At 57.2% G+C, this 57671-nt stretch carries 51 protein-coding genes and 2 pseudogenes (2 of these 53 only partly in view); 20 read left to right on the forward strand and 33 right to left on the reverse strand.

The window, feature by feature from the left end; all coding sequences use genetic code 11:
• The 9 genes from GC165_15265 to GC165_15305 all read right to left on the reverse strand — a co-directional run.
• Positions 1–215: the beginning of a hypothetical protein gene (locus GC165_15265; GenBank protein MBI1334229.1), read on the reverse strand. 1090 nt of this gene lie to the left of the window's left edge; only the first 215 of its 1305 coding nucleotides appear in the window; the start codon lies at positions 213–215; its stop codon lies off the left edge, out of view.
• Complete coding sequence (gene murD, locus GC165_15270) at positions 134–1570, reverse strand: UDP-N-acetylmuramoyl-L-alanine--D-glutamate ligase (GenBank protein MBI1334230.1); 1437 nt, start codon at positions 1568–1570, stop codon at positions 134–136. Before murD ends, GC165_15265 begins: the two co-directional genes overlap by 82 nt.
• Positions 1571–1844: 274 nt before the next feature.
• Positions 1845–2837 (reverse strand): hypothetical protein, encoded by a 993-nt coding sequence (locus GC165_15275; protein ID MBI1334231.1) that lies wholly within the window; start codon positions 2835–2837, stop codon positions 1845–1847.
• Positions 2834–4171, reverse strand: a complete 1338-nt coding sequence (murF, locus tag GC165_15280; protein ID MBI1334232.1) for a UDP-N-acetylmuramoyl-tripeptide--D-alanyl-D-alanine ligase — start codon at positions 4169–4171, stop codon at positions 2834–2836. The genes GC165_15275 and murF overlap by 4 nt, the downstream gene beginning before the upstream one ends.
• A complete protein-coding gene (locus tag GC165_15285; GenBank protein ID MBI1334233.1) occupies positions 4161–5621 on the reverse strand; it encodes a UDP-N-acetylmuramoyl-L-alanyl-D-glutamate--2,6-diaminopimelate ligase in 1461 nt (486 codons plus the stop codon). The genes murF and GC165_15285 overlap by 11 nt, the downstream gene beginning before the upstream one ends.
• Positions 5618–7441, reverse strand: coding sequence for a hypothetical protein (locus GC165_15290; GenBank protein ID MBI1334234.1), 1824 nt, complete (start codon positions 7439–7441; stop codon positions 5618–5620). The genes GC165_15285 and GC165_15290 overlap by 4 nt, the downstream gene beginning before the upstream one ends.
• Positions 7363–7728, reverse strand: a complete 366-nt coding sequence (locus tag GC165_15295; protein MBI1334235.1) for a hypothetical protein — start codon at positions 7726–7728, stop codon at positions 7363–7365. The genes GC165_15290 and GC165_15295 overlap by 79 nt, the downstream gene beginning before the upstream one ends.
• Positions 7703–8659 carry a 16S rRNA (cytosine(1402)-N(4))-methyltransferase RsmH gene (gene rsmH / locus GC165_15300; protein MBI1334236.1) on the reverse strand — a complete coding sequence of 319 codons (957 nt, stop codon included), beginning with the start codon at positions 8657–8659 and terminating at the stop codon, positions 7703–7705. The genes GC165_15295 and rsmH overlap by 26 nt, the downstream gene beginning before the upstream one ends.
• The gene (locus GC165_15305; GenBank protein ID MBI1334237.1) at positions 8656–9192 is read right to left on the reverse strand and encodes a hypothetical protein; all 537 of its coding nucleotides are present in this window, start codon (positions 9190–9192) and stop codon (positions 8656–8658) included. Before GC165_15305 ends, rsmH begins: the two co-directional genes overlap by 4 nt.
• Positions 9193–9836: 644 nt before the next feature.
• Here GC165_15305 and GC165_15310 point away from each other — a divergent pair.
• Complete coding sequence (locus GC165_15310; GenBank protein MBI1334238.1) at positions 9837–11777, forward strand: methionine synthase; 1941 nt, start codon at positions 9837–9839, stop codon at positions 11775–11777.
• Positions 11778–11885: 108 nt separating this feature from the next.
• A pseudogene (locus GC165_15315) lies at positions 11886–12215 on the forward strand (hypothetical protein).
• A gap of 481 nt (positions 12216–12696) precedes the next feature.
• Here the strand turns inward: GC165_15315 and GC165_15320 are convergent.
• On the reverse strand, positions 12697–12951 hold the full coding sequence (locus GC165_15320) for a hypothetical protein (GenBank protein ID MBI1334239.1): 255 nt from the start codon (positions 12949–12951) through the stop codon (positions 12697–12699).
• On the opposite strand from GC165_15320, the gene GC165_15325 reads away from it, so the two are divergent.
• From GC165_15325 to GC165_15335, 3 genes and pseudogenes are all read left to right on the forward strand, one after another.
• Positions 12950–13999, forward strand: coding sequence for a LacI family DNA-binding transcriptional regulator (locus GC165_15325; GenBank protein ID MBI1334240.1), 1050 nt, complete (start codon positions 12950–12952; stop codon positions 13997–13999). The two genes, GC165_15320 and GC165_15325, sit on opposite strands and share 2 nt — an antisense overlap.
• Positions 13996–14145, forward strand: a pseudogene (locus GC165_15330) (prepilin-type N-terminal cleavage/methylation domain-containing protein). The gene GC165_15325 and the pseudogene GC165_15330 overlap by 4 nt, the downstream one beginning before the upstream one ends.
• 739 nt (positions 14146–14884) lie before the next feature.
• On the forward strand, positions 14885–16186 hold the full coding sequence (locus tag GC165_15335) for a hypothetical protein (GenBank protein ID MBI1334241.1): 1302 nt from the start codon (positions 14885–14887) through the stop codon (positions 16184–16186).
• A 5-nt stretch (positions 16187–16191) separates the two neighbouring features.
• Here the strand turns inward: GC165_15335 and GC165_15340 are convergent, their stop codons facing one another.
• Positions 16192–16728, reverse strand: coding sequence for a methyltransferase domain-containing protein (locus GC165_15340; protein ID MBI1334242.1), 537 nt, complete (start codon positions 16726–16728; stop codon positions 16192–16194).
• A gap of 114 nt (positions 16729–16842) precedes the next feature.
• Between GC165_15340 and GC165_15345 the strand changes: the two genes are divergently transcribed.
• Together GC165_15345 and GC165_15350 are read left to right on the forward strand one after the other, a co-directional pair.
• Positions 16843–18210, forward strand: coding sequence for a hypothetical protein (locus tag GC165_15345; GenBank protein ID MBI1334243.1), 1368 nt, complete (start codon positions 16843–16845; stop codon positions 18208–18210).
• Positions 18211–18448: 238 nt separating this feature from the next.
• The gene (locus GC165_15350; protein ID MBI1334244.1) at positions 18449–19228 is read left to right on the forward strand and encodes a hypothetical protein; all 780 of its coding nucleotides are present in this window, start codon (positions 18449–18451) and stop codon (positions 19226–19228) included.
• A gap of 1 nt (position 19229) precedes the next feature.
• Here the strand turns inward: GC165_15350 and GC165_15355 are convergent, their stop codons facing one another.
• The 11 genes from GC165_15355 to GC165_15405 form a co-directional block, all read right to left on the reverse strand.
• Positions 19230–20384 carry a gfo/Idh/MocA family oxidoreductase gene (locus GC165_15355; GenBank protein MBI1334245.1) on the reverse strand — a complete coding sequence of 385 codons (1155 nt, stop codon included), beginning with the start codon at positions 20382–20384 and terminating at the stop codon, positions 19230–19232.
• Positions 20385–20548: 164 nt separating this feature from the next.
• On the reverse strand, positions 20549–21118 hold the full coding sequence (locus GC165_15360; protein MBI1334246.1) for a hypothetical protein: 570 nt from the start codon (positions 21116–21118) through the stop codon (positions 20549–20551).
• Between the two features lie 89 nt (positions 21119–21207).
• On the reverse strand, positions 21208–22185 hold the full coding sequence (locus GC165_15365; protein ID MBI1334247.1) for an acetyl-CoA carboxylase carboxyltransferase subunit alpha: 978 nt from the start codon (positions 22183–22185) through the stop codon (positions 21208–21210).
• On the reverse strand, positions 22182–22982 hold the full coding sequence (locus tag GC165_15370) for an acetyl-CoA carboxylase carboxyltransferase subunit beta (protein MBI1334248.1): 801 nt from the start codon (positions 22980–22982) through the stop codon (positions 22182–22184). Before GC165_15370 ends, GC165_15365 begins: the two co-directional genes overlap by 4 nt.
• 127 nt (positions 22983–23109) lie before the next feature.
• On the reverse strand, positions 23110–23934 hold the full coding sequence (locus GC165_15375) for a hypothetical protein (GenBank protein MBI1334249.1): 825 nt from the start codon (positions 23932–23934) through the stop codon (positions 23110–23112).
• 41 nt (positions 23935–23975) lie between these two features.
• The gene (gene ligA / locus GC165_15380; GenBank protein MBI1334250.1) at positions 23976–26000 is read right to left on the reverse strand and encodes an NAD-dependent DNA ligase LigA; all 2025 of its coding nucleotides are present in this window, start codon (positions 25998–26000) and stop codon (positions 23976–23978) included.
• Between the two features lie 13 nt (positions 26001–26013).
• Positions 26014–26511: a bifunctional nuclease family protein gene (locus tag GC165_15385; protein ID MBI1334251.1), complete on the reverse strand. Its 498-nt coding sequence runs from the start codon at positions 26509–26511 to the stop codon at positions 26014–26016.
• A gap of 28 nt (positions 26512–26539) precedes the next feature.
• Complete coding sequence (holA, locus tag GC165_15390; GenBank protein MBI1334252.1) at positions 26540–27604, reverse strand: DNA polymerase III subunit delta; 1065 nt, start codon at positions 27602–27604, stop codon at positions 26540–26542.
• Entirely contained in the window at positions 27601–29703 is a 2103-nt protein-coding gene (locus GC165_15395) for a hypothetical protein (GenBank protein ID MBI1334253.1), read from the reverse strand. The genes holA and GC165_15395 overlap by 4 nt, the downstream gene beginning before the upstream one ends.
• Entirely contained in the window at positions 29700–30878 is a 1179-nt protein-coding gene (locus tag GC165_15400) for a DUF58 domain-containing protein (protein MBI1334254.1), read from the reverse strand. Before GC165_15400 ends, GC165_15395 begins: the two co-directional genes overlap by 4 nt.
• A 4-nt stretch (positions 30879–30882) precedes the next feature.
• A complete protein-coding gene (locus tag GC165_15405; GenBank protein ID MBI1334255.1) occupies positions 30883–31746 on the reverse strand; it encodes an AAA domain-containing protein in 864 nt (287 codons plus the stop codon).
• A 164-nt stretch (positions 31747–31910) separates the two neighbouring features.
• On the opposite strand from GC165_15405, the gene GC165_15410 reads away from it, so the two are divergent.
• The gene (locus GC165_15410; GenBank protein MBI1334256.1) at positions 31911–33062 is read left to right on the forward strand and encodes an ROK family protein; all 1152 of its coding nucleotides are present in this window, start codon (positions 31911–31913) and stop codon (positions 33060–33062) included.
• Positions 33063–33082: 20 nt separating this feature from the next.
• Positions 33083–34312 (forward strand): pyruvate dehydrogenase complex dihydrolipoamide acetyltransferase, encoded by a 1230-nt coding sequence (locus tag GC165_15415; protein ID MBI1334257.1) that lies wholly within the window; start codon positions 33083–33085, stop codon positions 34310–34312.
• Here the strand turns inward: GC165_15415 and GC165_15420 are convergent.
• On the reverse strand, positions 34306–35013 hold the full coding sequence (locus tag GC165_15420) for a hypothetical protein (protein MBI1334258.1): 708 nt from the start codon (positions 35011–35013) through the stop codon (positions 34306–34308). The two genes, GC165_15415 and GC165_15420, sit on opposite strands and share 7 nt — an antisense overlap.
• Positions 35014–35636: 623 nt before the next feature.
• Between GC165_15420 and GC165_15425 the strand changes: the two genes are divergently transcribed.
• A complete protein-coding gene (locus GC165_15425) occupies positions 35637–36932 on the forward strand; it encodes a hypothetical protein (GenBank protein MBI1334259.1) in 1296 nt (431 codons plus the stop codon).
• On the opposite strand, the gene GC165_15430 is transcribed toward GC165_15425, so the two are convergent.
• Positions 36929–37750: a hypothetical protein gene (locus GC165_15430; protein MBI1334260.1), complete on the reverse strand. Its 822-nt coding sequence runs from the start codon at positions 37748–37750 to the stop codon at positions 36929–36931. The genes GC165_15425 and GC165_15430 overlap by 4 nt on opposite strands.
• Here GC165_15430 and GC165_15435 point away from each other — a divergent pair.
• Positions 37725–38684, forward strand: a complete 960-nt coding sequence (locus tag GC165_15435) for a PEP-CTERM sorting domain-containing protein (GenBank protein MBI1334261.1) — start codon at positions 37725–37727, stop codon at positions 38682–38684. The two genes, GC165_15430 and GC165_15435, sit on opposite strands and share 26 nt — an antisense overlap.
• 72 nt (positions 38685–38756) lie before the next feature.
• Here the strand turns inward: GC165_15435 and GC165_15440 are convergent, their stop codons facing one another.
• Both GC165_15440 and GC165_15445 read right to left on the reverse strand, forming a co-directional pair.
• Positions 38757–42314, reverse strand: a complete 3558-nt coding sequence (locus GC165_15440; GenBank protein MBI1334262.1) for a hypothetical protein — start codon at positions 42312–42314, stop codon at positions 38757–38759.
• Between the two features lie 367 nt (positions 42315–42681).
• Positions 42682–43497, reverse strand: a complete 816-nt coding sequence (locus GC165_15445; protein ID MBI1334263.1) for a tetratricopeptide repeat protein — start codon at positions 43495–43497, stop codon at positions 42682–42684.
• A gap of 50 nt (positions 43498–43547) precedes the next feature.
• On the opposite strand from GC165_15445, the gene GC165_15450 reads away from it, so the two are divergent.
• The 4 genes from GC165_15450 to GC165_15465 all read left to right on the forward strand — a co-directional run bounded on the left by GC165_15450 (position 43548) and on the right by GC165_15465 (position 48695).
• Positions 43548–45035 (forward strand): GAF domain-containing protein, encoded by a 1488-nt coding sequence (locus GC165_15450; GenBank protein ID MBI1334264.1) that lies wholly within the window; start codon positions 43548–43550, stop codon positions 45033–45035.
• Complete coding sequence (locus tag GC165_15455; protein ID MBI1334265.1) at positions 45032–46216, forward strand: response regulator; 1185 nt, start codon at positions 45032–45034, stop codon at positions 46214–46216. The genes GC165_15450 and GC165_15455 overlap by 4 nt, the downstream gene beginning before the upstream one ends.
• Positions 46217–46641: 425 nt before the next feature.
• The gene (locus tag GC165_15460; GenBank protein MBI1334266.1) at positions 46642–47154 is read left to right on the forward strand and encodes a hypothetical protein; all 513 of its coding nucleotides are present in this window, start codon (positions 46642–46644) and stop codon (positions 47152–47154) included.
• A gap of 74 nt (positions 47155–47228) precedes the next feature.
• Complete coding sequence (locus tag GC165_15465; GenBank protein MBI1334267.1) at positions 47229–48695, forward strand: hypothetical protein; 1467 nt, start codon at positions 47229–47231, stop codon at positions 48693–48695.
• On the opposite strand, the gene GC165_15470 is transcribed toward GC165_15465, so the two are convergent.
• The 3 genes from GC165_15470 to GC165_15480 all read right to left on the reverse strand — a co-directional run bounded on the left by GC165_15470 (position 48692) and on the right by GC165_15480 (position 51015).
• Positions 48692–49153 carry a hypothetical protein gene (locus tag GC165_15470; GenBank protein ID MBI1334268.1) on the reverse strand — a complete coding sequence of 154 codons (462 nt, stop codon included), beginning with the start codon at positions 49151–49153 and terminating at the stop codon, positions 48692–48694. The two genes, GC165_15465 and GC165_15470, sit on opposite strands and share 4 nt — an antisense overlap.
• Before the next feature lie 271 nt (positions 49154–49424).
• Positions 49425–49904, reverse strand: a complete 480-nt coding sequence (locus GC165_15475; protein MBI1334269.1) for a hypothetical protein — start codon at positions 49902–49904, stop codon at positions 49425–49427.
• Positions 49905–50016: 112 nt separating this feature from the next.
• Entirely contained in the window at positions 50017–51015 is a 999-nt protein-coding gene (locus GC165_15480; GenBank protein MBI1334270.1) for a gfo/Idh/MocA family oxidoreductase, read from the reverse strand.
• A gap of 53 nt (positions 51016–51068) precedes the next feature.
• On the opposite strand from GC165_15480, the gene GC165_15485 reads away from it, so the two are divergent.
• From GC165_15485 to GC165_15495, 3 genes are read left to right on the forward strand one after another with little or no spacing between them, the layout of a single operon-like run.
• On the forward strand, positions 51069–52091 hold the full coding sequence (locus tag GC165_15485; protein ID MBI1334271.1) for an aminotransferase class I/II-fold pyridoxal phosphate-dependent enzyme: 1023 nt from the start codon (positions 51069–51071) through the stop codon (positions 52089–52091).
• Positions 52092–52098: 7 nt separating this feature from the next.
• On the forward strand, positions 52099–52656 hold the full coding sequence (locus GC165_15490) for an Appr-1-p processing protein (GenBank protein MBI1334272.1): 558 nt from the start codon (positions 52099–52101) through the stop codon (positions 52654–52656).
• Between the two features lie 31 nt (positions 52657–52687).
• A complete protein-coding gene (locus tag GC165_15495) occupies positions 52688–53392 on the forward strand; it encodes a hypothetical protein (GenBank protein ID MBI1334273.1) in 705 nt (234 codons plus the stop codon).
• A 24-nt stretch (positions 53393–53416) separates the two neighbouring features.
• Here the strand turns inward: GC165_15495 and GC165_15500 are convergent, their stop codons facing one another.
• Complete coding sequence (locus GC165_15500; GenBank protein MBI1334274.1) at positions 53417–53866, reverse strand: hypothetical protein; 450 nt, start codon at positions 53864–53866, stop codon at positions 53417–53419.
• 193 nt (positions 53867–54059) lie between these two features.
• On the opposite strand from GC165_15500, the gene GC165_15505 reads away from it, so the two are divergent.
• Positions 54060–54770, forward strand: a complete 711-nt coding sequence (locus tag GC165_15505; protein ID MBI1334275.1) for a hypothetical protein — start codon at positions 54060–54062, stop codon at positions 54768–54770.
• Between the two features lie 56 nt (positions 54771–54826).
• Here GC165_15505 and GC165_15510 read toward each other — a convergent pair whose 3' ends face one another.
• The 3 genes from GC165_15510 to GC165_15520 form a co-directional block, all read right to left on the reverse strand.
• Positions 54827–55258 carry a hypothetical protein gene (locus GC165_15510; protein MBI1334276.1) on the reverse strand — a complete coding sequence of 144 codons (432 nt, stop codon included), beginning with the start codon at positions 55256–55258 and terminating at the stop codon, positions 54827–54829.
• Between the two features lie 30 nt (positions 55259–55288).
• Positions 55289–55639, reverse strand: coding sequence for a hypothetical protein (locus GC165_15515; GenBank protein ID MBI1334277.1), 351 nt, complete (start codon positions 55637–55639; stop codon positions 55289–55291).
• Positions 55640–55921: 282 nt separating this feature from the next.
• Positions 55922–56449 carry a hypothetical protein gene (locus GC165_15520; protein MBI1334278.1) on the reverse strand — a complete coding sequence of 176 codons (528 nt, stop codon included), beginning with the start codon at positions 56447–56449 and terminating at the stop codon, positions 55922–55924.
• Between GC165_15520 and nusA the strand changes: the two genes are divergently transcribed.
• On the forward strand, positions 56431–57671 hold the 5' portion of the coding sequence (nusA, locus tag GC165_15525; GenBank protein MBI1334279.1) for a transcription termination/antitermination protein NusA. 91 nt of this gene lie beyond the right edge of the window; 1241 of the gene's 1332 nt are visible here — the first part of the coding sequence; it begins with the start codon at positions 56431–56433; its stop codon lies off the right edge, out of view. The genes GC165_15520 and nusA overlap by 19 nt on opposite strands.

Genomic DNA, 57671 nt, shown 5'->3' on the forward strand with positions numbered 1-57671 from the left:
AAAAGCCCTTGGCCAATGCGCATACTCTGCACATAGCCCGAGTCCAGAATGAACACGAGCCCCAAAATGCTCGATGCCAGGGCTAGCCAAAACAGACTGGTGTCTGCCGACTTCGTTTGAATCCGTTCGCTTCTCATGCCGTCCAATCCATGACGTATGTACGAAAGACGTCGCCACGGTGTCGGAAGTCTCGGAATTGGTCCATGCTCGCGCATCCTGGTGCGAGCATGACGATTTCACCATCCTTGGCTTCATTCGTTGCGGCGTCAAACGCCTCTTTCATGGTACACCAAACGGGGTAATTCCCACCCAGTTCGCGGTTAATTTGTTCGGCATCCCGACCAAATAGGTACACCCCGCCGGGACGTTCGGCGAAGAACTCACGCAGGTTCGCAAAGCTCAAATCCTTGTTCACTCCGCCCGCCAGCACGCGCACCGGAACGTCGATCGACTCCAGCGAAGCCCGAACCGCCGCCGGATTGGTGCACATCGAATTGTTGATGAACCGAATCCCACCCTTTTCCGCCACGAATTCCATTCGGTTCGCAAGCCCCGGAAACTCCTTCAGCGCCCGAATAGCAAGTTCCATCTCCGCGTCGTCCAAGAACGGCCTCGCCAGCGTCAGGGCAATTGAGATATTGACCAGATTGTGCCTGCCCAAAATGCGAAACTCCGAAGCTGGAATCTCGCCCGATCCTGCGATAAACGCCCCGTAGGGCACCGAATCCCGACACTCGTCCGGCAAAATCCGCTTCCGCCTTGCCAGTGACTCGAACGACTGGTTGTCGTCCGTGGTCACCGCGACATCGCTCGGCATCTGGTTACGAAAAATCTTGTACTTCGTCTCGACGTACTGCTCGAACGAGTCGTACCGGTCCAAGTGGTCGGGCGAAAGCGACACAATCGCGGCCGCTCGGGGGCGAAACGTCGGAATCCACTCAAGCTGAAACGAAGAGACCTCCGCCACCAAAATCTGATCCTCGGTCGAGTGGAGCGCCGCGCTCGTCAACGGCTGTTCGTCCAGCCCCGACCCGAAGATATTGCCGCATAGAATCGCGTCCTTCCCTGCCGCCCGCAACGCCACGACCGTCATCGCCGTCGTCGTGCTCTTGCCATTCGTTCCCGTGATCGCGATGACCGGCGCTTTCGAGATTCGGTAGGCAAACTCGACCTCGCTGATCACTTCGGTTCCGCTTTGCGAAAGTGACTGCAGAGCCGCATGCCGATGGTCGATCGCCGGGTTCACCACCACATAGTCAGTGTCAAGATTGAGGGGAAACGGCTCGCCCAACACCAACCTCGCCCCCGTCTTCTCGGCCAATTCGATCAGCTCGGGCTTCGCAATCCGCTCTCTCGGAGTCTCGTCGTAAACTACCGCCTCTTTGCCCAGAGCCTGCAACGCCTCGGCCACCGCCAACCCGCTCCGCCCCAAGCCAAAAATCGCGACGCTCACGTGCTCACAAACTCCAAGACATTTCCACTTCTTTGGGAGTGCTTCCCGATCCTCGGGACGCTTCGAACCAGTCCTTGGACCCCGCCGAGCAAAGCGAGGGCAATGAACGAAGTGAATCGGGGCAAAGCCTGCTTTGCGGAAATGGCCACAAAATCCGCAAGTCCTCCTCTTCGTGGGAAGTGGCCAAAGTCACCTATGAACCCCTCCTCCATCACTTGTCCTACCAACTGACACGTAGGGTCACATCTGGTAGCCAGGGTGTCGAAGACCCCTGGATAGATCCGAATCTGCAACAGTCCAAGGAGTCCCGAATATCGGGACGACCCGGCGCTTAGCGCCGCTCCACCAATAGCTTCCAAAGCAAAACCCGCTTTGTCCGCTCCGCAAACGCTCATCGAAACCACGCGACCAACGTGATCGCCAACATCGAACAAACCAATTGGCAGATCGCAAAAACGAACACCACTCGCGTCTCCGGCCACCCCGCTTTCTCAAACGCGTGATGGATCGGCGTGTACGGAAAAATCTTCCGTTTAAACAACTTCACCGACCCGATCTGCAACGGCACCGGAACAAGCTCGGCCACCATCATTAACGACCAGATGCCCAACGCCACGTAAAACGTCATGCTGTGCTGAGTAGGCTGGAGCGTGTGGCCGAACTCCGCGAACTGCGGCAACCTCGGCGCCGCCAAAAACCAAAATCCGCCCAAAAACGCCCCAATCGGGAGCGACCCGACGTCGCCCATAAAGACCTTCGCCTTGGGCGCATTCCAGTACAGAAACGGCAGAATCGCCCCCAAGAACACAAAAATCGCCGTGTTCGAGTACCCCGCTTCCTGGCCGCTCACCGCGGTCATGCCGAACATCCCCACGAGCAAGCCCAGCAACAGCGTCCCAGCCAAACCGTCCAACCCATCGCTGAAGTTATACGCATTGGCAAAAAACAGAATCATGAACGTCCCGTATGCTAACGGCAACGGCGACGTGTAGCCCGCCATCGCCAGCGGAATGATTGCAAACACCAATTGCATCACGATCTTCTGCTTCCAACCCAAGCCACGCTTCCCCGCCATCATCCGCGGAACCACAAAATCGTCCACAAACCCGATCAGAGCGAATAGCAAGATCAGCAGGTACATCGGCCAAACCGACGTCGACATATGTGCAAACGGCAACGCCCCCAACACGCCAGCCAAAATGATCAAGCCACCCATCGTCGGCGTTCCCTGCTTGACTTGGTGCGTGTCCGGCGCATGCTGAGACACCGTCTGGCGCGACTTCATCGCGACCAACAACTTCATGATCGGAAACGACGTCACCGCGCTGATCCCAAATGCTGTCCAAAACGACGTCAGGCAGTCGGTCGAGAGTTCTAAAATCAAAATGCCTTCTCCATTTCCAGCGCCCGACTTCCCTTCACCAAAATCGTGTCGCCCGGCCCAGCCCAACTCAACTTCGACTTCAACTCATCCAGCGATGAAAGCCGCTCGAACCGCCCCGAATCCCCTCCACGCTTCAAATACTCCTGCTCGATGAACTCCGTCTCGTCCCCGAAAACGAAGATCTGATCCACCTTCGACTTCGACAATCGTCGCCCAATCGAACGGTGGCCCTCTTCGCTCTCCAATCCCAATTCGCGCATCGTGCCTAAAACCGCCACCCGCTTACCCTCGCTCGGAACCTCTTCCAAGGCCTGGAGCGCTGCCAAGACCGCTGGCGGGTTCGAGTTGTAGTTGTCCATCACCAAAGTCGCCCCCTGAAAGTCGCGAATCTCCATGCGCAACGGCGGCAAGGTCGCCGTCTCAATGCCGCGGCACGCCGCCTCGATCTCCGCCCCAGCTTCCACCGCCGCCAGCAACGCCGCCGCGACGTTCGTTGCCAAATGCCGACCTACCGTCGGCATCGTCAGCGACCATTTTTTGCCGTCGAGCACGCCCTCAACCTTTGCCGAAGTCCAGTTCAAAGCTTCATACGAAGTCACCTGGCAGTCCGCGTTTCCGCCAAACCCAAAGGTCCGAATCCGACGGTTGCCTGCCACCGCGATCAAATTGCCCAAATATTCGTCTTCGGAGAAAAGAATCGCCACGCCGTCCGGCGAGAGCGCTGCCAGCATCTCTGCTTTCGCCGTCGCAATCCCCTCTCGCGATCCCACCAACTCCACGTGCGAGTAGCCCACGTTCGTAACCACGCCGATCGTCGGCCGATTGAACGAGGCCAAATGCGCGATCTGACCAAACCCGCGCATCCCCATCTCCGTCACCACGACCTTCGTCTCCGGTGTCAGTTCCGGCCACAACAGCGGACCTGTAAACTCGGAGTTGCGATTCCCATGCGTTTTCAACACCGGCCCCAAACAAGCGCAAGCCGATGCGGCGAACTCCTTGGTCGTCGTCTTTCCCGCGCTCCCCGTAATCCCGATCACGGGACCGTGGAACTCGGCTCGAAACGAGCGCGCCATCTTCGCCAGCGCTTCCACCACGTTCGGCACCAGGATATATCGTCCGTGGATCGGTCGCTCGCACAGCACCGCCACCGCTCCCGCCGCCAGCGCCGATGGCACGAAATCGTGGCCGTCCACCCGCTCGCCCTTGATCGCGATGAAAAGGTTCCGCGGCTTGATCTCACGGTTGTCGGTGGCAAACCCGGTTAGCGTCATGTCGTCGCCCACCAGTTGCCCGCCGCATCGCCGCGCAATGTCGGCGAGGCTATGGTTCACTTAGCGCCTCCCGAGCCGTCTCGCGGTCGTCCAAATGAATCTTCTCCCTGCCAATGATTTGGTAATCCTCATGTCCCTTACCGGCGATCACAACGGTGTCTCCCGCCGTCGCCCGATGTATTGCAAAATGAATCGCCTCTTTGCGGTCCTCTATACGGACGGATTCCTTGCCGGATGGGATTCCCGCCGCAACTTCTTCCAAGATCATTTTCGGATCCTCTGTCCTCGGGTTGTCGCTCGTCACCACTGTCAGGTCGGACCGCTCGGCCGCCGCCCGCGCCATGATCGGACGCTTGGTCGCGTCTCGGTCGCCTCCACAACCAAACACCGTGATGATCCGATTTCGCGTCAACGGTCTTGCCGCATCCAAAAGCTTCTCCAATGCGTCTGGTGTATGAGCATAATCGACGATCACTCCGATGCCTCGGGTGTTCACAATCGACTCGAATCGCCCCGGCACCGGCGTCGCCGACGGGATCGCTCCGACCACCTGGTCCAAGGAGAATCCCAGCCCCAATAACGCCGAGGATGCCGACAAGAGGTTGGAGACGTTGTAGCCTCCGGCGAGGCGCGAGACAGCGGTTCGGGCTGCTCCTCCAAAGGTTAATTCGAGTTCGATTCCCGTTAACGAGACTTCGATTGGGTTTCCGCGCAATTCGGCTTCGCTTCCTGCCTCAAGACTCGATCTCAAAGCGCGGCCCGAGAACTCCGACGCCCATCGCGCCCCGACCGGGTCATCAACGTTAAAGCATCCAACTGGCGGCTCAAAATCGGAGAAAAGACGCCACTTGGCTCGCTCGTAAGACGAAAGGTTTCCGTGAAAATCCAGATGGTCTTGGGTCAAGTTGGTAAAGACCGCGACATCGAATTCCAACCCCTCCACTCGCTTCTGCGCCAGCGCGTGCGACGACACTTCGATGGCCATCGCCTCCACCCCTGCGTCTCGCGCGTCTGCCATATAGTTATAGAGATCGACCACGAACGGAGTGGTGTTCGGCAGTTCCATCGTCAGGCCCGGATATTGCAATCCCAGCGTTCCCAGATACCCCGAACGAAGCCCGAGCGCCGTCAGCATATCTCGCAAGATCCAAGCCGTCGTCGTCTTCCCGTTGGTGCCGGTCACCCCGACCAGCTTCATCGCCCCCGAAGGGTTCCCATAAAGCGTCTTGCATAGCCGCCACAAGTTATTCTCGTAGTCGTCCAAGAACAGACCCGCTGCCCCCCGACACTCGATCAGGGCATCCGATTTGTGAACGACGGCGCCCACCGCGCCCGCCTTCAGAGCCCCCGCGATGAACCTATGGGCATCCGTATTCGAAGAGGGCATCGCGACGAAAAGGTCGCCAGGCTGAATCTTGCGGGAATCCATCACCAGCCGCCGAACTTCCGCGTCTCCGTGGACGACGTAGTTCGTGATTCCCGATAAGGAGCAAAGCTCGCTAAGCCTCATGGAGTCTTAGCTGTAGTTTGACTGATTTCCTCGGTCGCAGGAATCCTCAAATTCTTGATGACCGACTGCGCCACGTCCTTGAACACCGGTCCCGCCACTTCGGCGCCGTAGTATTTCGCGCCCTTCGGGTTATTGACCATGACCAAGACGACCGCTTCTGGGTTCTTTGCCGGAATCATGCCCACAAAGTTCGAAACGTGCCCGACCGTCTTACCGCCCTTCATCTTCTGCGCCGTGCCCGTCTTGCCGCCTAGGTCGTAGCCCGAAATCTGCAGCGCCTTACCGGTGCCCATCTTCATGACCGCCGACATGCACTGAAGCAGATAGTCGCAAGAATCTTTCGAAAGCACGCGCTTCGGCTCAAACTGCTCCTTCGGCTCCACACCATCGATCGACTTCACCAGCTTTAGCGGAATCTTGTAGCCGCCGTTTGCAATCGTGCAGAAGGCCCGCGCCAGCGTGATCGGCGTCACATTCATCGACTGCCCGAAGCCCCAAGTGGCCGTCTGCAAGCGCACTGCCCACTTATCCGGGTTGATTTGGTTGTTCACCTCGCCCGAAAGTTGCAAGCTCGTCTTCTCGCACAGCCCCATGTCCTTCATGTACTGGTAGAAGTTCTTTTGGCCGATCTTCAGCGCCCATTGCGCCGCCGCGATGTTACAGCTTTCCGCGATCGCCTTCACCGGGTCCACATTGCCATGCGCGCCGTGCGTTTGGTCGCAGTGAATCGTCGATTTTGAGTTGATCGAATACGCGCCCGCACAGAAGAAGTGGTCGTTCGCATGCACCAGTCCGTCGTTGTACGCCTTAGCCAGAGTCAAAATCTTAAATGTCGAACCAGGCTCCAAAACTTCCTTGTAGGCCGGATTCTTGCCGTCCCACTTAGAGCTCACGTCCTGGTTCGGGTCGGGGCATGGCCAGCTCGCCATCGCCAAAATCTCGCCCGAGGTCGGCGAAACCACGATCGCCACTCCGTCGTCGGCCTTGTCTTCCTCGACCGCCTTCCGAATTGCGACCGCCGCCGCAGTCTGAATGTTCGGGTCGATCGTCGTCACGATCTTCGATCCGTCCTTGCGAATCTTGTCCGGCTCATAAGAGCGAAGCGGCAGAAAGTCGCCGTTGTTGTCCTGCAGGCCGCGCTGACGCCCGTCCTCGCCTTGCAAAAACTCGTTCAAGCTCGATTCCAAGCCAACTCGAATCGCTTTCTTGTCGTCGCCTGGCACCATGCGCTGAAATCCGACCAGCGCACTGGCGTATTGCCCCAGCGGATACGTGCGATCCTGCGCCGAATCCACCGAAACGCCGTCCGCAGACCAATCCTTCTTGATCGCCAAGACTCGCTTCTTTTGGTCCGGCGTCAGTTCATCCGGCCAGGTGCGTGTTCCCTTGTCGCGATCTTCGAACTCGTGCGCAGGAATGCCCGTGGCTTCCGACATTGCAATGCCGAAAGCCGGCACCCTCGGAATCTTGGCAAAATTGATCGTCAGCACCCATGCGTTCGCGTCGGTGGCCAAGGGTAAGAGGTCTCGACAGTAAATCGAACCACGCTTGGCGTGGTCGATCTTCTCCACAAAATACTTGTTCACCTTGTCGGCCAATTCCGTCGTGTGCTCCGCTTCCAATCCCTGGAGTTTGAGCTGGGACAGGCCCGCCAAAGTGAACAATCCGGCCATCCCAAGGACCGCCGGATTGATCGAATAGAGTTTTTTTGCGCGTCGAGACATCCGTTTCTCCTGCAAACTTAATTTTGCGCTAAAAGGGTCTCTTGCTGGGTCACGATCGGCCCGTATTTTCGAACAAAGCCGCGCTGGTCGGCCCATTCGGCAATGGACTCCTGCGACTTGTCCGAGGTCAGCGCCGTCTTCATCTGTCGATCTTCTTCCCGAGCCATCGCGAGAGGCTTCGTCATCGACTTGATCTGCGCCCGCTGGCCCTCGGCCAGAATGTGCGCGGTCAGCGAGAAAGCGAAGTTCCCGAGAATAAAGACCACGAGGAAGACCACAGAGGCCTGAACCGTCATGGGTAGAACCTGAGATTTGGCGCGCGATGAGACGCGGATACCCTCTCGGTATCGACCCTTACTACGAATTGCTACTGATGCGTTCATGATGACTATCCTTGTCGTTGGGTTTTGTAATGAACCGGAGCTTGGCCGAGCGGCTGCGCGAGTTGCGCCTGACTTCAGCTTCGGTCGGCACCAGCGGCTTCTTGCCGCCGGGCGTAAATCCTTCTTCCGCGAGCTTCGCGAAAACGTTCTTGACGATTCGATCCTCGCCGCTGTGGTAACTCAGCACCGCGAGACAGCCACCTGGCTGCAGGCATCGCGCGGCATCGTCCAGAGCCTCCGCCAGCCCGTCCAGTTCGGCGTTCGTCATGACCCGGATCGCCTGAAATGTGCGGGTCGCCGGGTGAATCCTCTTATCGCGCGCCTTGACCGGAATTGCCGCCAGCACGCACTCCACCAAATCGTCGGTGAAGCGCAACGGCTGATCCTTCCGCCGCTCGACGATCTTCTTCGCAATCGCTCGGGCCCATCGCTCGTCCCCGTATTCGATCAGCGCATCTTCGATCGCCTGCGGCGAAAGCCGATTCAACAAAGCCGCTGCGGGCTCGCCCCGACTGCGATCCATTCGCATATCGAGCGGTCCGTTTTGCCGAAAAGTGATGCCCCGGGTCGGATCTTCGATCTGCGCCGAATTCAACCCCAAATCGAGCAAAATCCCATTTGGCTTGATCGAATACTCCTGCAGAGCCAGCTTCATCTCCCTGAAGTCAGAGTGGATGAAGTGAACCGTCACGCCCGACGGACTGCCGATTCGCTCTCGCGCGACCGCCAGCATCGACTCATCCCAGTCCAGACCAACCAGCGTTCCACCTGGTCGAATGGCGTCGATAAAGTGAAGCGAGTGGCCACCGAGCCCGAGCGTTCCATCCACCACGCAATCCCCCGCTTTTAGCGAGAGCGCGCGCAGGACCTCTTGGACCATGACCGGCTCATGAGGAAAAGTTCGTGGTTCCATCATGATCGCGCCCATCACTCCGGCGAGAGCAACCGCTCAAGCCTCCTGAGTTCTTCTTCCTCTTCGAAAGCCTTCTTGCGGAGAGTGTCCAGGTCTTGTCGTTGCGAAGCCATGAAGCCCACCGGACTCTCGATGAAATTGCTGTACGCCGAACCCGACATGAGCGTGAAGTCTCGCCCGCTGGCGATCACCACGCATTCGTCTTTAATGTCGATACCCATCAGCTTTCGCAAATCGGCAGGAATGTTCAGGCGATTCGCATTGTCGATCTCGGCAAATCGAACGTGGGAGTAGACCGCGCTCAGGTAGTACTTCGCGCTGACGTTGTCTTTCGAGAACCGGCTTTCAACCTTGGCCCTGATCTCGTCGAACTCCTGCGCGGGATAAATCCTCATAACCTTCGATGCGTCGCAAACCAACTTCACGTCAGTGCCGAGCGCATCGCGGATTTCCTTTTGGAGCGTAATGCGGCCCTTTTCATCGACGCGGACCGGTTCGTGGCGAGTGACTTGCAATGTCAGGTCCGGCTCTTTTCTGATCTTTTCCGCCATTGTGGACCTGCCGCTGTCTACCTCTTAAGACTTTTGTGGGCAGGGGAGTCTGCATCCATGCATCCACCTGCCCGTAATTCTTGAGTTGGCACCCCAGCCTTCTCAATCCACCTCCATCCCAGAGTTGAATGAGATGATTATACGGGACTTTCTCCCACAGAACAACCCCAATTTCCCACAAAATTTCAATTTCTTACACGTTAAGAAAACTTCGACTATTTTGTCTAGTCATAAATGATACATTTATGTATATTTATGTCTACTATTATGGAATTAGCAATTTCTGTCAAATGCCCCACTCGTGCCAAAACGTGCCGAAATTTGAACCTGAGACGGTCAAACGTGGGAATTCTCCCCAAAATGTCATAGATTCCCACGACAAATGCAAAAGGACCGCCCGGCATATAGCCCAACGGTCCTTTGAAGCCGAATATCGACGACGAAAGTATCTACAGCAGGTGCCGCCTTTCGCGCAGGGACTGTTTGATCAAAACTCCCGTCGAGAAGGTGCCGGCTGCGAATACTGATATGGTTGCGAGGAGGGTCCAAATCATAGCTATTCAGCTCCACACACCTAATTCCATGAGGCTTCGAGCAAAACCCTGGTACCAACCCCAGACTTCGAAACCCATCATAATAGAGGTATGGAATCGCGCTTGCTAGACGTTCTTTCGGAACGCGTCCTCATCTACGACGGAGCCACCGGAACTCAGTTCCAGGCCGCTGGTCTAAGCGCCGACGACTTCGTCCTGGACCCCAGCAAGTTCGATGGACAGCTTAAGGCAACCGCCCAACGCCTGAACGGCCTTTCCCTCGATGGCTGCAACGAACTCCTTGTCGCGACCCGACCCGACATCGTCGAAGCCGTCCACTCCGCCTACTTCGAAGCCGGCTCCGACCTCGCCGAAACCAACACTTTCGGCACCACCTCAGTCGTCCTCGGCGAATATGATGTTCCCGAACTCGTCTACGACCTCTCCGTCCTCGGCGCGCAGATCGCTCGCCGCGCCGCCGATAAGTACTCGACTCCCGACAAGCCTCGTTTTGTCGTCGGTGGTCTCGGTCCTGGAACCAAGCTCGTCAGCCTCGGCCAAGTTACGTGGGACGATCTCGAGAAGACTTACTGCGAAGCCTACACTGGCCTCATCGTTGGTGGCTCCGACGCCCTTCTTGTCGAGACCACGCAAGACCTCCTCATGGTTAAGTCCGCCATCGTCGCCGCCAACCGCGCCATGGCCGAGACCGGCAAACGACTTCCCCTCTTCGTCCAGGTCACGATGGAGCAAACCGGAACCATGCTCCTCGGTTCCGAAATCGGTGCTGCCCTCAATATGGTCGAATCCTTCCCCAGCGTGACCGCCTTCGGTATGAACTGCGCAACCGGCCCGGTCGAGATGGCCCAGCACGTTCGTTTTTTGGGGCAAAACTCCACCCGCCCCATCGCCGTCCAACCCAACGCCGGCCTCCCCATCATGGAGAAAGGCCAAGCCGTCTACAAACTCACTCCCGAAGAGTTGGTCCACCACCATACGAATTTCATCGAGCAGCATGGCGTCGCGATGGTCGGCGGCTGCTGCGGCACCACGCCCGCCCATATCAAGGCGGTTTCGGAAGCCCTGAGCGGACACAAACACACCGCTCCGGCTCACTGGATCAAAAAGCGCATCTTATATAGTGGATTCAATTTCGAGAACGATTCGCCCGAAAAGATGGAGGGGAAGGCGCTCGTCGGTTGCTCCAGCCTTTACCAATTCCAGCCGTACAAGCAGGACAACTCCATCCTGATCGTGGGCGAAAAGACCAACGCCAACGGTAGCAAAGCCTTCCGCGAAATGCTCGCCGCCGAGAACTGGGAAGGTCTCACCGAACTCGCCCGCGACCTCGAAGCCGAAGGCTCCCACGTCCTCGACGTCTGCACGGCCTACGTCGGACGTAACGAGGCTCGCGACATGGAGATTTTGCTCGGCTATTACAACCGCCACATTACGGTCCCGATCATGGTCGACTCGACCGAGGTCCCGGTCATCGAAGCCGCCCTCAAAAAGCTGGGCGGAAAGCCGATCGTCAACTCTATCAACTTTGAAGACGGCGAAGAGCGAACCCAGAAAGTCTTGGCCCTTTGCCGCAAGTACGGCGCTGGAATTGTGGCCCTCACCATCGACGAAGACGGCATGGCCAAGTCTGCCGAAAAGAAGCTGGAGATCGCCCGTCGACTCATTGACCGAACCCGCGCGGTCGGAGTCGCCGACCAGGACGTCTTCATCGACTGCCTCACCTTCACCCTGGGTAGCGGCGACGAAGAGTTCCGCGCGAGCGCCATCGCGACGATCGACGCCATCGCGGGCCTGAAGCAAGAGTTCCCGCTGGTCAATACCATCCTTGGCGTCAGTAACGTGAGCTTTGGCCTCCGACCCGCCGCACGGCAGATTTTGAACAGCGTTTTCCTTCACTTTGCTGAAGAAGCTGGCCTCACGTCGGCCATCGTTCACTTCAGCAAGATCGTGCCGGAAAGCAAAATCGACCCCGAAGTCTGGAAGATCACGAGCGATCTGGTGTACGACCGACGCGAGTTCGCAACTGTATAGCCAACGCCCCAATCTTCCCCCGAATTCATTCGAAATTAACGAACCCCGTGTATCCTAACAAGACACATGTTCGCTGCGCTCACTTTCGCCATGACCCTCCTGCCGATGATGGCCCCAATCGACGACCTGAAGATCGAAGACGTCAAGCCGGGTGACGGCGTGGCGGTGAAGCAGTTCGACGTCATCGAGGTCCAGTACGTCGGGACCCTCACCGACGGAAAAGAATTCGACTCGTCGACCAAACACGACAAGGCTTTTCGATTCCAAGTCGGCATCGGTCAAGTCATCAAGGGTTGGGACCAAGGTGTCATCGGTATGAAAGCTGGTGGCGAACGAAACCTCACCGTTCCGCCGGAACTCGCCTACGGCGACCAAGCTGTCGGTGACGTCATTCCGGCTAAGTCGACGCTGAAGTTCAATGTCAAAATCGTTCGCATCGTCCCGTCCGCCAAGGTCGAAGTGGAAACTCCTGGTACCGGTGATCCGATCAAACTCGGTGACATCCTCGACTGCAAAATCAGCATTAAGCTTCCCGACGGTAAGGAGTTGGCCGACCCTACGAAGGTCACTCCGGTTCAACTCAGTCCTCGCGTGATCCCTGGCTTCAACCAGGCGCTCGCCGGCATCAAGGTCGGGGAGAAGCGCAAGGTCACGGTCGGATACGAACTCGCCTTCGGAGAGAAGGGGATTCCCGCGGTCGATCAAGGCGATCAGAAAGCCGGGTCCGTCGTTCCTCCTAAGGCCGATCTGACGTTCGAAATCGAAGCCATCAAGTTCCACTCATAAGAATTTTCTAAAAAATTCTTCCCACATCCGAAAAAGCTGTGATATAGTTACTGAACCGGTTCAGCAAGGATCAATGATGACCTTAAAACAACTATTCACAGGACTAGCCATCACCTCAGCATTCGCTTTACTCTTAGGCGGGTGCAGTGCCGGTCCACAGCCAGTGGACACGGATGTCGTTCAGAAAAACGCTGATGCGAATACTCGCGTTAAGTCGATTTATGATGCTGCTGGCGGAGACTTCGACAAGGTTCCAGACGGAGACAAGAAGTTTCTTATCGACCGTTACAAGAACGAAGAAGGTGCCCGAAAGGCCTTCGATCTGATAAAGAATCCCCCCGGCGGTCTGCCCGGGGCACCTTCTCCGAACCAATAGGACACCTGCCATGCAGCGCAAGCGATTCACGATCGGAGACGTAGCCCGTCTTGCCGGAGTAGGCAAGGTGACGGTCAGTTATGTTCTAAACGGTCGTGGCGAAGAGAACCGAATCAGCAAAGAGACGCAGGAGCGGATCTTTGCCGCCGCCCGTGAGCTCGAATATCGCCCTAGCGCCGTTGCCCGAAGCCTGGTTAGCAAGCGCGCAAACGCCATTTCCATCGTCTTCCAGTATGCCAACTACTTCCGCGCCGGCTCGTCGTTTGTCAACGAGCTGATGCGAGGCGTCTGCGAAGAATGCGTCGACGCCGATATCAATCTAATTCTTCACACCCGCAGTTTCGACTCGGTTGCCGAAGAAGCCGACGCGCTCATGGACGGGCGAACGGACGGCGCACTGATCCTGCGTGACTTCGATGACCCGCTCCTAGAAGTTCTGCACCAACGCCAGTTCCCTATCGTCACGTTTTTCTCGCACCCAAACGAGCCATCCATCCCCTTTGTCGATGCCGACAACGTCGAGGGAGGCATCACCGCCACGCAGCACATGATCGAACTTGGCCACCGGCACATCGGCATGGTTACCGGCTCGCCCGGTTCGGTTGCTTCCAATGACCGATGTTCGGGATACCAGCAGGCACTTCGCCAGTTCGAGGTCGAAGTGAATCCTTCGATGATTATTTCGTCTCACGCACCGGGTGATTTCGAAGAGAACTTCGCCACCTGGTTCAAGACCAACAATCCGACCGCCCTCGTGTGCTGGTCAGACGACATCGCCTTCGCCTGCATCAAGATTCTCACCAAGCTCGGGGCATCGGTCCCAGACGACGTCTCCGTTATTGGATTCGATAGCTCCGAAGAGTGCAACCGTACCACCCCGCCACTCACCAGTATGCGGCAGCCCATCTTCGATATCGCCCGATCCGCCGCCCGCACGCTCATCGCCGCCACCCGGCTCGAACCTGCGGACGTCAACACCACTTTCCCGCTCACGCTCGACGTGAGGGGCTCGACCAAGCAACACCAACACAATTCATCTTCAATGAAGAGGACATCATGAAGAAATCATCAAAAGCATTTACGCTCATTGAACTACTCGTAGTCATCGCCATTATCGCGATTCTGGCGGCCATCTTGTTCCCGGTCTTCGCCCAAGCGAAAGCCGCGGCCAAGCAGTCCGTCGCTCTCTCCAACATGAAGCAGCTCGGAACCAGCCTGCAAATCTACCTCGCCGACAACGACGATATTCAGGTTCCGCGCTCCACCAGCGTTGCCACCACTCCGCTCCGAACCGAGCGAAACTGGAAGATGCTGACGGCACCGTACGTCAAGAGCCGCGACATCTTTCGCGACCCGATGAACCCGGCTGCGCGATACTATGACAACCAGTCTGACCCAGCTTACGCCGCTCTGTATGGCTACGCTGTGTTCCCGGAGAACGAGCGATACGTTCGCGGCTATGCGCTGACGAACCTGTTCTATCTCACCGGCAAGTGGGATGACTTCGGTCTCTCTCCAACATCGCTTTCCGAACCAGCCAAAATCATGGCTCTCGTCGAACAGAAGCGACCTTGGCCAGATGCCGGCGCTTACCTGAACTGGACCAAGAACGAAGACGAAACACCGGCCTATCCGGGCGGACTCGGACTCGGTTGGACCTGGGGCGGCTTCAAGCGAGACGATAAAGCCATGATCGTCACGTTCCACGACTCACACTCGAAGATCACGACGCCGAGCCAGATTTGCGGTAAGAGCAACGAGATCAACATGTGGGGCTACCAGCGAGATCAGCTTCCCGTCTCGGGCGCTTACATCTCCGGTGCGACCCTTGAGTGGCTCGACACCTACTGCACAACTCGCCCGGCTGGCTTCTAAGGCTCGCCGAATACGACGATAAGAGTTCATTCGGGAGTGGCGACACTCCCGAACTTTTTTCGATGCACCCATGATCACTTCGCTCGTGGCCTTTTCGGCCCTCACCACTTCGGCTCCCGACCTCAGCGGATGGAAGCTTCTCGATGACTGCTCGCACCGTGCATTCAACTATTTCGTTGAGCGATCTGACGCGGCAACCGGCTTCACCAAAGATCGATCCGCGAACTTTACACCGGAGGACAATCCCGAGCATGTCGTTGCGAGCGTGGCCGCCGTCGGCTTTGCTTTATCGGCCTACGCAGTAGGCGACCATCGCGGCTGGATGACGCACAAGGAAGCTATCGCCAAGTCCCGAAATACGATTCGGCACATGATCGACCTCGCCCCAAAGTCTCACGGCTGGTACTACCACTGGCTGAACTGGAAAACGGGCAAGATCGAGTGGAACAGCGAAGTATCGACCATCGATTCATCCATCTTCTTCTGCGGCCTCATCCTCAACGAGCGCGCGCTCAAGGACCCAGAAATCTCGAAGATGACTTCAAAGATTCTGAAGGGGATCGACTGGGACTACATGCTCCACAACGGAGGAAACAAACCCGAGAAGAACATGTTTACCATGGGCTATCAGAATGGACATTTCCTAGATTCCGACTGGGGCGAGTATTCCGAAAATGCGATGATCTACCTGCTGGCCATCGGTCTCGATCCTTCCCTGCCCGCCGACCTTTGGAAAGCATTTGAACGCAAAAAATACGAAGCCTACGGCAAAACCGTGCTGTCTGGCGGACCGCTTTTCATGCACCAGATGTCGCATATCTTCTTCGACTTTAAGGGCAAACGCGACGGCCTCGGCATCGACTACTGGGCCAACTCTCGCCTCATGACCTTGCTTCAACGCCGGTATGCCACTGAGAATCCCAAGGGCTACAAGGGCTACTCCAAGGATATCTGGGGCTTCAGCGCTTGCGATATCCCTGACGGATATGGAGCCCAAGGATTCCCTGGCGGCTATTTAGGCGACAACTTCGACAACGGCACTCTCGCCGCTCCGGCGGCGCTCGCGTCGATGATGTTCACGCCCAAGGAGTCGATGGCTGCCGCCGACGCCTTCTACCGGGAATATCGCGATGCCTACGGCCGGTACGGCTTCAGCAGTGGCATCAATCCGACCAAGAATTGGCATTCGGCCGACATGATCGGAATCGATCAGGGGCAAATGATGCTTGGCATCGAAAACGCCCGTGACGGCTGGCCGAACAAGACTTTCATGTCGCATCCGGCGGTCAAACTGGCAATGAAAAGAGCCGGATTCCGCGAGACTAAAGAAGGTCCTCTCGAAAACCGGCCCGTGATCGTATCCGTGAAATAGATTGTTTACTTGTAGGCGTTAGCGCAGAGCACCTGGACGCCGTGCGAGAATCCGTAGTTGACATCCGCGCGGGCAAACCCAACATGCTGCAGCAGATAGCACATGCGATGGGCGGTGTATCCCCACTTGTGATACAGGCCGTCGTTGTGTTGGTCGCCCCATAGCGCCATCGCGAACAGCCCCCAGCGGTGGTTCGTGTGGTATTCGTTGGTCACTTCGGTGTACATGTTCGGTTCTGGAGCACCCAGAAACTGCGCGGCACACCAAGCGATGTCCGGCACTTCAATATAGGCCATGCCTCCCGGCTTCAGGACGCGGTGGATTTCGCGGCAAAGCGTCTCGCCGTCCTTGAAACCGAAGTGTTCGAGGACGTGGCTGAGCAAGATTTCATCCGCAGAGTTGTCGGCGAAAGGAAGAAGCGGAAAATCAGCCGGAACGACCTGATCGTTGGCCGGGAACTTGTCAACATTCGTCCAACCGGCTCGAACGTCGGAACCACAGCCAAGATTGAGTCGAACGACATCAAGAGATTGTTGAACCATGCCCTGATTGTCGGTACATTTGCGAGGATTCTTAGTCGGGGTTTGACCCAAGTATTTTTGTCGCCCAGGTTCAATACTGCCCGCATGGAATGAATCGGACAAGGAAACAGTCCGATGACATTTGTCGCCGCCGTATTGATGCTCCAGATGGGCCCTAACGCTTGGAAAGCGAAGGGAGAAAAACTCCTTCAACTTCAACGATTTCAGGAGGCCAGCGAAGCCTTTTCCAATGCCGCCGCTGGGTACGAAAAGACCGGTGATCCGAACGCAGCCAAGATTCTGCGAGAACGGAGCCAACGCTACTACTCAACCGTCGAACTCTATGCGGAAGAACCTGTCCAGCCGACCACCGGAGCTAAATATGAACCCGCCAGCGGCATGTACCTCGGTGCGAATATCGAGCGCGAAGACGCCACCCACGCACCTGCCAAATTCAACGAGTTGGTGGGCAAGAAGCATGCGATGTACTTTATGTATCGCCGGTACGGCGAAGCGTTCCCGTACCTGTTTGCCGATGAACTGAAGAAGGCCGGTGCGGCGCTCCAGATCGCTTGGGAACCCGATTCTCTGGACGACGTGGTAGACGACGACTACCTGGTCGACTTCGGCGACGCCATCAAGAAGAGCGGCATTCCCGTCTTCCTGCGCTTTGCCAGCGAAATGAACGGAAGTTGGGTTCCTTACACCGGAAATCCGACGCTGTATAAGGAGAAGTTTCGTTTGGTCGCTAACCGGGTGCGGGCCATCGCTCCTAATGCGGTGATGGTTTGGAGCCCCAATGCCATACCCGAAAAACCGATCGACGACTATTATCCCGGTCAAGAATATGTCGACTGGGTGGGCGTGAACTTCTATTCGGTGATGTACAACGATGCCGACCGAGCCCGCGCCGCCGACTGGCGCTTCCCGACCGACTCCATCGACTACGTGTACAACAAGTACAGCCCGGTGCACCCGATCATGATTTCGGAGTGGGCTGCTTCGCACCGATCCAGCATCGACGCGGACGACCGGCCCGACTTCGCGGAAGGAAAGATCCGTGAGTTCTTCCGCACAGTTCCGCTCAAGTATCCTCGTGTCAAATGTGCGAGTTGGCTAAGCTTTAACGCGCTGAAGTACGCCCGTAGCGACCGACAGCTTAACAACTATTCTCTGCTGGATAACTCCGTCGTGGGCGACAGCTATCGAAAGGAAATCGACGACTCATACTTCTTGTCCCAGGTTGGCTCCACCGACGATGTTCGCTGGAAGAAGGTCGATACCGACCTCGTCAATCGTCCTGGCCGAAAGCTCCGAGTCTTCTTCCGAAGTTACGACCATGGTGCGTCCGTCCAGGTCGAAGACAGCACAGGCAGCACCAAGACGTTTGGAGCAAACGTCCCCGAATTCGAAGTCGGCGACGGCGCTCGCTATGTAGACGTGTCTCTGCTCGACTCGAACGGAAAACCGATCCTAAAGAAGAGATTCTCATTCAAACTTTAGCCAAAGGGCTTGACAAATATAGTAGACATAGATACACTATCAATGTCAACCAAGGTTCTCCTAAGCATTGGGGAGAACGCCGGGGTCGGGCCAGCCACAAAAACCTGACCTCGAACTTGGCTGAGTACATGAATGATCTCTGTGGGATAGGGGGGCGCCCCCCGCTTCCCTTCTCATTAGAGATTTCACCGCTTCTGTTTGCGCAACCGTAGGCAATTAATCCTATACTGAATTGTCTATGTGGCAACGGTTTACGGAGTCAGCTCGAAAGTGCGTTTTTTATGCTCAGGAAGAAGCGCAGGCATTTGGCGAAGGGTATGTTAGCACCGAACACATCCTTTTAGGGCTTCTTAGAGATCGAGAGAACTTAGCTTGCCAGGTGTTGTCGAGGCTTCAAAGCAATATCGACGAAGTCGTTGACACCGTTAAGAAGCAGCTTCCTCGGGGCGACGCCAGGCCGAACGCGGACATGACGCTCACGCCGCGGGCCAAACGAGTGATTGATCTGGCCTACGACGAAGCCCGCATCCTTGGCAATAACTACATCGGCACCGAGCACCTTTTACTGGGATTACGACGTGAAGGAGACGGACTGGCAGGACGCTCGCTAGCACAATGTGGCGTCGAACTGGAGCCACTTCGACAAGCAGTCAGCGAGATCCAAGAAGAATTAGGATATGACAAATCCGAAGCAAAGAACCCCAGGACAACCTCCCCTTCAGAGCAGGCATGGCAACACCGCGTCGTCATGTCGCGGGTCAAAGAGTGGGCGTCTTGGGCTCAGCAACTAACCGACGAGGCCGTGCCATACGAGCAAGACCTCCAAGTTCTGCGTGAAAGGACCCAAGAAATCCTGACGGACATGCAACGATCGCTCTTGCTGGGGCTCTGCATGGAAATCGCCGAAGGTGGATCGCTTGAAGCCAGTGAGAACTGGCAAAAGCTTCGTCTGACTGCCGAGCAAGCCGCCGCCCTCAAGGAGATCGGCGGCAAGGCTCGCGAAGTTCTGAAGGACTAGCCTACAGCTTGACCCAGGTGCGCTTGTCGTGGCTCTGCTCGACCGCGTCCAGAACACGCTGATTCTCGTATCCGTCCACGAAATCGGGTGAAATCGGCTTGCCCTCGACCATGTTGGTCACTGCATCCGCAACCAGGTTCACAAAGGTGTGCTCGTAGCCGATAATGTGCCCGACCGGCCAGTAGTGTCCGGCGTAAGGATGGTTGGCTTCGGTGGCCTGGATGAGCCGGAATCCATGCAGGTCGGAAGGGTCATCGTTGTTATAGTATTCAAGCTCATTCATCTTTTCGAGATTGAACACCACTGAGCCCTTCGATCCGTTGATTTCAAAGGAGTTTTTGTTCTTGCGTCCAACCGCAAATCGCGTCGCCTCGAAGGTGCCGAGAGCGCCGTTCTTGAACTTGGCGAGGAACATGGCTGCGTCGTCGACGGTCACATCGCCCATCTTGTCGCTTGCCTTTGCACCCAGCTTATCGTCGATCTCGCCCGCCAGTGGTCGCTTCTTAATGAACGTGTGAAGCATGCCGCACACTTCATCGAACTCGCCGATCAGGTGGCGAGCCAAGTCGATGATGTGCGCGTTGATGTCGCCATGCGTGCCCGAGCCAGCGACTTCCTTTTGCAGTCGCCAAACGAGCGGAAAGTTCGGGTCGGCGATCCAGTCCTGCAGGTACACGGCCCGGAAATGGTAGATTGTGCCGAGCTTGCCCTCTTCGATCATCTTCTTGACCAGCGCGACCGCTGGTGCCTTGCGGTAGTTGTGGAAGACGGCGTGGGCGACCTTCGCCTGCAGGACTGCGTCGAGCATGTCCTTAGCCTCCTGCAGCGTGTTACCAATCGGCTTTTCGCACCACACGGCCTTGCCTGCCTTCGCGGCGGCGATGGCGATCTCCGCGTGGGTGTTGCCGGGCGTCGAAACGTCGATGATATCGATCTCCGGGTTCGCCACGACCTTGCGCCAATCGGTTTCGTAGTTCTTCCAGCCGTAGGTTTCGGCCGCCTTGCTCACCGCAGCTTCGTTTCGGCCGCAGATGGTGTGCATGTTGATCTCCGCTGGCAGGTCGAAGAAGTGGTTGGCTTGGCGGTAGGCGTTGCTGTGCGCCTTCCCCATGAATTGGTATCCGATCAGACCGACATTGAGAACTGGTTTGGACATGGCTAGCCTCATTTTGGGCTCCAGCGAAGTCAATTCGCAACCCTTAGGGGTGTCTTCGCACCCAAGCGAAACAAAAGGACATGCTTACGCATGGATGCTCGATCGCTGCCTCCGTATCAATGAAAGAGTGCAGACGCTCGAACCCTTTGACCGCGATACGGAGGCTAAGAAGACGGGCTCAATAACTCGCGATAGAACTCGAGAGACTTCGAAAGGTCGACTGATTCGTCCTCAAGGATGAAGCCATGCCGCACAATGTACAAACTCGACCAAACGTACTCGCCAGCATCCGAAACATAACCAGCCCGAACAGGATTATCGTTGAGGTAGCGAACCTTTTGCTCCAGGACTTCGTTGGTGAACAGAGGATTGCCTCGAAATGAGCGCTTCCAGAAGTTATTTCGTCCGAGTCCAGCCTGTTGATGAAGCTGCTCCCTCTCATGTGACGTTAGAAACGCCTTGAGCCTGTCAGAAGCATTCCCTTTGATTTCCCTGACCAAAGCCGAAATCGTCTGAGATGCATCTGGACGGACGACCAAGTGAATATGGTGCGGCATCACCACATAGCCGAAGAGAGACGCTCGCCAACGCTTCCAATCCCGCAAGAGGGAAAGACACATCCGCGTCCGCATCTCTTCCCGAGCAAATAGATGCGCGAAATCGAGGCACGTAGCCGTAACGAAGCACAGTTGTCCCGGCCCCTTCGGATTGACGTAGTGCTTATAGTCAGACACCCAAAAGCAAGTTTAGCCTCCGTGTCGCGGCCTGGATTTGCAAAGACCCAAATATCTATTGACACGGAGGCAGCATGGCAAACGGTAGCCTAAACCGAGTCGAACTGGCCCATTTTGCGGAACTTCGCGAATCGCGCTTCTCGAACCTGCTCCGGCGTCATCTTTTCCAATTCAGCCAAGTTCTTGGCAATCGCTTCCTTCACCGTCGCAAATGTCTCAATCGGGTTGCGATGCGCTCCACCGACCGGCTCCGGCAGAATGCCGTCGATGAGTCCGAATGAGTGCGCGCTTTCCGCCGTCAGCTTCAGCGCTCGCGCCGCTTCGGCGCCGCGCTCCGGCATTCGCCACAAGATCGCCGCGCAGCCTTCAGGCGGAATGACGCTGTAAACCGAGTATTGAAGCATCAGCACCTTCGACGAGGCCGCAATTCCGATCGCTCCGCCCGAGCCGCCCTCACCGATGACGACCGCGATGGTCGGCACCGAAAGCTCGAACATCTTCATGATCGACGCGGCGATTGCTTCCGAAATCCCGCGGGACTCGCTTTCGACGCCTGGGTCAGCGGCGGGCGTATCCACAAAGCTGATGACAGGCATGTTGAACCTTTCGGCCATCTCGAACAGACGGATCGCCTTGCGGTAGCCTTCGGGCTTGGCCATTGCGAAATTGCGGAACTGGCGTTCCTGAATGTTGCGTCCCTTCTGGTGGCCAACGATCATCACCGGACGGCCGTCAAATGTCGCTGGACCGCCGATGATCGCATTGTCGGCGAAGCCGTTTCGGTCGCCCTGAAGCTCGACGAAATCTTGGAATAGCGCCGTCACGTAGTCAAGTGTGTAGGGTCGCTTTTCCGCCCGCGCGATCAGCACCTTCTCCCAGTCGCCCACGTTGGTGTACAGCGCCTTCAGGAACTTGTCGCGCCCGTCTTCCAGCTTCACGATCTGGTCTTCCAGCAACGCCTTGTCCGACTCGTTCTGCTCCTTCCGCGCTCGCTCTTTGGCGTTCACAATAAACTTTTCGAGCTCGGTCAGCTCGCTTTCCCACTCGTTGTGGTTCTTCGCGCTCATGCCTTCCCTCCTACCAAGTGGCCACCCAGCGTCTTAACCAGCGAACCGAGCGTGTTTCGCATGTCCTTGCGCGCGACGATCGCGTCGATCATGCCGTGCTTCAGGCAGAATTCTGCCGTCTGGAAGTCGTCGGGCACCTTGCTCACGCCCGCTTGCTTGGCGACCCGCGCTCCGGCAAAGCCGACCAGCGACTTTGGCTCAGCGACAATCACATCGGCGACCGATGCATAGGAAGCAAGCACGCCTGCCATCGTGGGGTCGGTAAAAACCGAAATGTAGGGGACGCCTGCCTCGCGGCACTGCTGAACGGCGGCCGTCGTCTTCGCCATCTGCATCAGCGAGAGAATTCCTTCCTGCATGCGTGCGCCACCGGAGGCGCAAAAGATGATCGCGGGCATGCCTTCCATCGCCGCCCGTTCCAGGCATCGCGTGATCTTTTCGCCCGCTACCGATCCCATCGAGCCGCCCATGAACGAAAAGTCGGCGATAGCGATGCTCACTGGCTGGTCCATCAACTTGGCTCGCCCGCCCGTGATCGAGTCGAATCTGCCGGTCTTTTGCTCAGCAAGGTGAAGCTTGTCGATGTAATCGGGAAAGTCGAGCGGATTCCCGCTTCGGAGCTCGGTGTCCAGCTCCTCAAATGAGTCGGCATCAAAGGTCCAACGGAGGCGATCCTCAGCCGAAATTCGGTGATGATGTCCGCAGTAAGGACAGACACGAAGGTTCTGTTCAAAATCGACGGAAAAGATGATCTTCTTGCACGATTGGCACTGCAAAAAGGCCTCAGACTGCTTCATTCCCTTCGCGCTCAACCCGGATATGGTACCACTTTCAGGCACCCTGCCGTTCCCGGACCCATTCCTTGTTATCCACAGAATCCCTTCCTCCCAGGAGAGGAAAGGCCCAGGAATGGAAGGGCAAGATTCAGGAACTTAGAGGCGCTTTGCGGTCCCGATACCGCTCCATATTGTCCACAAAAAGGAACTGGTGCGCTGCTCCCGCCAGTTCGCCAAATCGATCACGAAAATCCCCTGCCGCGGTCTCGTATCGGCTCTCCGTCAGGCTCGTTCCTGCCCATTGCGGGTAGTACAGACGCGTCATCACCTGCCAGATATGGGTGTCTATCGGCACCGACTCGCCATAGTCCAAGGCGAACAGACAAATGCAGTCAGCCAGCTTTCGACCAACGCCCGGCAATGCAAGCAACTCTTGACGAGCCACCGAAAACTCGGCACTCGCCAACTCGTCCAGAAAGGCTTCGCCGCCCCGACCCGCCAAGGTCGCCGCAACTCGCGGAATCGTCGCCCCTCGGTACCCAAAACCAGTTTCCCGAAGCTCTTGCTCAGTCACGCTCGCGATCCGGGCTACCGACGGAAAACCCGCGTCGCCATACGAAGCCAGCTTCCACACCATCGAGGTGATGCGCGAAACATGGTTGTTCGCCGAGCACAAAAAGCTGAACAGCATCTCGACCCGGCTATGAGGACGCATCAGCCTGAGCCCCACCCGGTCTCGGCAAAACGGCTCCAACTCAGGTCCAATCGCCAGAATCCGCTTGATAGTCTCGTCGTGGCGAACTTCCAACCGAAACAACCGTCGGAACACGTCTTCCGGCTGGTTTCCTTCGACTTCAAAACTCGCAGGTCCCGAGTATCGAACTCGGAAATGGTGGTCCCCGTCGAGAATCTCCCAGCCGCCATCGAGCACCAGCCAACGGAACATTTGCCCGCTCCGCGCGATGCGATCCATGTCAACGGGCCCGTCCTCAAATGTGACGGTGAAGCGATGCACTACAGCGTCCCTTCGGGCAACATTTCCAAGAACTCGTCTTCGTTCAGCACCGGAATCCCGAGTTGCTCCGCCTTCGCCAACTTGGAGCCCGCGCCCGGCCCGGCAACCACGTAATGCGTCTTTGCCGAAACCGATCCCGCCGCCTTGCCGCCCATCTTCATGACGGTCGCCTCGGCGTCCTCACGGGTGAATTTCTCCAGCTTTCCGGTGAACACAAAGGTCTTGCCCTCAAAGATATCGCTTACCGGCGCTTCCGCCTCGACCGGCGCGACACCAAGCGAAAGCAGATCGTCGATCAGCCGTTGGTTAGCCTCGTCTTCGAACCAAAGCTCGATCCCGCTTGCCGTCTTGTCGCCGATACCGTCAATTTGGATCAGATCGTCGAACGTCGCCTTGCGCAAGCGCTCCAGATTGCCGTACACCCGAGCGAGATCTTGCCCGCCTCGTTCACCGACGTCGGGAATGCCGAGCGCAAACAGCAGTCGTGGTAACGGCCGCGTCTTCGATTCTTCGATTGCCCCAAGCAAGTTTTCGACCGACTGCTCACCCATCCGGTCGAGCGCGAGCAACGCCTCCTTGTGATCTTTCAGGCGGTAGATCGACGATAGATCAGTCAGGTAGCCAAGCTCCAGGAACCGGTCGATCTGCTTCTCGCCCAGGCCCTCGATGTCCATCATCTTGCGACCCACAAAGTGCTTCAGAGCCGAACTCAATTGGGCCGGACAGCCCTTTGTGTTCGGGCATTTGATGAACACCAGCCCCTCTTGCCGCACCAACGGCGTTCCGCAGGCCGGACACTCGGTCGGCGGCTCCGCCTTCGCCGCGTCAGCAGGACGCTTTTCCAGGACCGGTCCCACGACTTCGGGGATCACGTCGCCCGCCCGCTGAACAATGACTGTGTCACCTTCGCGGACGTCCTTCCGCTCAAGGTCGTCGAAGTTGTGCAGGGTCGCGCGACTAACCGTTACGCCACCCACAAAAACCGGCTCAAGGTCGGCCACAGGTGTGATGTTCCCAGTTCGGCCCACCTGAACAAAGATGCGGTTCAAGATTGTAAACGCCTGCTCGGCCGGGAACTTATAGGCGATCGCCCATCTCGGTCCCCGCGCGGTATTCCCAAGTTGCTCTTGCAGAGACTTGCTATTGACCTTGACCACCACACCGTCGATGCCGAACGGCAGGTTGGGCCTAGCCGCCCCCACTTCGGCCACAAACTGGATGATTCCTTCAATCCCAGTTGAAACGCGATTCTCACTTCGGGCCGCAAAGCCAAGATCTCGCAATTCCTGAAGAGCGCCGGACTGCGTCTCCACCAGTCCGGTCGGCGGCGAAGTCAGCTCCACCGCACCAACTCCATAGGTAAAGAAGTTCAGCTTTCGCTCGGCGGTCAGGCGGCTGTCCAGTTGCCGAAGCCCACCACTCGCCGCATTACGCGGGTTCACGAACACCTGCTCCCCTTTCTCCAGCTTCGCTGCGTTCAATTCCTCGAACACCGACTTCAGCATCACGACTTCGCCGCGCACTTCGATCCGCCCCATCAACGTCTCGCGAAGTCGCAACGGGATTCCTCGGATGGTGCGAGCGTTGGGCAAAACATTCTCGCCCGTCGTCCCGTCACCACGTGTCGCCGCCGTCACCAGCAGTCCGTCTTGGTAGGTCAGCGACATCGACGCTCCGTCGAACTTCATTTCCGCAAAGTATTCGACATCCTCCGTCAACCCCAAAAACCTCTTCACGCGCTCGTCAAACTGCCTCAGTTCGTCTTCCCCAAAGGCGTTATCCAGCGACAGCATCGGCTGGGCGTGGCGATGGGGCTCAAAGCCAGAAACTGGAAGGGTTCCGACCCGCTGCGTGGGGCTGTCCGGTGTCCTTAGGTCAGGGTGCGTGGCCTCAAGGTTGACCAGTTCGCGAAACAGATGGTCGTACTCGGAATCCGACATATCCGGCGTGTCGAGCACGTAATAGCGGTAGTTCGCCTGTTCAAGGACGGTGCGCAGTTCGGCAGCGCGGGCCGCAGGGTCCATGGCGATAGATTACTCAGTCTCGATGGGCCAATTCGAACACTTTCGATTGAACAAAGATCGGGACTTGGAAGCGCACTGCAAGCGCAATGGCGTCCGACGGGCGGGAGTCGAGAATGACTTCGTTTCCACCCTGGCGCATATGGATTTTGGCGTAGTAAATGTCTCGCCAAAGATCGTCGATGACAACCCGTTCAACCGTCGCGCCGAGCTTTTCGATGGAAGTCTTCAGCAGGTCGTGGGTCATGGGACGATCCGGAGTTTCCTGTTCCAACGGATCGAGGATCGCCTTGGCTTCGGGAAAACCGATGCTGATCGGCAGTCGCTTCTCGCCGTCCGTCAGGAAGATAAATCGATGCGGATGTCGGTCGACATCCATCTCATAGATACCTTCGATCTGAACTTCGACTGGCTCCATGTCATCCATGTCGATGTCGTCGAACTCCTCCTCGGGAAAAAACGCCGGAGGCTGGTGCAGTCTCTCATCCATAGAACCATCGAATTCTTCAGACATTGTTCTCTCCCAGGTAGCTTCTCCTATTTTATGCTCTTTTTGCTCGGAGTGTATTGCTTAAATCAAAAACTAGCCGTTCAATCGTGTCCATGGGGCTTAAGGAGGTTCCGAGCCCCTTCAGGGCGGCGTCCGCCTTCGATAAGTGCTCCATCGCTTCGACGACCTGCCCAAGCGAAAGATTCTGGGCCGCGCGCATCACCGAGCCCTGCACGAAGGGCCGCTCGGAGCCCAAGTTCGGCTTCGACGGGAACTGGGCGCGGACCTCGCTCGGGGCCGACTCCGGTCGGCACCCACTCTCCACGCAGACTCGACCCTGATAAAGCAGTTTGAGTTGCCGCGAGATGAGCGGAAAAAGCTGAGAGAAGACCACGTCTTCGACCTTATTTTTGCTCCCCACCACGATCTGCAACTGACGCAGAGATTCCTGCACGTTGCCCGATGTGAGAGCGTCGATCATTCGCCACACGTTCCACTCGCGCGATGCGACGACGACCGACTTGATCGAGTGTTCCGAGATCGTCTCCTCCTCGCTGTACAAAAAGACCTTGTCGAGCTCTTCCATTGCGTAGGAATAGCTTCCGCCAGTCATTTCCACCAACAGGTCGAGGGTCCCCGGCTGAATCTTTCGCCCGCGCTTCAGAATCTCCTGTCGAAGCATGTCCGACGTCTTTTTGGGGTCGGCGTCAAACTTCGCCACGGTCCCCCCCGCTGAAGTCACGAGCCTTTCCAGCGATGCCTTGCGGCTGCCACCGGCCTGCCGCTGATCCTCGCCTTCGTTGCTGTGAACCAAAATCAGAAGCGCCGTTTCGGGCAGAGCCTGCAACGGCGCGGTCGGAATATCGTCGGCCTTCAGTTTCTGGGCGTTGCGGACAATGACTGTACGCTTTGATGCCAAAAAGGGGAAAGTCCCAACCGAGGCCAGCCAGTCGCCAGGTTGTGAGCTATCGGCCTGAAACTCTTCCAGGTCATAGTCGTCTTTTTGCAGTCCAGCATGCTCCAACATGTCGTCGATGGCCGCGCGTAGAAGAACAGGCTCGTTCCCCGAAAGGAGGACGACGCGACTTTGGACGGCTTTGGCTACGTTGAAACTCATGCGGATTTCGGCATCTTGATCAGCCGATTCCTAAAGTCTTGCACGGAAGTGCGAGCGCTTTCAACATCCGTTTGGTTCACTTCAATCGGACCGAACATCACATTCGTAAAAGTCGTGCCGATCTCGAACGCCGACTCCTTCAGTTCACCAAGCTGGTCGCCAACTCGCCGCAGGTACTCGTTCGTCGTTTCACTCAAGAGGCGTCGGTGCCCTGTGTATTTCCAAATCGCGGCGATAAACTTCACATACTCCAGGTCGAGCTCATTTCGAATCATGGACGCGGTCTTGGGTAACCGCCGCATGCGGATGAACACCACGATGCCGGTCACGATCGCACCGATGATCAGGAAGTTCAAAACCATGCCTATCGTTCGCAAGATCGCGGCGGTATCCGTCGGCTTGTTGTCCTTTGGGCCGCCGCCCGGTACTACTTCGGCTCCTGCAGTTGCATCGAACGGCACCCAGCCAATATCCTCGAAATACAGTTCCGCCCACGCGTGGCGGTCGCTTTCCAACAGCGTCTGCGTTCCCTGCGAATTGCGGTTAACCGGATCGACCAGATAACCGACGCAATACCGAGCCGGAATGCGAGCCGACCGCGCCATCTCGACCATGGCGGTAGCAAAAATATCGCAATAACCTTCGTGGCTCTTGAACAGCGCGTACTCTGCCGCGTCCTGATCGCTCGGCGTCGCCTCGGCGCGCATGTTATATTTGATGCGCGACGAAATCTCGTGCTGGATCGCCATCGCCTTATCTAAGTCGCCATGCAGCCCCTTTGTCACCTGGGCGGTTAGGTCGCGAATGCCGCCCGAGGGCGGGGTCGGATCGAAATAAGAATTCAGCCATGTATCGATCACATCCGGGACTGACGAGCCACTTTTCAGTTCGGGAACCTTGTCATATGTCAGCGTGCCATCGTAGCGATCCGCCGAATTCAACTGCATGTTGATCGTCGAATTATCGATGGGGCGCCCACAGGAGAAGTTGGGATCGTTCCCCGCTTGCAAGATTTCCCGAGTAGGCAGCAGGGCCGTGATCTTCAGCACTTGGCTACGGTAATCGTCCCAATACTGGCCCGATTTCTTGTTTGGATACTTAAAGTGTTCGGCCGCTGGTTGAGGTTCAGGCTCCAGATATCCGCCCGAAATTCGGTCGACGAAGGTTCCGCCCCCCGGGTCGCGATTCGACCAAGATTTGCCCGACCACAGGTTGTAAGTCGCTACCCGCAGGTAGTCCGGGATGTCTCCCCGCAGTTCAAAGTAAGGGGTGTCGCTCAGCGAGACTGGTCCGGTGCCCACCGCGGTAGAATTCGGAATCTCTTGCGAAGACGACGTGTTGTTTGGTGTCCGCAAGCGAGGAGATCGAACGCTCACAATGCCGGCCAGCGGCTTTGCCGTCGCTTGGATGACCGGCGCACCAAGCAGACTCAAAACGACGATGACAAGAGCGCTTCCCAGGGCCCACTCGGCCCCCGCTGCCCATCGCCAAGGCCCTTCGCGAAGGGACATCGATTGCTCGGAAGGTGAGAGGTGCATCCCTTGCCCAAGTCGGAAGAATCCCGAATCGACGGCCCGATTCTGCATGTCTCGCCCATGGGCGCGAGCAAACAGCGTCGCGAAGCAGATCAGGAATAGGAAGAAGAAAAAGACGACGTATCGGAACGTGTCGTAACACCCGACAAACCCGAAGATGGCGACCGCCGGAATGGACTGGAAGACGATGGTCCCGTCCCGCCAGCAGAAAAAAGAACCGAAGATGGTCATCCAGAGGAGCCATGACGACGGAGCAAGCTCAGGCGGAAAGGTGTCCTCTGGAAAGATGCTGATGTTGATACTTCTGGCCGCGACCACCGCCCCCCAGGCCACGACAGCGTAGAGGATGCCGTCGATCTTTACGAACCAGAACTTCTCGAACTTCGACCGAATGAGGAAGCTCAAAAGCACGCCGATCGACACGCCGACCACGCCGACCAGCGACACATAATTCGACGCCACGGCTTGGCCGCACGAGAACACGGCAAATACGCTGGTCAGCCAGCACAAAAGGTAGTCGATCCAGTTCGCCTTGCTGGTGTCTTGCCAAGCGTTCGCCTTCACTGACCAACCTCCGGCATCTGCAAAACCAATGCGCCTCGCTGGCGGTAGCTTTCGTTCATCAGCGAGGCCGATTCGCTCACTCGTTTCGGGTCGAACGCCGTCGCATCGTAGGTCAGGACCACGACCGGATACCGGCCGCGGACTCGGTCGAGGGCCGTCAACAGCGAGCCATCGTCGATGGCCGCCATCACGTAAAAAGTCGTTCCGGCATCAACTTGCGCGGTCGCATCCAAAAGGTCGCCGCCGATCGTGTCGATCTCGTCCGCCATCGCGGTTCCCAGCGCGAGCGCAATGTCTTCGCGGCGCTCGGCCTCGCCTCGAACCGAGGATTTCTCTTCAAACTGAGGGAAGCTGATCTTCACGCCCTGCCGCAAAAGCTGTTCGGTCAGGTAGAGCGCATGTCCCGCCATCGCGTCAAAACTCGTGACGTTGCCTTTGCCCACGTCGGTGCCACGCGTCCGCTGAAGTAGAAACGCCGCCGCCCCTTGCGACCCGGCCTGAAACTCCTTCACCTGCAATGTTCCTGTGCGGGCACTGCTTCGCCAGTGAACGTGGCGGAGCGAGTCACCTGACACATACTCGCGAATGCCGCGTGGCTCGATACCTGCGCCCGACGCCTGGCCGCTCATCGCCTCGTTGATGCCCCAACCCGCTGAACTTGGAAGCTCAACGGAAACCGGAATCGGCGTTGGAACCACGATGATCTCGGTCGGCTCGGTCTCGTAGTTGACGGTTCGCGTAGTTAGGCCGAGCGCATCCGTCGCCGTCACCTTGATGTTCTTCCAGCGGAAGCGCCCGCGTTTCAAGGGCCGAAATTGGTAAATCGTTCGCACTGGTAAGTCGAAGGCCGGAGCCACAGGCAGACTCGGCCCGACTTCCGAACTCTTCAGTCGATCTGGCAAATGGTCCTCGACCGTTACCAAAGGGCGCTTGATCTTGCGCTCGCTCCACAAAACGACCTCAATGGTCACCAATTCGCCAACGTGCACGCTCTTCGGCGCGATCCGTTCAATGCGAAGGGCTCGTGTCGCCAAGATGGATTGCAGGTTGCAGGCGATGATTGTTGCGATGAGCGCAAAGCTCATATAGAACAGCGACGGCGCGTTGATCAGCACCGCGACGACCCCTAAAAAGAGGGAGCAAACCGTGAGCGCTGTACCTGCAACCTTTCGCAACGAACTACCCCACCGGCAATGGCGCCGTCACCGTATCGACGATCTGGCTGACCACGTCGCTGGAGTCGAAGCCTTTCGAGCGGAGCTCGGCCCGGGTCATCACGCGATGTCCGAGAACAAATGGAGCCACCTGCTTTACATCGTCCGGTCGAACCGTGTTCGAACCGCTGATGGCGGCTTTGGCTTGGCTCGCCCGCATCAGGTGGAGGGTGGCACGCGGCGAAGCGCCAAGAACCAACTGGTTCGAGGTTCGCGTGGCTCGAACGATGTCGACGATGTAGTCCTTGATCATGTCGTGGACGAACGTGTCGCGAATGTCGTTCTGAGTCTCTCGCAGTTCATCCTGCGAGATCACGGCCTGCAAGTGGTCGATGGGTCGAGAAACCTGTTGGTCGGTGAGGACCTGCCTTTCCGCGTCGCGGTCGGGATAGCCAAGCGATATTCGCGCGAAAAACCGGTCGAGCTGGGCTTCCGGGAGCGGGAAGGTGCCCGTCATCTCCACCGAGTTCTGGGTCGCGATGACGAAGAATGGTCGCGGCAGTCGGCGCGTTTCGCCGTCGGTTGAGACCTGTCCTTCTTCCATCGCTTCCAAGAGCGCGGACTGGGTCTTCGGCGTCGCACGATTGATTTCGTCGGCCAACACCACGTTCGCGAACAGCGGTCCTGGGCGGAACGAAAACTCGGCGTCGCGTTGGTTATAAATCGAACTTCCCGTGATGTCCGCGGGCAAAAGGTCGGGCGTAAACTGAACTCGGCGGAAGTCTCCACCGATCGTGATCGCCAACGCCTTCGCCAGCGTGGTCTTACCGACGCCTGGAACGTCCTCGATCAGCAGATGGCCTTCGCAGAGCAAGGTGACGACGGCCATTTCGACCGCGTCGCGCTTACCCACGACCGCGCGTTCAACTTCATTGACAATCCGACGAGCAACATCCCCTATTCTTTGATTCGCCACGAACCCCTGGTACCTCTCCGTAATCTTGCTTGTGAATGATTACGTTCTAAATTTAGACACCGTTATGCCTACTAAGGATACAACTACGAGTTTTTTGTCCAATAGGTGCCCGTCAAACGTTCTCCATTGCCGAGACTTCGTGCCCGCTCCGGCCTCAAAATGCTAAACTTTTCCGCGTGCCAGATTGTGTTGTCGGTGTGGATTTAGGCGGGACCAATGTCCGGGCTTGTGCGTATTACGAGAACGGAGAGCCAGCCGGTCGCAAGTTTGAAAACCCCTCGCGGGGACAGGATGGGGTCGTCGCCGTCATCGACGCCGTCGCCGCCACAATCCAGCAGGCCATCGCCAGCGCCGAGTCGCCGCCCAAAGCATTCGGACTCGCCATTCCTGGGCACGTTGACCACAAACACGGCATCGTCCGCTGGTCGCCCAACTTTGGCAAGGAGATCAACGGCGTATTCGAACCGTGGAAGGATGTTCCCGTCCGCGAACCGCTCTCCAAGCTCGTCGATCTGCCGATGTTTATGGACAACGACGCCAACATGGCCGCCCTAGGCGAATACCGCTTCGGCACGGGCAATAACAGCGCCAAGGCGTTTGTCATGTTCACCCTTGGCACCGGCATCGGCAGCGGCATCATCCTTTCTCCCGAGTCGGTCCTGGGCGATGCCCGCGGTCCACTCGTCGTCGTTGGTGGAAACCATGGCGGTGCGGAACTCGGACACACGATCATCAACGCCGACGGATTGGACTGCACTGCCGGGACCTATGGCACCCTCGAAGCCTACTGCCAGCGTGACGCAATCATCCGTCGCGCCCAATACAAGCTTCAGCGGGGCCGCGAAAGCCTGATGACCGACCTGGTGGAAGGCGATTTCAGCCGCATCACTCCGCGCCTCATCTCGGAAGCCTGCGACCAAGGCGATGTCGTCGCCCAAGAAGTCTTCCGTGAGATCGGCACCTTCCTCGGTGTCGGCATCGCCAACGCCATCAACACCTTCGCGCCGGAGATTCTCGTCATCGGCGGTCAGGTGAGCAAGGCAGGCAAATGGATCATGGAGCCCGCCGTAGTTTCCGCCCGAAACAACGCGATTTCATCCCTCTTCAATGACTGCACCATCGTCGCTGCAAAACACATCGAAGACGCCGGCATGCTCGGCGGCGCCGCCCTGGCCCTCGAGGGACTTAAGTGGAATACCGGTTCCTCGCACCAAGGCAGGGACTACTAAAGGTAATCTAGGACAAGCACATGACCGAAGTGATCATGCCCAAGATGGGCGACGGAATGGAAGAAGGCACGCTCAACGAGTGGCTGAAGAAAGACGGCGAGAAGGTGAAGTCGGGCGAAGTGATCGGTACGATCCAGACCGACAAGGCGACGCTCGAACTGGAAGCTCCCGCGAGCGGCGTCCTGACCGGCATCTTGCTCCAAGCGGGCGGCACTGTACCCGTCGGCAAGGCCATCGCCGCCATTCTAAAGGATGGCGAGTCGCTTCCGTCCGGTTGGGGCTCGGGCTCTTCGACTCCGGCTGCACCCGCCGCCGAAGCCGCTCCCGTTGCTGAGGCTCCTGCGACTGCTTCTGCTCCGGTCGCCACCACGGCAGTTTCCGAGCGCATTAAGGCTTCTCCGCTGGCCAAAAAGATCGCCAGGGATCGAGGCATCGATCTTGCCGGTATCACCGGTTCCGGTCCCGACGGCCGCATCGTGCAGAAGGACGTTTTGGGCGCGACTCCCGGCTCCGCTCCGGCTCCCGCCGCCACCAAGGCGCCGGCATTCGCTCCGATTGCCGCATCTGCCGAAGACACGACATTCCCGCTCAACAAGATTCGCCAAATCACCGCCAAGCGAACCCAGGAGAGCAAACAGCAGGTTCCCCACTTCTACGTCACTGTCGAGGTCGACGTCGAGAAGATTCTCGCCCTTCGCGAAATGTTCGAAGAAGAGGAGAGCGGCAAGGTTTCCATCAATGACTTCGTGGTGAAGGCCTCGGCCCTCGCCCTGCGCGACATGCCTCAGGTGAACGCGGCCTTCCAAGGCGACAAGCTTCTGATTCATGGAGGCGTGCACATCGGAATCGCGGTAGCGCTGGAAGATGGTCTCACGGTCCCCGTCGTTAAGAACGTCGACCTTAAACCGCTTCGCCAGATTAATGCCGAAGTACGCGATCTCGCCAAGCGCGCCAAGGACAATAAGCTGTCGATGGACGAGCTTTCTGGTTCGACCTTCAGCATCTCGAATATGGGAATGCTTGATGTCGACAACTTCCTCGCTATCGTCAATCAGCCCAACGCCGCCATCGTCGCCATCGCGTCGGTGCGCAAGCGAGTGGTGGTGAACGACGAAGGCGAAATCGAGGTTCGAAGCAAGATGAACATCACCGGCTCGTTCGATCACCGAGTGGCCGACGGCGCAATCGGCGCCAAGTTCATCAACGTGATCAAGAGCTACCTTGAGAACCCGACGCGTCTGCTTCAGTAGCGCAGATCGATCGACTCGTTTGCAACCGCGATCTTGACTGGCGAAACTTCCATCTCAACGATGGCGCTTTCGACCGCCAGCACCTCATGGTCCATGGCGTGGACCAGATTGCGGGCGCTCTCCAGAATGGGCGAAATCGCCAGATAAGGATTCTTGTCGATCTGCATGGTGCATTCGCCCATCGACCGCATCAGTTCGATAGCGAGCGCCTCCTGAGCCGCCAACTGCTGGATGTGGCTTCGCAAATGCTCTCGCCTCAACAACTGCTTCTCCAAAACCGAAATATTCTTCTCGATATACTGCCGGGTCGCCAGATTGGTCGTCTGTCGCAACTCGGATCGTTTTTCTTCCAACGGCCCTTTCGGATCGTGGCCCGCCAAGCGATCGAGTTCGCTTTGGAGGTCGGCTCGTTTGGCCTTGGCCTCGATCTCAGCGTGAAGCAGATCCTTCAGCATGACCGACATTTCTTGGTATTCGTCGGATTCCAGACGTGCCCGCATGACGGCAGCCAGAGCCTCGGCGTAAACCATTACCGACTTTCCACCGCTAACCGTTTCGAGAAAGTGATCTACGTCGTCGACCTTAATCACCAATCGGTCGGGCCGATTCGGGTCGCCTCGGCGTCCCCAAAGCCTCTGCGAGAAGTGTGCAACTCCAGCAAAGGCCACCATCGGGAGAAAAAGGAAGCTTCCAAGACCCAACGTTGCAAGTGTAATGACGAAGAGTATCCCGGAAGCCGCCCAGAGATAAGTCATATTGATTTCGCCCGCAACAACCTTTGCACCGAGTCTCTCGAGGTGGGTCTTTGGCTCTTCCGGACGGAGTCTCCTGGTGCGGCTCGTGATGACGGAATGAATACCGCCCTTGGGGAAGGACCCCCGCGCATATGTCGGTTCAAAACTATCCGAATTCATCTCGCTCTCCGTGCGATGTTTCGACGCCAATCCTTGGCGTTTATGGTGTTAGCATATCACGAATCCTCGTCTGAAGGCGACTTTCCGAATTTCTAGATGGCGGAACACATCTCGCGTCACACTCGGCAAGAAGTCGTTTTGGCGCGTATTCCCTGTTCTTGTTTTTGACGTGCAGTATTCAATTTGCAACTGATTTAGGACTGTAGGCCCGTTCTAAGTTAGCCCAGTTTGAAGAGTCGTAAAACGACTCGAAGGGCTGGGTTTGGTGTTCAAAACAATAAAGAGTCCGAGGAGCGAAGTCGAAGACCCGCCGAGCAAAACGAGGAAGAGCCCTCAGAAAATGCCCCACGCACCGTGACACAAGCGTGACGAAATTCATACATCGCATCTTTTCGTATTAGACTGTCTAAATGCTGACGATTCGGCTCGGCCATACGTGCGAGGTCCTCAGGGACGGCGTTCAAATTGGCCCGTGGCCATGCGAGTCAGCCCTGATTCTGCTTTGGGGTCTTGCCCATGAGGGAACCCGTTGGTCGGCCCGAAGCGAAGTTGCCGCCAAGCTTTTTCCCACTGGCGACCAAGCCAAGAGAATGAACGCCCTTCGCCAATGCATTCTTCGCCTCCGAAATTGGATCGGCGACGACGAACTCGAAGTCCACCCGCGATTCATCCGGCTGAGCCCTGGCAAGTGGAGCCTCGAAATCGAGGAAGGTGAAGCTGCCGACCTCTGTGAAATCATTCCCTGGATCGAGCATCCGTGGATCGATGAGATACGCCGACGTCGGAGAACCGCCGCCGCGCGCTCAGCCGTATCGCCGATGGCTGGTCTCATCCATTCCATTGAGCAAGTCGCCAAAGACGACGTCGATGCCGCCCGCGGCTTATTCGTCTCGGCCTACGATCTGGCCGATTCGTTCAGTGTTCAAGAGTTTTACGACCTTGCATCCATTCTTCGGCCCCTTCAAACGGCCTCTCCTTTCGCCGCCGAGTTTCGCATCGCCTGCGCTTGGATGAGTTATCGAAACGGGCATATCGAGGAGTCCGTTCGGCAGGCCAAACTGGCCGAACAGTCCACGCAAAGACCCGAAGTCCTGGCCCAAGCCGCAAGCCTCCGCTACTACGCGGGCATCGAACGAAACGACGACAAAGAGATCGCCGCCGCTCGTCGTCGACTTCTCGAAACGAACCTCGCCTACAACATCGACCACATCGACATGTGTCTGTTTTGGAACAAAGGACTCTTCGCCGAAGCCATCGAAGCCCGCAGTAAAGCGATCACCCGACTTCACGAATCCCCACGCAATCATCAACTAAACTTCTGGCTGAACTCAGGCTATTTTGCTTCGGACTATGGCGATCGTGGCGCGTGCCGAGAGGCGTGCGAGGAGGCAGCCAAGCTGATCGTCCCAAGTCTGGACGGTGGGCACCTGATAACCTACCATAATGTGCAGGCCAAAATGCACCTGCTGGAGCACAACGCATATGCGGCTCAGCGGTCGCTCGGCGAGGCAAGAGATATCTTCCGACGCTTCGGTCGCAAAATCAGCGCGCTCTACATCCAGGAAACCCAGAGCGAAGTCACGGCCGCGTTGGGCCAGTACGAGCGCGCCCGCGCCGAATGGGGCGGCTTCTTCCAGCGGCGGCGTTCCATCGGAATGTCCATCACCGCCCGCCTCCAACGCCAGCAGAGCCGAGTCCTGGTCTAAAGATTCAACAGCCAGGCGTACGCCTCGTCGTCTCCCGTCGGAGCGGTTCCTTCGACCAAGCTCCATCGCTCGACATGGGTATCGGACGATTTGCCCGGCAAGATCGTCTGCAGCGGGGCCAAGGATTCGACTTCCAGCATCCCCGCCTTGGTGTAGCTCTCGAAGTTGCATCCGCGATCCGGCAACGATTCACCATGATAGGTATAGAACCGCTTCACAAAGGTGAAGCAAAGATTTGAGTAAGCCGCCAAGCCCGCCGTCACGAATGCACCGAACTTCGTTGGATTCGGGTCATCGGTTGAGCGAAGTCGAATGACCTTGCGGCCCCAGGTGTACCGTGGGTCAGTCATCTCCGTATAGCCCCACAATGCGATGTTCTGGATGGGCAGAAGGTTATCGTCCGCCTGCGGCCGCGTCGGGTTATGCGGAATCAGGCATTCCCCACCGGGTTCCATCACCGTAATCGCCCACGGGGCCAGCGTCGCTTCGTATACACCGCGATTCGTAACCACGTGACCGATCTCGAAATATCCGTCACCCACATAAATCTCTATCGTCTTCTGGATGTGGAACTCGTCAACCGGACTAGAAAGTCGAAGAAACCGCTTCCCTTTCTTCGTCACTTCCTCGATCTCGACCGGAAAGGAGTCGGACGTACAAGTCTTCCGCTTGTCCTCCGGCCCGATCCACAGCCGATGCCCACCATATGATCGATAGGGTCCGCCTTTATGTCCTGCGTGCTCCTTGCGGACCAACAGCATGTTTGGCCCGCCTTCCCGGCCGAAATAGAGAATGCGAGGGCCAACCTCGGTCGTCACAACCATCTTCAAATCGCCCGTTCGTAGGACGATACAGCCGTCGAAACCGGCTAAAGAACACCGCTCGGAAGTCACGTCCAATAGCCTACTCGATTCTTTTTTTCGGTTTTGTTGGAACGATCCGGTACTTTCGTGCATTGTGGTTATGTCCCGTGGCCACCGGACTTTCAGAGGAGAAAACATGAAAACACCATTTGTGCACGTAGCACTTGGCGTCGTCGTTTTTGGGCTCGTACCGGTCGCATCGGCCGATATGTTTACGGTCACGGTCGAGAATCTCGGCCCTCAGCCGCTCAGCCCGATGATAGGCATTGCGCATAATTCTTCGTTCGACATTTTCACCGAGGGGCAAACGGCTTCGCTGGGCATCAAGAAGATCGCCGAAGGCGGCGACACGTCCGCGATGGAATCGATCGTCGCAGCCGCAGGCTCCGACATTGGTGGCTGGGGCAAAGTCGCTGGTGGCCCGCTGGGTACCGGTGACATCCGATCCTTCACCATTTCGACCGACTCAGACCACCCGTGGTTCTCGTTCGCGATGATGTTAGGCAAAACCAACGACGGATGGCTGGGTATCGGAGCTGGCGACGGCGCGCTCAACCTGTACTCGGGCATGACCGCAGTTGGCGGCATGTACCTGGCGAAGGGTGCCGACGCTTGGGACGCTGGCACTGAACTGAACACTCAGAACGCCGCTGATCTCGGCTTCCTCGGCGGCTCTGGCAATCCGGCCGACACCGATAGCAATCTCATCCGCCACCACGCAGGAATCATCCCCAATGTCGGCGACAGCTGGCAGCAGATGCCGGCATGGACTCAGGACCAGAATTTGGCCCGAGTCACGATTGCTCCGGTTCCTGAACCCGCATCGCTCGCCGTTCTCGGCATCGGCGCGCTCGCGCTCGTGCGACGACGCCGCAACAAGGCATCCTAGTCCCCACCTCCAAAAAGAAGTAAGGGCGGCCCACATCGGGTCGCCCTTACTTTTTTCCGAAAGCCTAATGGCTTACTTGCCGATACGCCACTGGTAGTTCAGTCGCGCGACCCAGTCGTTGGTTCCGGCCAGCGTCTTGTCCGTGTTCTGCAACCAGCCCTGGTTGCCCACCGAGAAGCTGAACACCTGGTTGGTGGAAGGCTTCTGGTCGAAGCTGAAACCGAACTTCACATACGAATTTCGACCGGCGGTGCTATCGTTCTGCTCGATACCATAGAACAGCGAAACCGGCGAACCTGACGCCTTGAACAGCGACATGTTGATGCCCGACGTTCGTCGCGTCGTAAACAGCGTGTCATCTCGCATTTCGTCGAACTGACCGCCAAACGTGAAATTCTTACCCGCCGAGTAGTCCGCTCGCCAGATGTTTCGTCGCTGCGCCATCGGAGTCGTACCCAAAACGATGTTCGGGTTGTACGGCCCTTCTGGATTCGTCTGAATCGTATTCGTCAACTGGAATCCCGGCGAAACCTGCCACTTCACTTGGTAGTCGCGGATCGCGTATTCCTTGTTGTCCGGCAGAAGTCGCTGCTTGTACGTGAACGAAGCCGAGAGCGGAGCCTTGTTTGTAAAGTCCGTCTTGACCTGATACGTTCGGTCGATCGCCCGCTGACCTTGTTGGTCCACCTGACCTCGGTACTGATAGCCGACGCCGTACTTACCAACGTGCGACTCGAACGAGGACGCCACGTCTTCCTTCAGCCATCGGCTGTTGTCCGATGACATGTAAGTATTAACGTTCAGCTTACAGGCTTGGAAAAAGCCCAGTTCGAACGGCTTGTTGGTCGCCAGCGCGAAGCTCGAGAATGCTTGGGTTCGACCAATCTGGTCGTCCCAGGTGTTCGCCGAGTTCGCGTATCCAAACGTCGTACCGTTCAGATCCGCGCCGGTCACTGCCGTCAGAGCTTGTCCCGGCTTGTAGGCCGCCGGATTGTTGCCGAAGGCAAATCCGGTGCTGGCAAAGCCCGACGTCTCGCCGGTCAGTTGGCGAACATAGCCGTAGCTCATCCGCACACCCTTACCGAAATCCCACCAGAAGCCGTAGTTTCGCTTTGTCTCGTCGTTGCTATCGCCGCTTCGGTCGATACTCGTGTCCGTCACGCTCACGCCTACATTCTTCGAAAGCTGAGTGCTGATCGTGTTCGAGTTAACGTCTTCCTTGTTGCCGTCACTAAAGTTGGTTTTCGTCTGCTCGGTTCGGAACGATGTGTTCTTATCGATCTTCGTTTCCAGTGCGATGGAGGTCTTATCGTAGTCTGGCGTCGCGTTGGTGCCGTCGTACTGCTGCTTCTCCTTCGTAAAGGACAGCGAGGACGTGCCGAACTTGCGCGTGATGTACATGCGCTCCAACGAAGCCGCCAAAATCGTGCTGTTCGACGTTCGATCGACCTGGTTGACCTGCGTAAATCCGAATTGCGTGTTCTTATCCAGATTCAAACCGAGGTTAAGAAGATCGTTCTCCTTCAATTCGGTCGTCGAATCGTTGAAGGCGCTCGAATTCGTGTATTCGAGCTTCATGTTCTTCAACGGCGCAAACTTCAGGCTCGCATCGGTCTCCTTGAAGCCGACAAGCGAAGCAAGCATCGCCTTCTCCGGGTCAACTAGCTGACCGGCAATGCCAAAATCCTGACCAACATTTCGTTGGTTGTACGTAGCCTCGATCCCCTGGCCACTATAGGACAGCTTGGTTCGATCCAGGCCGGACTGTCCGTACTTGGCCGTCAGGATGCTCGCATCGAGTTTGCCCTTCTTGCCCATATCGAAGTTCATGCCGAGATCGGTTCGGCTCAGACCCGCGACGGAGCCGAGGATGTTCTGTTCGAAGCCCATCAGGCTCGTCACTTCCGTGAACTTACTTCCGAGGTTAAGCTTGCGAAGATTGAACTTCAGGCCCTTGGCCGAGTAATCCAAGGTATCCAGGCCGCCATGATCATTCGCGCCGCTCAGCGACGTCGACGAGATCGTCAGCGACTTGTCCTTGCCCGGTTGGAGATTGAAAGTCGTGTTGTCGCGTGAAATTCCCGCCGACCGGCCAAAGTTTCCTCGCTCGGCTCCGGCGTTGACGGCGGCACCCTTGTACATGTCGCCAATCGCCTTGATGTTCGCGTCCGTTTCGGCTGCGTTCAGCGAGCTAAAGCGGTTAAATCCAGTGTCGGCCGAAATCGAGGACGACTCCAGGCTCCAAGTCTTGCCCTTCAGACCGATGTCATGCTTGTCCAGTCCACCGCTGGTGTCTCCGACCGTGCTCTGAGCAAAGGTCAGGTTCATGTCCTTGCCGACAATGCCCTTCGTCAGGTTGAAGCTTTGCCGCTTCAGACCTGCTTCCAGTCCGAAAGCCGCTCGATCGGCCTCAAACCGATTGAATCCCTTATCGACCGACTGCGTGGTGTACTCAAAACCAAACTTCGTGCTGTCGAATCCCATCTTCGACTGGTGGATCGCCAGCGTCTTCTCGGTGTCCTCGACCGTCGAAGTTGTGTACGACATCAAACCGAAAGCCGTCTTCAGGTTCGCGACATCGCTTGAATTTCGGATCGCTTGCGACTGCGACATCTTTTGCCAGTCGGCAACGCCAAGGTCCTTAAAGCGTGTGAAGCCTCGTTCGACCTCATTGGTCGAGTGCGAAAAAGTCAGGCCACCGTTATTCATTGCGTAAGACGAAGCCTTGATGCCCGCCGTGCCGTCCATCACCGAACTCTGCGCCGCCGAGAACTTCAGACCGCCGAGATTGAGGTCAGACAAGCCGACGCCCTGACGCTTCAAGCCTTTCTCGCGGTTGAACGCCGCAACTTGATCGTCGGTGTAGCCAGAATCCTTCACCGCATTAAACGCGGAGAAACTCTTGCTGATGTCCTGGATATTGGCCGTCAGCTTCGCGCCGCCGCCCAGAGCGTAGTTAAACTGCTGGACGAGGAACGATGAACTGCCCTCGGTGCTGGCCGATTGCCCGCCTTTCGCCGAAGCATCGTACGTCATGGAACCCAAGACATCTTGCTTCATGCTGCTTCCGGCGAAGAAGGCACCCGAAAGCCCCATTCCGCTACCGGAAAAGTTGTTCTTTGTGCCCCAAATATTGGTTCGAAGAACACGGCCGTCAGCCGTTCGCTCCGTCTCGCCGAAGTTCAGTTGCATCGAAAGGCCACCCGGAACGAGGTTGAACTTCATTCCTGGCAGACCAGCAACCGCCGAACCCGAGTTGACGGGAGCCTTTGCATCGTATCGGTATTGAACCGAGATGCTGTCACCATCGCGGAATGCGCGGGAAATGTAGACCACTCCAACGGAGTAGTCCATGCTGTAGTCGAGTCCCGGCTTCAGGCGAACCCCGTTAAGGAAAACGAGTTCACTGTTCTTGATGACGTTTCCGTATCGAAGCGGCGCACCGGTGCCTCCCGGCGTCAGCCGAATGAGGTCCATGGCTGGCGTTCCGCCTATCGTAACGGAGCCCGCGTCTGGCTGAACTGCATCAGACGAACCGCTGAGCGGTAAAATTTGGGCGTGCGTAGTTGAGGCAAGACAAACCGGCGCGACTAGCGCGGCACTTCGTATGACCTTCCTGGCGTTCTTCATCTGGACGTCTCCGAGATGAGAATAAATCCCAACTACTCCCTATATTGTAGCCTAGATTCTCCCCTTCCATAGTCCTAACGCCCGGAATCCTACTAGGTTTCTATGAAAGTTCTCCTTTTCCACAAAAGAGTTGGGGCCGCGTATGGAATTTTGTTTGTGGAGGGAGCAGAAGTTATTTCTGTTCGAGAAGGATCGAAATGGCAAAAGACGGAACCGTGTATCTCATGCTAACGCTCGAAGAAGCGACCGATCTGTTTTTCCGATGCCTCCAAAGTCCAGAAGAGGATAATCCGCTTTCCGAGATCGTCCTCAGCAAGCTGGCGCGAGCCCTCGCCGAGGTCAACGAAGACGATCTGCGCATGTCTGCCTAACTCAGCGAACGCATTCGCTTGATGCGCTCCGAATCCACACCGAGCTGTCCTTCCAACTTATCTGCCGCCGCGCGAAAGAATGGCTTTGCCGCTTCCGCGTCGCCTTTTTCCAACAGAATTTCGCCCAACTCTTCGTTGACGAACCCGTCGCCACCCGCGTCTTTCAGCGCTTTCTGTATGGCAAAGGCCTCATCCAGGTCGCCCTTCGCCCGGTACGCGCGGGCCAAGCACCACTTTGCAATGCGGATCGCCCCGGCATTGCCATACTTCTCTCGTTCCGCCAACGCGTCCTGAAACCGCACGATGGCCTCGTCGTAGCGGCCCAGATCGAAAGCCGTCCAACCAAGATTATTGCAAAGGGTTCCCTGCCATCGCTGCGCCCAAGGATGGCTCGATGACCGCGCCTGCTCCAGGGCAACCAGGTTCAATCGCGTCGCCTCGCCCGGTTCCGCGTCGATCGCCAGCATGTGGATAGCGTCGATGCGAAGATCGTCCACCTCGCTTTGAGCCGCCGCTTCGAAAAACGGAACTGCGGCTAAACCCTCGCCGCCTGACCGAAAGCCACGCCCCTTCTCCAGTTCAAAGCAAGCCTTTGGGCGTCCGCCCGCAGTCATCGCGTTCTCCCAATGCTCGTTCAGGATCGCATGGCAGTTGACTCGATCCCGCCGCAGACTGAAGGTCCGCGCGATTTGAGCCCAGATCTCAAGCCGTTCGTTCGGCGTAAAGTCGCGAGTCTGCAGCGCCTCTCGGAACTTCTGCTCACTCTCCACCGGATCGTCGAAGTTCCATATTTCTCGGACGTCGATTCCCATTGCTGCCTAACCGAGTCGAATTTTACCGGGGGTATGCCGACAATTCATATGTGCCTACTCGCGCCCCATCGCTCGACATCTGGGAGTTGTTCGACATCCCGTCAATCGAAGAGGGAGGAGTCGAGGCCTATCTTCGTACCATCCTGGTTCGCTGCGCCGATTGGTTCGAGTCCTACGCCGCGTCGGTCTTCGTCGCCGGCATCGATGGCGTCATCCGCTGTCAGGCATCGCTTGGCGTCTCGATTTCACCAAACGCAACCATCATCGAAGGCGAAGGCATCGCGGGAAGCGCCTTGCACCACGGCACGGCCATCATTGTCGAAGACCCAAGCGATAACCCGATCTTAGTCAACCAGGTCACCCGTAAGCGCCGCGAAATCGGTTCCGCCATGGTCATCCCGCTCATCTCCAATGGGCGCAAGCTCGGCGTTCTCAACCTGGCTCGCCACGCTGATGACCAGCCTTTTAACAAGCAGGACCTCGCCAAAGCCAACACGCTGGCCGCCAACATCTCCCTCGCCGTCGCCAACTGGCGCATGATCGGCGAAATCAAGTCGGCTCACGACCAAATCACCACCGTTTTCAACCTCCTCAACGTTGCCATCCTCACGATCAAGGGACGCGAGATCGAACAGCGCAACCAGGAGGCCGACCGTCTTTTCGGACTTGGTTCGTATGAAGACATTCTCATGAACCTGCCTCGTGCTTTCTCGGAAGCCGTAAACAAAGCTGTCGCCGACGCCGAGCGCGGCGAGAGCCGCAAGTGCCAAGCCCAGAACGGGGCCGCAACCTGGATGATCGGCGCATCGCCAATTCCTGGAGGTGGAGTCCTGCTCTTCGCCGAAGACATCACCGCTACTGTCCAAGCGACACAAGAGCTGTCGCGGGTTCGACGCCTGGCCGAAATCGGCCAGATGACCGCCGCCATCGCTCACGAAATCCGGAACCCGCTAACCGGCATCCGTAGCGCCGCGCAGTTGGTCACGTCGGTACCCGACATGAGCGAGGAACTCGCCAAGATGATCGAGGATGAGGCCATCAAGCTCAACGAGCTTTGCAACCAGTTCCTCGAATTCGCCCGGCCGGCCGAACCTGTGCTCGTGCCCGGCGACCTCGCCTCAATCGCCCACCGCCTCGCCGCCGTCCACCAGCACGAATTTGAAGAGGCTGGAGTCACTCTCATAATCGAAGGACAGCCACAAGCCTACATATCGATGGACAAGAACCAGATCGAGCAGGTGATGCGAAACCTCGTCATCAATGGCCTGCATGCCACCTCTCACGGCGGTACGGTTACCATCGGGATCGACGGCAACGGATTCTCGGTTGCCGACACCGGCTCCGGCATGAGCGAAGAGACCGTCAAAAACCTCTTCATGCCATTCTTCACCACCAAACCCAAGGGCACCGGCCTTGGCCTCAGCAACTGCCGCAAAATCGTCGAAGCCCACGGCGGCGTCATCGAAGTCGAATCGAAGCCCGGCAAAGGCTCTAGGTTTGCCGTTCGATTTGCCGATCATCTAAAGGTAGCGGCATGAGCAAGAACTCGAAATTACTGATTGTCGACGACGAACTGAACATTCGTCGAATCCTGCAGATGGCTTTTGAGAAGATGGGGCACCAGGTCCTCGTCGCCGAGGACGCCCGAGTCGCCCTCCAACTGCTGGAATCCAACAATTTCGATCTCGTCATCACCGACGTGACCATGCCCGGCATGACCGGCTACGAGCTGCAGAACATCATTCATGAGAACCAGCCCGACCTGCCCGTCATCATCATGACCGCCTACGGCACCATTCCGCAGGCCGTCGCCGCCATCCGCAACGGGGCGTACGAGTACGTCACCAAGCCATTCGACTTAGACCAACTGAAGAAGATCGTCGTGAGCGCCCTCGGGGGAGGGGAGACGCTCAAAAAGACGGTCAAGAAAGCGAGCAAGCCAGGTTTGGGTGGGGATCCGTTCCTGGCCGCTTCGCCCGCGATGCAACAAGTCCTCGAGACCGTTCGTCAAGTCGCCGACTCCAAAGCCACCGTCATGATCGGCGGCGAAAGCGGCGTCGGAAAAGAGGTCGTCGCCAACGCTCTGCACACCCTTTCGTCGCGAAGCAAGAAGCCCTTTGTGGCCGTCAGTTGCGCCGCCTTGCCCGAAACGCTCCTGGAAAGCGAACTCTTCGGCTACGAAAAGGGCGCGTTCACCGGAGCAAACGGAAGCAAAGTTGGCCGCTTCGAAGCTGCCAACGAAGGCACCCTTTTCCTCGACGAAATCGGCGAAATTCCGCACCTCGTGCAGGTCAAACTCCTGCGCGTGCTTCAGGAGCGGGAAATCGAGCGATTGGGCAGCACCAAGCCCACCAAAATCGATGTTCGCCTCATCACGGCCACGCACCGGGATTTGCGAGCTGCGGTCGATGCCGGGTCTTTCCGCCTGGACCTTCTGTATCGGCTGCAGGTCGTCGAAATTCTGATTCCGCCGCTCCGCGAGCGAATAGAAGACATCGTGCCACTCGCCGAGCTATTTATGGCCAAATTCGCCGCCGAAAATGGCCGTGATCCGCTCCACTTCGGACCCGAAGCCGTGAAGGCGCTTCACGCCTATCCGTGGCCTGGCAACGTCCGCGAGTTGGAAAACACCATCGAGCGTGCAATGGTACTGGCTCCAGCGGCGTCAAATGAATTGGAAACTCGGCTTCTTCCCGAAAGAATCCAGAAGGCCGCTTAGGACCCCCTAAGAATATTAGGTCTTCAGGTTAAGCCTTTAAGAAGAGCCCTCCAGTTTTCCCCGCCGATGGGTACAATATTAGTGTTCATTGATGAACAAGGACAACTGAACGCTGCTAGAGTTCAGTCCGACAAGCCTAGGACATTGGCTTACAACCAACAGGAGGAACCAAATGGTTGTAAACACGCTCCTAAGAAAGACCTACAAGGTCTTTCCGACGCCGGTTCGTCGAGCAATTAAGCTTGCTCTGCCTCACAAGGCAAAGTCTGAAGCGAAGCCCAAAAGAAGCTTCTTGGATGACGTCGACGCAATCGCGGATTCGATATTAGGACCGCTCTGGAAAGAGTAAAAGAATCGAGCCCCTTTCAAGAGGAGGGGCTCTTCTCATTTTTGGGCTCCGTTTGTGATAGCCTAGCTTCATTCGCATGAAGCGTTTCGGCCAAATCTGCATCGTTCTCGGCATCGCCGCGCCGATCCTGTACTCGTTCATGTGGTTTGGGCTCGGCCTGTTTGGAATCCACGATGGCGGATGGACGTTTTACACGCCGTATTCATCGATGTACGAAGAACCCACGCGAGTGGTCGCTATGCCCATGATGCTCTTCGTCTTCGCCGGAAACTGGCTCACCTTCTATGGCTGGACCCGGCTGGAGTCGGGGCGGCGAACAGCACTAACAATGGTCTTGATCGGCCTCCTGGTGCCGCTTGCTTTAGAACTGATCCCATTTGTGCTGACGCTGGTCAGCAAACCGCTCGGCGAGCCTCCCCAACGGTACCACTACTACTACTCAGCGCCAGAACCTAGGCCATTCAACATCCTAGAACTATTTGGTGAACCTGGGTGGATTGGTCACGTCGTTGGCCTCGTGTTCCTCATGTTGGGGCTATCAATCCGCACCAAAATCAGCTACTCCGATTCGTTGCCACCGACCGACTAGGCTTTTTGATCCCCACGGAACCACCGCCCCAAATAGGACGGCTAAACGTGATACCTCTTCGGACGGAGAGGTCGGTGAGGCACGAACCGGGTGAGGCGATTGGTCGAAGCAAATACGAGCACCTGAAGCAGGCCGCCCGACGGGTAAAGTCGGTCATGCTTCCCTTTCTCGCCCTGATCTTGACGCCCCGATTCGTCGACGTCACCACCGCGATGGGAATGCAGATCGGCAACGACCAAGCCTGTTGGGTCGACGTCGATAACGACGGCTGGACCGACCTGATCGCGGGCGGCGTTGTTTGGCACAACGAGAAAGGAAAAGGGTTCACCAAATTAGCCGAAGGCGTCGGCATGGTCGTCGCCGCCGACATGGACAACGACGGCTACCCCGACCTCTTCTCGTGGTCCCAAACCAAGCTCTATCGCAATGTCGGCGGAAAATCTTTCACAGCCGTCCCCCTCCCGACGATGCCGCCGACCGTATCCCGAGGAGCCTGCTGGGGCGATTTCGACAACGACGGCCTCGTCGATCTCTACATTGGCGGCTATGAAGATTGGGACAAGCAGATCACCTATCCCAGCTTCATCCTCATGAACCGAGGAGCCAAGGGATTCGAGGTCACCTGGACCGACGCGACCTATCGCAGTCGCGGCATCACCGCCTGCGACTTCAACCGCGACGGATGGCTCGACGTCTACGCCTCAAACTACCGCCTCCAGCCAAACGAGCTTTGGGTGAATGACGGCAAAGGCAAGTTTGCCAGCCGAGCTGGCGAATTCAACGCGATTGCTACCTCGGCCGGATTCGATGGTGGACACTCTATCGGCGCGGCATGGGGCGACTTCGATAATGACGGCGAATTCGACCTTTTCGCCGGAAACTTTGCCCACGTCGATAGCCGGGGCGACCAACCCAAGTCGCGCCTCCTGCATAATCTCGGCCCCAAAAGCGGCTATAAATTCGAGGACAAGGGGACCTGCGGAGTCTGGTACCAGGAGTCTTACGCCTCCCCCGCCGCCGCCGACTTCGACAACGACACCAATCTCGATTTCTACTTCACCACCGTGTACGGCACCGCCTCGTTCAACAAGCCCAACTTCCCAGTGCTGTACCGCAACGAAGGGGACTTCAAGTTTGCCGACGTGACCGAGGGGAGCGGGCTGGAGAAGCAGGTTCCAACCTACCAAGCCGCCTTTGCCGACTTCCGCAACGATGGCCGCCTCGGACTCTGCACCGCCGGAAAGCTCTTTGCCAACGAAGGCGACGCTCACCAATGGATCGACGTTCGGCTCGAAGGCGACGGCAAGCGCATCAATCGAAGCGCTATCGGCGCCCAAGTACGAATCAAGCTCAAGAACAAGACGCTCACTCGTCAAGTCGAAGCCGGGACCGGCGAAGGCAACCAAAACGACCTGCGCCTCCACTTTGGTCTGGGCGATCTTCACGGAAAAGTCGATCTGCAGATCACCTGGCCGGGGGGCCGCAAGCAAACCGTGCGTGGCCAGCGAACTAATCAGATCGTCACCGTAAAGGCGCGCTAGTGACTGCTGTGCTGGCGCACCTCGAAGAAGAGCCACTTGCCCTTTTTCTTGACTAACTGGATGCCAAAAACCGAGGAATTGGATTCCGTGGCGGGCTTGCCATTCGCCTTGACGACCTGAAAAGTGGACTTCGCTGTCGCCTTAATCGTCGCTTTGTCACCGCTGACCGTGAGGCTATCAATGTGAAAAGCGAGGCTCAAAATCTTGGGTGACCGCGAGTAGCTAGCCTTTTCTTCCGCCAGCCAATCCTTCAGAAAATACGGACGGCCCTCTCGTACGACGAAGCGAAAGTCCGGCGCGCAGTTGCTGGCGCTCCACTTGTCCAGCGCCTTGCCATCTTTGGCCTTGATGATCGCCGCATAGGAGTCGAGTCTTTTCTGCAGGTCCGATTTCAGATCGCCGTGGGCAATCGCGGCGACAAACCCAGCCGTGGTAAGTGCAAGCAGTTTCGATTTCATACAATCCCCGCCTAGTGAACGCAGAAATCTCGAAAATCGTTGCGACGTCCCGGGTCCTGGAGCCGAAGGGGCCAGCCAATTAGGGCATGGGTGGGTCGCTGAGAGGAATAACTTCGGACCGCTCCCTCAGCATCGAAGCGCGACACGGTCTCCCGAATCCAGATTCAGAGATGTGGAGGGTAAAAGGGCCGCTAATAGATTTCATAGCATCCACGTGCAGACAAAATGACCCACACATGTCACTCACGCAAAGCACAAACCGCGTGAAACTCTACCCGCCATCGAACGGCTTTCCGTCGAGCGTCGTCTTCATGTCGCCCTCTTTCATCTCGACCACCCACCAGCGCCCGCTTCGCTTCACCAGCTTCTGATCTGCAGACCCATCGAATTTCAGCAGGTTCGATGTCTTCGCGCCGGGGCTCATTTTCACCTTGCCCGAGAAATGAATCGACACCTTCATCGTCGCCGTGTCCTTCCCTTCCTTCAGGCTCTCGATCTTGATCGAAAAGGAGTTCACCTTCTCCGTCATCGATGCCTCGGTCTTTTCCTTCTCGATCCACTGCTTCAGGTTGACGGTCTCGCCCTTCTTGGGAATGAATTTGAAGTCTTCGGCAAAGACGCCGCGAAGCGACTTCTCGACCGCCTTCATGTCCTTCTTAATGCTGGCCGCGCAATAGGCGTCGTACTTCTTCTGCCACTCCGACTTCATATCGGCAAAGCCAGGAACGGCAATGACCGCAATCAATGCCATAGCGACGAATTTCTTTTTCGTGCGCGTAGTGTAACGCCAATCGAGCCTTTCTCCAAATTCTCCGAAGGAAATTTGGAGAAAGGACCGCGGAACGACGAGAGGGGAAAGTCCATTAGAGAGCAATCTCCACGCGAAGCCCAGTCTCCGCGCTCTCAATCGCGCCAAACACCATCGCCAAACTCTTGATATTGTCGTGGCACTCGCCGTTCGGCGCATTCCCGGTCCGAAGCGCCCACAAGAACTCGTCCAGGCTCCCGGCGATGCCACCCAGCTTGTCGATCGGCTGGAAAACCTGACGTTCGACTGGACGATGGAACCCTTCGTCGCCCACCACGGTCTCCGCCTCAATCAGGTCGTGACCGTTCCACTTCACCGTCCCTTTCGAGCCCACGGCCCGCCACTCGCCTTCCCACGAGGTGTGAAGCCCCTCACTGCACCAAGACCCGCGGTAGGCAAAACGAACGCCGCCCGTCATCTCAAAGAGGCACGTGATGGACGATCCGTCCTGATACCAGCTCCAGCCCGGATTGAACTCGTCGGCATAGACCGAAACCGGATCGAGACCCGACAAATAGCGAGCTTGATCGAAGGTGTGAATCGCCATGTCCAGCACCAAGACGTGTGCCATTTTGTCTCGAAATCCGCCGAAGTGCGCTCCGATATAGAAGTCGACATTCAGGATTCCAAGCTCGCCAATCTCGCCCAGAATCTGCTTGAACGCCTCCTGCCGTCCGTCGTACCGGCGACTCTGCGAAACCATGTAGAGCTTCCCCGCCCGCTCCGACGCCGCCACCATGCGTCGCGCCGACTCCATCGAAACCGACATCGGCTTCTCTCCGAGCACCGGCAAGCCCGCCTCCAAAGCCTCAATGGTCACCGCCTCGTGCGCTTCCGGCACCGAAACATCCACCACGAAGTCCGCCTCGACCGCCCGCAAGGCATCCGAAAGCGACACAAACGCCGGAACCTCGATACCGACTTCTTGGGAGCTTTGCTCAACCTGGCCGGGCACCACATCGACCCATGCCGCGATCTCCGTCTCTGGGTTCGACACCAGGTTCCGAGCCCATGCTCGCCCCATTCCTCCCGCCCCAACAAGAATTGCCTTCATCGAGTGAAATTATGAATGGTGGCAACCTCGAATTAAGTAACCTATCAGCATCCATGAGCATCGTCGATCTCCGTAGCGACACCGTCACCCGACCCACGCCCGACATGTATGAGGCAATGATGAACGCCCCTCTCGGTGACGACGTACTTGGCGACGAGCCCACCGTCTCGGAGCTTGAGTCCCTCGCCGCCAAAATGACGGTGAAGGAAGCCGCGCTCTTCGTGCCAAGCGGCACCATGGGGAACCAAGTCGCCATCGCCACCCACACCCAGCCTGGCCAAGCGATCATCGTCGAGCAGGAAGCCCACGTCATCTATTACGAGGTCGGCGCTCCCGCCGTGTTTGCCAATGTCCTGACTTGGACGCTTCCTTCGGACAAGGGCGTCATGGACCCAGCAGACATCGAAAAGCGCATCACCTCGGCCAACCTGCACACTCCCGGAACCTCCCTGATCTGCATCGAGGACACCCATAACCGAGCCGGAGGAACCATCATTCCTCTCGATACAATTGCCGAGTATCGCCGCATTGCCGACAAGCATGGCCTCAAGCTTCATATGGACGGCGCACGCGCCTTCAACGCCGCTGTCGCCCTCGGCGTGCCCATCGGCGATGTCACTCGCAACGTAGACACCGTCAGCATCTGCCTCTCCAAGGGTCTCCGCTCGCCGGTTGGCTCCATCCTGTGCGGCCCAAAGGAGTTCATCGACCGAGCTCGAATCTGGCGAAAGCGAATGGGCGGTGGCCTGCGCCAGTCTGGCGTTCTCGCCGCGTGCGGACTCGTCTCCCTGACGAAGTACGTCGATCGCCTCGCCGATGACCACGCCAATGCCCAACGCCTCGCCGTCGAAATCGGCAAACTCCCCGGCCTCCACACCGACCCCGCCAACACGCCGACCAACATCTGCCTGGTCGGCACGGATCGCCCCGCTGTCGAATGGCAAGCCATGCTTCACGGTCGCGACGTTTGGTGCTTTCCGGTGGCTGAAAATCGTATCCGGCTGGTGACTCATGCCGATGTCGATTCGACCGGCGTGGACCGAGCGATTGAAGTGTTTACCGAACTAGCAGGCTAAAGGTACTCTGAGGTTAGTGAGCTTCGAAATCATCCTCGGTGACGTAAACGAGGAACTCTGCCACCATTGGCGGCAACACTTTCGAGACCTGCGCCACCCGATCCACGGGCGAGCCGAGATTCAACACGGAGACTTCTTCGACATCAACGCCGATGCCTACGTCTCTCCCGCCAATAGCCACGGCATCATGGATGGCGGCTTCGACCTCCTCCTTCGCATCCGCTTTCCCAGCGTCGACGTCGCCGTCCAACGCGAGATCGATCAGCTCGGCGGAATGCTTCCTATCGGTCATGCCCTGGTGGTCGAAACCGGCGACTTCGACGTGCCCTATTTGGTCAGTGCGCCGACAATGGAGGTCCCAATGAACATCGCGCACACAAACAACGTGTATCTCGCGACTCGAGCCGTCTTCCGCGCTGTTCACGAATTCAATCTTGAGAACGACGGCGACATCCAATCGATCGCCATTCCGGGCCTAGGGACCGGAGTCGGCAAAATGCCCCCTGCCTTCGCCGCCGCCCAAATGGCGGAAGCGTACGGGGAATTCCTAAATGAGATTCAATAACACGTTTCGCCTCGGGTAACGTCCAATCAATATGGTTGGCATCGCACTCGCTCTTTGCATGGCGCAAGAAGGACCCACGCCAGTGTTTGCCATCAAGCTCAACGGAACCGTTGTTTCGCCCAGCCCAGAAAGCTGGCGACCCGAAACCCATTGGATAAAGGTTCCCGGAGGTCTCGGCGTCGAGTTTTGGGGTCAGTCCTCTGGGTGGATGATTGTTGACCATCCCGCTCTCGCCCTTGAAAAGCAGTTCACGATTTCCGCATGGCTGAAACCGTACGCCTATGTGCTCAGCGGCCCACAAGCGCAGATCATGTTTCGCGGCGACGATCGTCCTGGCCTCGATCCCTACAGCATGGCCATCCATGACGACGGCACCATATTCTTGCGATTTGACAGCGATGACAACGTGACCACCGAATGCAAGAGCACAACGAAGCTTCCCGTGAACCAATGGTCGCACGTGGTTGGAACTTTCGATTCCTATGCGCATGCGATGAAGATTTGGGTCAATGGCAAGCTCGAAAATACCACGCAGACCGACCGCCATCCCATCGGCAGACTGGAAGCCATCGACTCGGCCGGCCTTGGTGTCGGCAATGTACAGTGGGATAAAGGGCCGCACAACCAGCCCTACCACGGCGTCATCGCCGACCTTCGACTCTACAATGTGGCGCTCGACCCCGAGAAGGTCGGATACGACCCCAAGCTTTGGGGCATTCAGAAGGTCGGCGGTTAGCCCAATTATCTATCCGCAACCAAATTAGTTGAGCGCCAAGTTGTATACGCCGCGAACAGTATCTGAACCGTATGCCTCTATGTAGGTGACCGTCAGCCCATTCCCCGACCGCACGAATGTCGCTGTATAGGTGTACTGATTTCCGCCGGTTCCGTCCTGATCCTTCGCGTCCCAGTAAATGCCACCAGCAGCACCATTTGCATCTACAGCCCCAAGCATGTTGTCATAGATGTTGCCTGAGCCGGGACCAAACTGCATCTTAATGTCGATATTGCCATTGGAATCCACCGTTCCAGAAGTTGGAATGTCCGTTGCTTCGGTTCCAATTGGATTGTTGTTGGAATCGTAAATGTTCCAAGTGCCCTTGCCAGACCAAGTTCCCGCGTACAGACTTGTAGTTGAAGATCCACCGCCGCCACAAGCGAACAATGTTCCAACGAGTAAAGAGGCTCCAATGAATGAGGCTAGCTTCATCAGAGGATGAGTCTACAAGCTTTTCGCCAGCGTGTCAAAGCAAGGCGTCGCATTCTCCTCCAGGCATAAGGGTCCAATCATGGTAAAGTTACGGACTTCATGACGAGGACTCTCGGCCAGTTTTGGCCGATTTTGAAGTCAAATCCAGGCAGAGAGGGCGGCAGGGCGGCCGCAGAAACAGAAGGAAATTGCTATGAAGAATACGATTCTTATTAAGATAGTGGGGGTCATAGCCCTAATCGCTTCCATCTCTGGATGCGCAACCAAAGCAGAAGAGTTCGGCGACTATGCCGGCTCCTACTCGTCCACCTACACCCGAGTGGCGCTCGGTGGAACCATCAATATCGCCGTCACGCCCGGTGGACTGGTCGACTACGCCGTTTCAGACTCAGCGGCAGGAGTCTTCTTCGGCACAGCGGCCATCGACAGCACTGGCCACTTCGCGGCGGTGGTGAACCAAAACAACCAGACCTATAATCTGTCCGCGACGGTCATCCCGTCCAAGACCGCCGCCCAACGGCAGGTCGTGTTCAATGTGACGGGTGACATCACTCTCTCGGTCACCCTCCAGTACCAGGACTCTCCCAACACGGGAAGCTATGCAGGAAGCTATGCCGGAGCGTACACCGGAGACTTTTCGGGAGACTGGAACTTCACCTTCGGCTCGAACGGGCATGTCGTGGGCGGAGTAACCAACGGAAATGAAACCCTCTTCAACGTGTCGGGCAATTTCTCGGCGGCCGGTGCCGGCCAACTAACGGGCCAAGGCTCTGGTACCCATCTAGGGGAAACGATGACATGGGCAGGCATGTGCGTTCTCTCCAATGGGCAGGTCAGTTGTACGGGCATTTGGTCCACCAGCGCATCCCAAGCGGGAACCTGGCAAGGATCGCGAAGCAACTAATGTCAATTCCAGCCCCAGTGGCGGCACCCTGGGGCTGGATTGAACACTTGCCGACATTACGGCTGGTTCGGCATGTCCTGCGTTTGGAAGTGAACCAGAGCCCGAACGCCTTCACTCTTCATGATCGCAACTGTTTCCGTTGCCCCGTCGCCTAAGTCCCGTTCAAAGTCACGCGAATCGACCAGGACATAAGGTCCATCCTGGGAGTTGCTATAAAGGTGAGTCGTTCCCGGTCCCTGGTCTTTGAACCCTTCCTTGACGAGTACCTTAGCGATTTCCTCGACGTCCATGGTCGGAACTTCGAATACGTTGCCTGGGCCAGCGTATCGCCAGGGAATCTTGGTAAAGTCGACCATCTTTGGCGTCACCTGGATTCCATAAAGGGACGTCTTTGGCAAGAGGAAGTGGGAGACGACGAACCAAGCGGTCGCACCTGCGCAGACCAAAAACCCCAGGATCGCGACAAGGATAAGAACTCTTCGGCGCATTTGACTCAGGCATTGTAGCCGAAGACGACCTTACTTCTTCGTCCGCTCAGAATTCTTTCGATAGGCGAATTGGAGTCCGGTGGCTCGCTCGATCTTGTGCAGAAGCTTTTTCTTCGAAGCGATGATTCCTTGAATGGTCACCTCACGACCATCTTGGAGCAGGACCACGCAGTGATCGAACGGCTGACGGTCATCGTCCAATCCCTGGTACCGTCGTAGCTCAACGACTTCGCTAAACTTGGCTTCGGCCGAAAGCACCCCCTCTTTGTCGAACAAACGAAGACCGTCCCGATCAAGCTCGATGCGCGCGTGAAATTGACGCTCGTATCGGACGTTTTGACGAACTCTCACGTAACTGGCGAGAAAGAGGACCGTTCCCACCGCAACTCCCGATGCGCAGAAGAAGGCGAAAAATTCAAAATGCAATACCAAGCTCAACGACAAGAAAAGCAACGATAGGGAGACAAGGCAGCCGCCACACCCGACTTCAAAAACCGGTCTGGTTTGGCGAATTGGAAAGCAGTCTGGGCTTGCTTGCATCTCACTGCTCGACCTGAACAAGAATTTCGCCCAGATGATGAGGCTGCCAAAAGCCAAAACGAGACAAAGGAGTGCGCCGAACATCACTATCGTCCGTAACCGGATTGTACCGACGGCCACGGCCTAGTTATTGGTCAAGTAGACGGGCATACCCAGCTTGCCAAGGGTTCCAGCCAGCCAAACCAGAGATTCCTCATCGGCAGGATCATCACTCTGGGCATCGATAAATGCGATGATGTGCTTCGCACTGTCCGAATCCTTCCAAGCATTCCGGTAAGTCGCGATTCCCACGCCGTTATAGCCAACTTTCGTGCGAGCAGAAGCCAACTGAACAATGGCATCTTCTGGCATCACTATGTGGTCTCCCGTTCGCGTCGCCTGAACCGTGATGGTGACTGGGGAACCTCCAAGCGACAGAGTAATCACATAGTAACCCGCGTAGCCGTGCGGAAACTGATACTCTTGTTCTATTCGAAGCGACCTCGTCGTATCCGCCGTTCTCGACCCAAGCTCGACTTTCCGATCGCCTCTCACCGCGTACAAAGGACGCGCGTGCAAAGAGAAGCCCCATCTCTCTTCCTTCTGGACAATCCACTCGTTGCCCAAAAGCTCGTCATGGTCACCTTCGACAAATGAGGTCAGTCTTGGCATTTTCACCCCACATTTTACTGACTTTAGTCCTGTATCCCAAGTTCGGAGACCTGAAAGGAAACGACAGCCAAAAAAAATCGTGGAGCGAACCCTGGCTACCTTGGCGTAGTACTAAGGGCGCGCCGTCCACCCGGACCGAATGTGATACAATAAATGAAGACAGTTCGGGTAGCGTAAACCGAGGTGGCAAAAGCCACCTTTTTTGTTACCGGACGAACGCAAAGTCGAGGAAAAGGAGCACAATGGAAGGCGATGTACTGCATCAACTGAACCAGATTGCGCAGGAGCGTGATCTGCCAATGGAAGAGCTTCAAGCTGAGCTTGAGGAGGCGCTTGCTGCCGCATACAAGAAGTATGTGGGAGCTCGCGGCGAGGTCCATGTCAAGCTCGATCCTCGTAAAGGAATGACCGCCAGCGTCGAAAAGGAAGTTGTCGGCGTCGTGGTCGAACCCAGCTTTCAAATCAGCCTCGTCGAGGCTCGCCGCCGCAAGAACGACGCAGAAATCGGCGACTTTATCCCGATGGATGTGGATCCCAACCGGTTTGGACGCATTGCCGCCCAAACCGCAAAGCAGGTCCTCAGCCAAAAGCTCCGTGAAGCCGAAACCCGCCGCATCCACGACGTCTTTGCCGAAAAGATCGGCGACATCGTGACTGGTCAGGTCACTCGACGAGACGATCAAAACGTCTATGTTCAAGTCAACCGGGTCGAAGCCGAACTTCCCCGTCGCGAGCAGGTGCCGACCGAAAAGTATTCGACCAATACCCGCCTGAAGGTTTACGTCTACAAGGTCGATGACTCGCAGAAGCGACTCAAAGTCATCGTCAGCCGAACCCACCCGAACCTGCTTCGAAAGTTGTTCGAATTGGAAGTTCCAGAGATCGGTACGGGCATCGTGACGATTAAGAGCGTGGCCCGCGAACCAGGTCAGCGAAGCAAGATCGCAGTTCAATCCACTGACGAACGCGTCGACCCGATCGGCGCTTGCATTGGCCCGCGCGGTGCGCGAGTCCAAGCCATCGTCGATGAACTGAACGACGAAAAGATCGACGTTGTCCCGTTCAAGGACGACCCCAAAGAATTCATCGTCGAATCGCTGTCGCCAGCCAAGGTGAACACGATTCGGCTCACCGAAAAGCAGAATGAGCGCGGAGAAATGGAGAAGCACGCCTACGTGGTGGTTCCCGAGAACCAGCTCTCGCTCGCGATCGGCAAAGGCGG

Source organism: Armatimonadota bacterium, from assembly GCA_016125185.1.
Lineage (GTDB): Bacteria > Armatimonadota > Fimbriimonadia > Fimbriimonadales > Fimbriimonadaceae > Fimbriimonas.

What these genes read in the sequence shown, in the direction of transcription:
- holA (MBI1334252.1), bottom strand. Translation starts at nt 27,604, where the DNA reads ATGAGTTTCAACGTAGCCAAAGCCGTCCAAAGTCGCGTCGTCCTCCTT.
- GC165_15510 (MBI1334276.1), bottom strand. Translation starts at nt 55,258, where the DNA reads ATGCGCCGAAGAGTTCTTATCCTTGTCGCGATCCTGGGGTTTTTGGTC.
- GC165_15285 (MBI1334233.1), bottom strand. Translation starts at nt 5,621, where the DNA reads ATGAGGCTTAGCGAGCTTTGCTCCTTATCGGGAATCACGAACTACGTC.
- GC165_15310 (MBI1334238.1), top strand. Translation starts at nt 9,837, where the DNA reads ATGGAATCGCGCTTGCTAGACGTTCTTTCGGAACGCGTCCTCATCTAC.
- GC165_15345 (MBI1334243.1), top strand. Translation starts at nt 16,843, where the DNA reads ATGACATTTGTCGCCGCCGTATTGATGCTCCAGATGGGCCCTAACGCT.
- GC165_15455 (MBI1334265.1), top strand. Translation starts at nt 45,032, where the DNA reads ATGAGCAAGAACTCGAAATTACTGATTGTCGACGACGAACTGAACATT.
- GC165_15480 (MBI1334270.1), bottom strand. Translation starts at nt 51,015, where the DNA reads ATGAAGGCAATTCTTGTTGGGGCGGGAGGAATGGGGCGAGCATGGGCT.
- GC165_15505 (MBI1334275.1), top strand. Translation starts at nt 54,060, where the DNA reads ATGAAGAATACGATTCTTATTAAGATAGTGGGGGTCATAGCCCTAATC.
- GC165_15485 (MBI1334271.1), top strand. Translation starts at nt 51,069, where the DNA reads ATGAGCATCGTCGATCTCCGTAGCGACACCGTCACCCGACCCACGCCC.
- GC165_15495 (MBI1334273.1), top strand. Translation starts at nt 52,688, where the DNA reads ATGGTTGGCATCGCACTCGCTCTTTGCATGGCGCAAGAAGGACCCACG.
- GC165_15335 (MBI1334241.1), top strand. Translation starts at nt 14,885, where the DNA reads ATGATCACTTCGCTCGTGGCCTTTTCGGCCCTCACCACTTCGGCTCCC.
- GC165_15355 (MBI1334245.1), bottom strand. Translation starts at nt 20,384, where the DNA reads ATGTCCAAACCAGTTCTCAATGTCGGTCTGATCGGATACCAATTCATG.
- GC165_15460 (MBI1334266.1), top strand. Translation starts at nt 46,642, where the DNA reads ATGAAGCGTTTCGGCCAAATCTGCATCGTTCTCGGCATCGCCGCGCCG.
- GC165_15375 (MBI1334249.1), bottom strand. Translation starts at nt 23,934, where the DNA reads ATGGATCGCATCGCGCGGAGCGGGCAAATGTTCCGTTGGCTGGTGCTC.
- GC165_15370 (MBI1334248.1), bottom strand. Translation starts at nt 22,982, where the DNA reads ATGAAGCAGTCTGAGGCCTTTTTGCAGTGCCAATCGTGCAAGAAGATC.
- GC165_15340 (MBI1334242.1), bottom strand. Translation starts at nt 16,728, where the DNA reads ATGGTTCAACAATCTCTTGATGTCGTTCGACTCAATCTTGGCTGTGGT.
- GC165_15425 (MBI1334259.1), top strand. Translation starts at nt 35,637, where the DNA reads ATGCTGACGATTCGGCTCGGCCATACGTGCGAGGTCCTCAGGGACGGC.
- GC165_15295 (MBI1334235.1), bottom strand. Translation starts at nt 7,728, where the DNA reads ATGAACGCATCAGTAGCAATTCGTAGTAAGGGTCGATACCGAGAGGGT.
- GC165_15325 (MBI1334240.1), top strand. Translation starts at nt 12,950, where the DNA reads ATGCAGCGCAAGCGATTCACGATCGGAGACGTAGCCCGTCTTGCCGGA.
- GC165_15305 (MBI1334237.1), bottom strand. Translation starts at nt 9,192, where the DNA reads ATGGCGGAAAAGATCAGAAAAGAGCCGGACCTGACATTGCAAGTCACT.
- ligA (MBI1334250.1), bottom strand. Translation starts at nt 26,000, where the DNA reads ATGGACCCTGCGGCCCGCGCTGCCGAACTGCGCACCGTCCTTGAACAG.
- GC165_15320 (MBI1334239.1), bottom strand. Translation starts at nt 12,951, where the DNA reads ATGGCAGGTGTCCTATTGGTTCGGAGAAGGTGCCCCGGGCAGACCGCC.
- GC165_15445 (MBI1334263.1), bottom strand. Translation starts at nt 43,497, where the DNA reads ATGGGAATCGACGTCCGAGAAATATGGAACTTCGACGATCCGGTGGAG.
- GC165_15475 (MBI1334269.1), bottom strand. Translation starts at nt 49,904, where the DNA reads ATGGCATTGATTGCGGTCATTGCCGTTCCTGGCTTTGCCGATATGAAG.
- GC165_15470 (MBI1334268.1), bottom strand. Translation starts at nt 49,153, where the DNA reads ATGAAATCGAAACTGCTTGCACTTACCACGGCTGGGTTTGTCGCCGCG.
- GC165_15440 (MBI1334262.1), bottom strand. Translation starts at nt 42,314, where the DNA reads ATGAAGAACGCCAGGAAGGTCATACGAAGTGCCGCGCTAGTCGCGCCG.
- GC165_15385 (MBI1334251.1), bottom strand. Translation starts at nt 26,511, where the DNA reads ATGTCTGAAGAATTCGATGGTTCTATGGATGAGAGACTGCACCAGCCT.
- GC165_15500 (MBI1334274.1), bottom strand. Translation starts at nt 53,866, where the DNA reads ATGAAGCTAGCCTCATTCATTGGAGCCTCTTTACTCGTTGGAACATTG.
- GC165_15415 (MBI1334257.1), top strand. Translation starts at nt 33,083, where the DNA reads ATGACCGAAGTGATCATGCCCAAGATGGGCGACGGAATGGAAGAAGGC.
- GC165_15435 (MBI1334261.1), top strand. Translation starts at nt 37,725, where the DNA reads ATGCGAGGGCCAACCTCGGTCGTCACAACCATCTTCAAATCGCCCGTT.
- GC165_15290 (MBI1334234.1), bottom strand. Translation starts at nt 7,441, where the DNA reads ATGGGCCGACCAGCGCGGCTTTGTTCGAAAATACGGGCCGATCGTGAC.
- GC165_15365 (MBI1334247.1), bottom strand. Translation starts at nt 22,185, where the DNA reads ATGAGCGCGAAGAACCACAACGAGTGGGAAAGCGAGCTGACCGAGCTC.
- GC165_15350 (MBI1334244.1), top strand. Translation starts at nt 18,449, where the DNA reads ATGTGGCAACGGTTTACGGAGTCAGCTCGAAAGTGCGTTTTTTATGCT.
- GC165_15520 (MBI1334278.1), bottom strand. Translation starts at nt 56,449, where the DNA reads ATGCCAAGACTGACCTCATTTGTCGAAGGTGACCATGACGAGCTTTTG.
- GC165_15405 (MBI1334255.1), bottom strand. Translation starts at nt 31,746, where the DNA reads ATGGCCGTCGTCACCTTGCTCTGCGAAGGCCATCTGCTGATCGAGGAC.